Annotated in this window: 51 protein-coding genes and 1 pseudogene; 20 read left to right on the top strand and 32 right to left on the bottom strand. The window is 55.5% G+C overall.

Annotated features, from left to right (window positions below; genetic code table 11):
- Positions 1-169: 169 nt before the first annotated feature.
- From gyrB to dnaA, 4 genes are read right to left on the bottom strand one after another with little or no spacing between them, the layout of a single operon-like run.
- Complete coding sequence (gyrB, locus tag ACSVHP_RS11220) at positions 170-2581, bottom strand: DNA topoisomerase (ATP-hydrolyzing) subunit B (protein ID WP_447551936.1); 2412 nt, start codon at positions 2579-2581, stop codon at positions 170-172.
- A 28-nt stretch (positions 2582-2609) separates the two neighbouring features.
- Positions 2610-3683, bottom strand: coding sequence for a DNA replication/repair protein RecF (recF, locus tag ACSVHP_RS11215; protein WP_417313881.1), 1074 nt, complete (start codon positions 3681-3683; stop codon positions 2610-2612).
- Positions 3683-4783, bottom strand: coding sequence for a DNA polymerase III subunit beta (gene dnaN, locus ACSVHP_RS11210; protein ID WP_234673721.1), 1101 nt, complete (start codon positions 4781-4783; stop codon positions 3683-3685). Before dnaN ends, recF begins: the two co-directional genes overlap by 1 nt.
- Before the next feature lie 4 nt (positions 4784-4787).
- A complete protein-coding gene (gene dnaA, locus ACSVHP_RS11205; protein ID WP_010426558.1) occupies positions 4788-6182 on the bottom strand; it encodes a chromosomal replication initiator protein DnaA in 1395 nt (464 codons plus the stop codon).
- A gap of 322 nt (positions 6183-6504) precedes the next feature.
- On the opposite strand from dnaA, the pseudogene ACSVHP_RS11200 reads away from it, so the two are divergent.
- The 10 genes and pseudogenes from ACSVHP_RS11200 to ACSVHP_RS11155 form a co-directional block, all read left to right on the top strand.
- A pseudogene (locus tag ACSVHP_RS11200) lies at positions 6505-6555 on the top strand (hypothetical protein); the annotation flags it as partial.
- A gap of 229 nt (positions 6556-6784) precedes the next feature.
- Positions 6785-6925 (top strand): 50S ribosomal protein L34, encoded by a 141-nt coding sequence (gene rpmH, locus ACSVHP_RS11195; RefSeq protein ID WP_000831330.1) that lies wholly within the window; start codon positions 6785-6787, stop codon positions 6923-6925.
- Positions 6926-6941: 16 nt separating this feature from the next.
- Positions 6942-7301 (top strand): ribonuclease P protein component, encoded by a 360-nt coding sequence (rnpA, locus tag ACSVHP_RS11190; protein WP_014072458.1) that lies wholly within the window; start codon positions 6942-6944, stop codon positions 7299-7301.
- The gene (yidD, locus tag ACSVHP_RS11185; RefSeq protein ID WP_001307474.1) at positions 7265-7522 is read left to right on the top strand and encodes a membrane protein insertion efficiency factor YidD; all 258 of its coding nucleotides are present in this window, start codon (positions 7265-7267) and stop codon (positions 7520-7522) included. The genes rnpA and yidD overlap by 37 nt, the downstream gene beginning before the upstream one ends.
- 2 nt (positions 7523-7524) lie before the next feature.
- Positions 7525-9168 carry a membrane protein insertase YidC gene (gene yidC, locus ACSVHP_RS11180; protein ID WP_447551935.1) on the top strand — a complete coding sequence of 548 codons (1644 nt, stop codon included), beginning with the start codon at positions 7525-7527 and terminating at the stop codon, positions 9166-9168.
- A gap of 73 nt (positions 9169-9241) precedes the next feature.
- The gene (mnmE, locus tag ACSVHP_RS11175) at positions 9242-10606 is read left to right on the top strand and encodes a tRNA uridine-5-carboxymethylaminomethyl(34) synthesis GTPase MnmE (protein ID WP_447551934.1); all 1365 of its coding nucleotides are present in this window, start codon (positions 9242-9244) and stop codon (positions 10604-10606) included.
- A 110-nt stretch (positions 10607-10716) separates the two neighbouring features.
- A complete protein-coding gene (locus ACSVHP_RS11170; RefSeq protein WP_447551933.1) occupies positions 10717-11892 on the top strand; it encodes an MdtL family multidrug efflux MFS transporter in 1176 nt (391 codons plus the stop codon).
- Positions 11861-12823, top strand: coding sequence for an HTH-type transcriptional regulator YidZ (gene yidZ / locus ACSVHP_RS11165; protein WP_234673725.1), 963 nt, complete (start codon positions 11861-11863; stop codon positions 12821-12823). The genes ACSVHP_RS11170 and yidZ overlap by 32 nt, the downstream gene beginning before the upstream one ends.
- Before the next feature lie 142 nt (positions 12824-12965).
- Positions 12966-13712, top strand: a complete 747-nt coding sequence (locus ACSVHP_RS11160; RefSeq protein WP_417315359.1) for a 4'-phosphopantetheinyl transferase family protein — start codon at positions 12966-12968, stop codon at positions 13710-13712.
- A 35-nt stretch (positions 13713-13747) separates the two neighbouring features.
- The gene (locus ACSVHP_RS11155; protein WP_447551932.1) at positions 13748-14314 is read left to right on the top strand and encodes an NADPH-dependent FMN reductase; all 567 of its coding nucleotides are present in this window, start codon (positions 13748-13750) and stop codon (positions 14312-14314) included.
- 68 nt (positions 14315-14382) lie between these two features.
- On the opposite strand, the gene adeP is transcribed toward ACSVHP_RS11155, so the two are convergent.
- A complete protein-coding gene (gene adeP, locus ACSVHP_RS11150; protein WP_447551931.1) occupies positions 14383-15720 on the bottom strand; it encodes an adenine permease AdeP in 1338 nt (445 codons plus the stop codon).
- A 166-nt stretch (positions 15721-15886) separates the two neighbouring features.
- Here adeP and yieH point away from each other — a divergent pair, with 166 nt between their 5' ends.
- Complete coding sequence (gene yieH, locus ACSVHP_RS11145) at positions 15887-16552, top strand: 6-phosphogluconate phosphatase (RefSeq protein ID WP_447551930.1); 666 nt, start codon at positions 15887-15889, stop codon at positions 16550-16552.
- 36 nt (positions 16553-16588) lie between these two features.
- On the opposite strand, the gene ACSVHP_RS11140 is transcribed toward yieH, so the two are convergent.
- The 10 genes from ACSVHP_RS11140 to glmU form a co-directional block, all read right to left on the bottom strand.
- Complete coding sequence (locus ACSVHP_RS11140) at positions 16589-17308, bottom strand: glucosamine-6-phosphate deaminase (RefSeq protein WP_234673755.1); 720 nt, start codon at positions 17306-17308, stop codon at positions 16589-16591.
- Between the two features lie 21 nt (positions 17309-17329).
- Positions 17330-18499: an esterase gene (locus ACSVHP_RS11135; RefSeq protein ID WP_447551929.1), complete on the bottom strand. Its 1170-nt coding sequence runs from the start codon at positions 18497-18499 to the stop codon at positions 17330-17332.
- A 25-nt stretch (positions 18500-18524) separates the two neighbouring features.
- Complete coding sequence (locus tag ACSVHP_RS11130; RefSeq protein ID WP_447551928.1) at positions 18525-20072, bottom strand: carbohydrate porin; 1548 nt, start codon at positions 20070-20072, stop codon at positions 18525-18527.
- A gap of 461 nt (positions 20073-20533) precedes the next feature.
- Positions 20534-21259: a phosphate signaling complex protein PhoU gene (phoU, locus tag ACSVHP_RS11125; protein WP_006177575.1), complete on the bottom strand. Its 726-nt coding sequence runs from the start codon at positions 21257-21259 to the stop codon at positions 20534-20536.
- A 14-nt stretch (positions 21260-21273) separates the two neighbouring features.
- Positions 21274-22047 carry a phosphate ABC transporter ATP-binding protein PstB gene (gene pstB, locus ACSVHP_RS11120; protein ID WP_234673732.1) on the bottom strand — a complete coding sequence of 258 codons (774 nt, stop codon included), beginning with the start codon at positions 22045-22047 and terminating at the stop codon, positions 21274-21276.
- Between the two features lie 47 nt (positions 22048-22094).
- The gene (pstA, locus tag ACSVHP_RS11115) at positions 22095-22985 is read right to left on the bottom strand and encodes a phosphate ABC transporter permease PstA (protein WP_447551927.1); all 891 of its coding nucleotides are present in this window, start codon (positions 22983-22985) and stop codon (positions 22095-22097) included.
- Positions 22985-23944 (bottom strand): phosphate ABC transporter permease PstC, encoded by a 960-nt coding sequence (gene pstC, locus ACSVHP_RS11110; RefSeq protein WP_234673734.1) that lies wholly within the window; start codon positions 23942-23944, stop codon positions 22985-22987. The genes pstA and pstC overlap by 1 nt, the downstream gene beginning before the upstream one ends.
- Positions 23945-24072: 128 nt before the next feature.
- Positions 24073-25113 carry a phosphate ABC transporter substrate-binding protein PstS gene (gene pstS / locus ACSVHP_RS11105; protein ID WP_234673735.1) on the bottom strand — a complete coding sequence of 347 codons (1041 nt, stop codon included), beginning with the start codon at positions 25111-25113 and terminating at the stop codon, positions 24073-24075.
- 321 nt (positions 25114-25434) lie between these two features.
- Positions 25435-27264 carry a glutamine--fructose-6-phosphate transaminase (isomerizing) gene (glmS, locus tag ACSVHP_RS11100; RefSeq protein ID WP_447551926.1) on the bottom strand — a complete coding sequence of 610 codons (1830 nt, stop codon included), beginning with the start codon at positions 27262-27264 and terminating at the stop codon, positions 25435-25437.
- 225 nt (positions 27265-27489) lie between these two features.
- Entirely contained in the window at positions 27490-28860 is a 1371-nt protein-coding gene (gene glmU / locus ACSVHP_RS11095; RefSeq protein WP_447551925.1) for a bifunctional UDP-N-acetylglucosamine diphosphorylase/glucosamine-1-phosphate N-acetyltransferase GlmU, read from the bottom strand.
- Positions 28861-29203: 343 nt separating this feature from the next.
- Here glmU and ACSVHP_RS11090 point away from each other — a divergent pair, with 343 nt between their 5' ends.
- On the top strand, positions 29204-31312 hold the full coding sequence (locus tag ACSVHP_RS11090) for a right-handed parallel beta-helix repeat-containing protein (RefSeq protein ID WP_447551924.1): 2109 nt from the start codon (positions 29204-29206) through the stop codon (positions 31310-31312).
- A 300-nt stretch (positions 31313-31612) separates the two neighbouring features.
- Here ACSVHP_RS11090 and ACSVHP_RS11085 read toward each other — a convergent pair whose 3' ends face one another.
- From ACSVHP_RS11085 to asnC, 13 genes are all read right to left on the bottom strand, one after another.
- Positions 31613-32032 (bottom strand): F0F1 ATP synthase subunit epsilon, encoded by a 420-nt coding sequence (locus ACSVHP_RS11085; protein ID WP_006177560.1) that lies wholly within the window; start codon positions 32030-32032, stop codon positions 31613-31615.
- A gap of 20 nt (positions 32033-32052) precedes the next feature.
- A complete protein-coding gene (atpD, locus tag ACSVHP_RS11080) occupies positions 32053-33435 on the bottom strand; it encodes a F0F1 ATP synthase subunit beta (protein ID WP_006177559.1) in 1383 nt (460 codons plus the stop codon).
- Between the two features lie 31 nt (positions 33436-33466).
- Complete coding sequence (atpG, locus tag ACSVHP_RS11075) at positions 33467-34330, bottom strand: F0F1 ATP synthase subunit gamma (protein WP_234673739.1); 864 nt, start codon at positions 34328-34330, stop codon at positions 33467-33469.
- Positions 34331-34381: 51 nt separating this feature from the next.
- Positions 34382-35923, bottom strand: a complete 1542-nt coding sequence (gene atpA, locus ACSVHP_RS11070) for a F0F1 ATP synthase subunit alpha (RefSeq protein ID WP_234673740.1) — start codon at positions 35921-35923, stop codon at positions 34382-34384.
- Between the two features lie 12 nt (positions 35924-35935).
- Positions 35936-36469 (bottom strand): F0F1 ATP synthase subunit delta, encoded by a 534-nt coding sequence (gene atpH, locus ACSVHP_RS11065; RefSeq protein WP_234673741.1) that lies wholly within the window; start codon positions 36467-36469, stop codon positions 35936-35938.
- 14 nt (positions 36470-36483) lie between these two features.
- The gene (gene atpF / locus ACSVHP_RS11060; RefSeq protein WP_014072436.1) at positions 36484-36954 is read right to left on the bottom strand and encodes a F0F1 ATP synthase subunit B; all 471 of its coding nucleotides are present in this window, start codon (positions 36952-36954) and stop codon (positions 36484-36486) included.
- Between the two features lie 48 nt (positions 36955-37002).
- A complete protein-coding gene (gene atpE / locus ACSVHP_RS11055; RefSeq protein WP_000429386.1) occupies positions 37003-37242 on the bottom strand; it encodes a F0F1 ATP synthase subunit C in 240 nt (79 codons plus the stop codon).
- Between the two features lie 49 nt (positions 37243-37291).
- Positions 37292-38107 (bottom strand): F0F1 ATP synthase subunit A, encoded by an 816-nt coding sequence (gene atpB, locus ACSVHP_RS11050; protein WP_234673742.1) that lies wholly within the window; start codon positions 38105-38107, stop codon positions 37292-37294.
- Between the two features lie 8 nt (positions 38108-38115).
- Positions 38116-38496 (bottom strand): F0F1 ATP synthase subunit I, encoded by a 381-nt coding sequence (atpI, locus tag ACSVHP_RS11045; RefSeq protein ID WP_008500194.1) that lies wholly within the window; start codon positions 38494-38496, stop codon positions 38116-38118.
- A gap of 616 nt (positions 38497-39112) precedes the next feature.
- A complete protein-coding gene (gene rsmG / locus ACSVHP_RS11040; RefSeq protein ID WP_447551923.1) occupies positions 39113-39736 on the bottom strand; it encodes a 16S rRNA (guanine(527)-N(7))-methyltransferase RsmG in 624 nt (207 codons plus the stop codon).
- A gap of 107 nt (positions 39737-39843) precedes the next feature.
- Positions 39844-41733, bottom strand: a complete 1890-nt coding sequence (gene mnmG / locus ACSVHP_RS11035) for a tRNA uridine-5-carboxymethylaminomethyl(34) synthesis enzyme MnmG (RefSeq protein WP_447551922.1) — start codon at positions 41731-41733, stop codon at positions 39844-39846.
- A 374-nt stretch (positions 41734-42107) separates the two neighbouring features.
- The gene (mioC, locus tag ACSVHP_RS11030) at positions 42108-42557 is read right to left on the bottom strand and encodes an FMN-binding protein MioC (RefSeq protein ID WP_234673745.1); all 450 of its coding nucleotides are present in this window, start codon (positions 42555-42557) and stop codon (positions 42108-42110) included.
- A 90-nt stretch (positions 42558-42647) separates the two neighbouring features.
- The gene (gene asnC / locus ACSVHP_RS11025; protein WP_003862383.1) at positions 42648-43106 is read right to left on the bottom strand and encodes a transcriptional regulator AsnC; all 459 of its coding nucleotides are present in this window, start codon (positions 43104-43106) and stop codon (positions 42648-42650) included.
- Positions 43107-43256: 150 nt separating this feature from the next.
- Here asnC and asnA point away from each other — a divergent pair, with 150 nt between their 5' ends.
- A complete protein-coding gene (gene asnA / locus ACSVHP_RS11020; RefSeq protein WP_447551921.1) occupies positions 43257-44249 on the top strand; it encodes an aspartate--ammonia ligase in 993 nt (330 codons plus the stop codon).
- Here asnA and viaA read toward each other — a convergent pair whose 3' ends face one another.
- Together viaA and ravA are read right to left on the bottom strand one after the other, a co-directional pair.
- Entirely contained in the window at positions 44250-45701 is a 1452-nt protein-coding gene (viaA, locus tag ACSVHP_RS11015; RefSeq protein WP_234673747.1) for an ATPase RavA stimulator ViaA, read from the bottom strand. It lies immediately after the preceding gene.
- Entirely contained in the window at positions 45695-47191 is a 1497-nt protein-coding gene (ravA, locus tag ACSVHP_RS11010) for an ATPase RavA (protein ID WP_447551920.1), read from the bottom strand. The genes viaA and ravA overlap by 7 nt, the downstream gene beginning before the upstream one ends.
- 222 nt (positions 47192-47413) lie before the next feature.
- Here ravA and kup point away from each other — a divergent pair, with 222 nt between their 5' ends.
- From kup to rbsR, 7 genes are all read left to right on the top strand, one after another.
- Positions 47414-49282, top strand: a complete 1869-nt coding sequence (gene kup / locus ACSVHP_RS11005) for a low affinity potassium transporter Kup (protein ID WP_234673749.1) — start codon at positions 47414-47416, stop codon at positions 49280-49282.
- Positions 49283-49497: 215 nt separating this feature from the next.
- Positions 49498-49917 (top strand): D-ribose pyranase, encoded by a 420-nt coding sequence (gene rbsD, locus ACSVHP_RS11000; RefSeq protein WP_234673750.1) that lies wholly within the window; start codon positions 49498-49500, stop codon positions 49915-49917.
- Between the two features lie 7 nt (positions 49918-49924).
- A complete protein-coding gene (rbsA, locus tag ACSVHP_RS10995; protein ID WP_447551919.1) occupies positions 49925-51430 on the top strand; it encodes a ribose ABC transporter ATP-binding protein RbsA in 1506 nt (501 codons plus the stop codon).
- Between the two features lie 4 nt (positions 51431-51434).
- Positions 51435-52400 (top strand): ribose ABC transporter permease, encoded by a 966-nt coding sequence (gene rbsC, locus ACSVHP_RS10990; RefSeq protein ID WP_234673752.1) that lies wholly within the window; start codon positions 51435-51437, stop codon positions 52398-52400.
- Positions 52401-52427: 27 nt separating this feature from the next.
- Entirely contained in the window at positions 52428-53318 is an 891-nt protein-coding gene (gene rbsB / locus ACSVHP_RS10985) for a ribose ABC transporter substrate-binding protein RbsB (protein ID WP_148420337.1), read from the top strand.
- Positions 53319-53425: 107 nt separating this feature from the next.
- Complete coding sequence (gene rbsK / locus ACSVHP_RS10980) at positions 53426-54355, top strand: ribokinase (RefSeq protein ID WP_447552037.1); 930 nt, start codon at positions 53426-53428, stop codon at positions 54353-54355.
- Between the two features lie 3 nt (positions 54356-54358).
- A complete protein-coding gene (gene rbsR / locus ACSVHP_RS10975) occupies positions 54359-55351 on the top strand; it encodes a ribose operon transcriptional repressor RbsR (RefSeq protein WP_447551918.1) in 993 nt (330 codons plus the stop codon).
- Here rbsR and mdtD read toward each other — a convergent pair.
- Positions 55317-56750, bottom strand: coding sequence for a multidrug transporter subunit MdtD (gene mdtD, locus ACSVHP_RS10970; protein ID WP_447551917.1), 1434 nt, complete (start codon positions 56748-56750; stop codon positions 55317-55319). The genes rbsR and mdtD overlap by 35 nt on opposite strands.
- Positions 56747-57454: a FadR/GntR family transcriptional regulator gene (locus ACSVHP_RS10965; protein WP_447551916.1), complete on the bottom strand. Its 708-nt coding sequence runs from the start codon at positions 57452-57454 to the stop codon at positions 56747-56749. The genes mdtD and ACSVHP_RS10965 overlap by 4 nt, the downstream gene beginning before the upstream one ends.
- Between the last annotated feature and the right edge of the window lie 217 nt (positions 57455-57671).

Raw genomic sequence — 57671 nt, 5'->3', positions numbered from 1 at the left:
TCTCATGCTAACGCGATTCCGCTCAAAAAACAGTAAAGAAAAGGGGGATAGAAAAGGGAAGAGGAATTCCGCTTTTGCGGGCAAAGAAAAGCCCGGTGGCGTTAACGCTAACCGGGCCTGGGAACGTTGTAGCCCCGGTAAGCGCAGCGCCACCGGGGAAACAAACGGCTTAAATATCGATATTCGCCGCTTTCAGGGCGTTCTCTTCGATGAAGGCACGACGTGGTTCAACCGCATCACCCATTAGGGTTGTGAACAGCTGATCCGCTGCAATTGCGTCTTTAACGGTGACGCGCAGCATACGGCGGCTTTCCGGATCCATGGTGGTTTCCCACAGCTGATCCGGGTTCATCTCGCCCAGACCTTTATAACGCTGAATAGACAGACCGCGACGGGACTCTTTCACCAGCCACTCCAGCGCCTGCTCGAAGCTGGCAACCGGCTGACGGCGCTCGCCACGTTCGATGAAGGCATCTTCTTCGATCAGGCCGCGCAGCTTCTCGCCGAGGGTACAGATACGGCGGTATTCTGGGCCGGTCACAAACTCGTGCTCCAGCGGATAGTCGGTATCGACACCGTGGGTACGCACGCGAATAATCGGCTCGAACAGCTGAGCAGCGTTCTGCTGAACGCCGAACTTCCACTGGCTGCCGTGCTGCTCTTTCTCGTTCAGTTCGCTCACCAGGGTGTTCACCCAGCGGGTTACCGCCTGTTCGTCGCTCAGCTGGTCTTCGGTCAGGGTTGGCTGATACACCAGCTCTTTCAGCAGCGCTTTCGGATAACGGCGCTCCATGCGGCCAATCATCTTCTGCGCGGCGTTGAACTCGGAAACCAGACGCTCCAGCGGCTCGCCTGCCAGCGCCGGGGCGCTTGAGTTGGCGTGCAGGGTCGCACCATCAAGGGCGATCGCGATTTGGTACTGATCCATCGCTTCGTCGTCTTTGATGTACTGTTCCTGTTTGCCTTTCTTCACTTTGTACAGCGGTGGCTGTGCAATGTAGACGTGACCACGTTCAACGATTTCAGGCATCTGACGGTAGAAGAAGGTCAACAGCAGCGTACGGATGTGCGAGCCGTCGACGTCCGCATCGGTCATGATGATGATGCTGTGGTAGCGCAGCTTGTCCGGGTTGTACTCGTCACGGCCAATGCCGCAGCCCAGCGCGGTGATAAGCGTGGCCACTTCCTGAGAGGAGAGCATCTTGTCGAAGCGTGCCTTCTCAACGTTCAGGATTTTACCCTTCAGCGGCAGGATCGCCTGGTTCTTACGGTTACGGCCCTGCTTCGCAGATCCGCCCGCTGAGTCCCCTTCCACAAGGTACAGTTCAGACAGCGCCGGGTCGCGCTCCTGGCAGTCCGCCAGTTTGCCCGGCAGACCTGCTAAGTCCAGCGCGCCTTTACGACGGGTCATTTCACGGGCTTTACGCGCCGCTTCGCGGGCACGCGCCGCGTCGATGATTTTGCCGACCACGATTTTCGCGTCGGACGGGTTTTCCAGCAGGTATTCGCTCAGCAGTTCGTTCATCTGCTGCTCAACGGCGGATTTCACCTCGGAAGAGACCAGCTTGTCTTTGGTCTGAGAGGAGAACTTCGGATCCGGCACTTTCACGGAGACAACGGCAATCAGGCCTTCACGGGCATCGTCACCGGTGGCGCTGACTTTCGCTTTTTTGCTGTAGCCTTCTTTATCCATGTAGGCGTTCAGGGTACGGGTCATCGCCGCGCGGAAGCCCGCCAGGTGAGTACCGCCATCGCGCTGTGGAATGTTGTTGGTGAAGCAGTAGATGTTTTCCTGGAAACCATCGTTCCACTGCAACGCCACTTCGACGCCGATACCGTCTTTTTCGGTGGAGAAGTAGAAGATATTCGGGTGAATTGGCGTTTTATTCTTGTTCAGATACTCAACGAACGCGCGGATACCACCTTCATAGTGGAAATGATCTTCACGGTTGTCGCGCTTATCACGCAGACGAATTGACACGCCGGAGTTCAGGAACGACAGCTCACGCAGGCGTTTTGCCAGAATGTCGTATTCGAATTCGGTGACGTTGGTAAAGGTTTCGAGGCTCGGCCAGAAACGCACCAGGGTACCGGTTTTATCGGTATCGCCCGTTACCGCCAGCGGTGCCTCAGGCACGCCGTGCTTGTAAATCTGACGGTGAACTTTGCCTTCGCGCTGAATAACCAGTTCCAGCTTTTGCGACAGGGCGTTAACCACGGAAACACCCACGCCGTGCAGACCGCCAGAAACTTTATAGGAGTTATCATCGAACTTACCGCCTGCGTGCAGAACGGTCATGATAACTTCGGCGGCAGATACGCCCTCTTCCGGGTGAATACCGGTCGGGATGCCACGGCCATCATCGGTGACGGATACGGAGTTGTCCGCATGGATAGTCACCACGATGTCTTTACAGTGACCCGCGAGCGCTTCGTCGATAGCGTTATCCACAACCTCGAATACCATGTGGTGCAGACCGGTGCCGTCATCCGTGTCGCCGATATACATACCCGGGCGCTTACGCACCGCATCCAGCCCTTTCAGGACTTTGATACTGGAGGAGTCATAAGAATTCGACATCAACGTTTCTCGCTCATTTAAACTTGGGTTAATCCGTTATTTTACCCTTTTCCACGTTAAACATCTTCGAATTTTCGTCCGACATGTCTATAACGTGTTCAGCGCTAATGGCGCTGACGAAAACCTGCGACTGCGTGGCTTTCAAGCGGCTGGCAAGCAGCCCGCGCCTTGCGTCGTCGAGTTCCGAGGCAAAATCATCTATCAGATACAGGCAGCGTCGCCCGCTCTCGCGGGTTAAAAACTCCCCCTGCGCCAGACGTAGCGCGCACATCAGGAGCTTAAGCTGCCCGCGCGACAGCGTATCTTCCACCGGCGCACCGTCTGCACGAATGCGGAAATCCGCCTTGTGCGGGCCGTGCGCGGTGTAGGTCAACATGCGGTCGCGCTCGAAATTTCTCTCTAAAACTTCAGAATAATCAGTCTCTTTTTCCCAGCCGCGCTGGAAAGAGAAGGTGAGAGAAAACTCGGGTAAAAACTGTTTGCAGGTATCCGCCATGTCTTCGGCGATCCCTGCGCTGTATTCGGCACGCCAGCGGCTGATTTGTTCCGCCAGCGGGATTAATTCCCTATCCCACGGACGGAGCTGCGCGTAGCGCGTCACCTGTCGCAGTGCGGCGTTGCGCTGCTTGAGCAGACGCTTCAGGTTGCTCCACGCGTTAAAGAATCCGGCTTCGTTGTGAAAGCATCCCCAGTCGAGGAACGCTCTTCTGTATTTGGGGCCGCCGTTGAGTAAAGTAAACCCCTCCGGCGTGATCAGCTGCATCGGCATCAGCAGCGCCAGTTCAGCCACTTTGTGACCGTCGGTGCCGTCAATACGCACCTTGCTGTCGCCCTGCTTGTCTTTGGTCAGGCCGATAGAGGTTTCACGCTCTGCGCCCTGTAACCGCCCGTGCAGCACGAAAGATTCCTGCTCGTGGCGAATAACGCGGCCGATTTGCAAACTGCGAAACGCCCGACCGTGGCCGAGCGTGTAGATGGCTTCAAGGACGCTGGTTTTACCGCTACCGTTCGCGCCAACCAGGAAGTTAAAGCCAGGGGATAAAGCGAGATCCGCGCTTTCGATATTGCGAAAGTCGCGGATCAACAGACGGGTGAGCGACATTACAGTCTCATTGGCATGACAACATAAGCAGCCGACTGTGACGCGGCATCTTCAATCTGTACGCTCGAAACGGAGTCGGTCAGCAGAATGCGAACGTTCTCGCACTTCAGGGCATTCAGTACATCCAGTACGTAGCTGACGTTAAAGCCGATTTCCATCTCAGCCCCGGCGTAGGTGACGTCCAGAATCTCTTCTGCCTCTTCCTGCTCCGGGTTATTGGCGGTGATTTTGATCTGATTTTCGCTCACATACAGACGCACGCCGCGGAACTTCTCGTTAGAGAGAATGGCCGCACGGGCAAAGGCCTGCTTGAGGATGTCGCAACCGGCTTCCAGCGTTTTGTCGGGATTTTTCGGCAATACGCGGCGATAATCCGGGAAACGACCGTCAACAAGCTTAGACGTGAAGACAAAATCACCCACGTGGGCGCGGATATTGTTGCTGCCGATCTGCACGCGCAGCGGCGTGTCGCCACCGTCGAGCATACGCATCAGCTCAATCACCCCTTTACGCGGCACGATCACCGAATGGCTTGGCAGCGATACGCCGATTGGCATAGAGCACACCGCCAGACGGTGGCCGTCGGTGGCGACGGTACGCAGCTCTTCACCTTCGGTTTCGAACAGCATGCCGTTTAAGTAGTAACGCACATCCTGATGCGCCATCGAGAACTGGGTCGCTTCAATCAGGCGCTTCATCGTCGCCTGCGGCAGGGTGAATTCAACTTCACTTTGCCAGTCGTCCAGATTCGGGAAGTCCGCAGCAGGCAGCGTGGAGAGAGAGAAACGGCTGCGGCCAGAGCGAACCAGCATACGGTCGCCCTCCAGCTGCACAGCGATCTCTGCGCCTTCCGGCAGACCACGGCAGATATCAAAGAATTTACGTGCCGGAACAGTGGTCGCGCCCGCGTCGTGCGGCTGAGTCAGCGTAACGCGCGCGATCATTTCCATTTCCAGATCTGTGCCGGTCAGCGACAGCGTACCGTCAGCGACCTGAAGCAGCAGGTTTCCGAGAATAGGCAGCGTTGGGCGGCCACCTAATGGGCCACTCACCTGTTGCAGCGGTTTTAATAAATGTTCACGTTCAACGGTAAATTTCATAGCGTCACGATGATAGTGTTCTGATTAAATTGGAAAAATCTTCTTTTATGTCGTGGCTTTCTTCGCGTAACTGCTCAATCTTGCGACAGGCATGCAGCACGGTCGTATGGTCACGGCCACCAAACGCATCGCCGATCTCCGGCAGACTGTGGTTGGTTAACTCTTTAGCCAGCGCCATCGCCATCTGACGCGGACGCGCCACCGAGCGGGAACGACGTTTAGACAGCAGATCGGCCACTTTGATCTTGTAGTACTCGGCCACCGTCTTCTGAATATTGTCGATAGTGACCAGTTTTTCCTGCAAAGCCAGCAGATCGCGCAGCGCTTCACGCACAAAATCGATAGTAATGGCGCGGCCGGTAAAGTTGGCGTTGGCGATCACGCGGTTCAGCGCCCCTTCCAGCTCACGCACGTTGGAGCGCAGACGCTTGGCAATGAAGAACGCCACTTCACCCGGCAGGCGAATGTCGTTTTCATCGGCTTTTTTCATCAGGATCGCAACGCGGGTTTCCAGCTCCGGTGGCTCGATCGCCACGGTCAGGCCCCAGCCAAAGCGGGATTTCAGACGATCTTCAACGCCGTTGATCTCTTTTGGATAACGATCCGAGGTCAAAATGATCTGCTGATTACCTTCCAGTAGGGCATTGAAGGTGTGGAAAAACTCTTCCTGCGATCGTTCTTTATTGGCAAAGAACTGAATGTCATCGATAAGCAGGGCGTCAACGGAACGGTAGTAGCGTTTAAACTCTTCGATCGCATTGTTTTGCAGGGCTTTTACCATGTCCTGAACGAAGCGCTCGGAGTGCATATACACCACTTTGGCATTGGGCTTGCGCGCCATAATGCCGTTACCGACAGCGTGCAGAAGGTGCGTTTTACCCAGGCCCGTGCCGCCATACAGGAACAGCGGGTTATAGGCGCCGCCAGGGTTATCTGCCACCTGACGAGCCGCCGCGCGGGCCAGCTGGTTTGATTTACCTTCGACGAAGTTATCAAACGTGTGTTTCACGTTGACGTTCGAGCGGTAGGTTGGCTCCGCCGGTGCAGGAACATTATCCCAGCCCTGGCGAGCGGGGGCGACGCGCGGCGCCGGAGCGGGTGCTGCCTGGGCAGGCGCCGCCACGTTAACGGTTTCACGAACGGTTTGGGTGACCGGCTTTGTACCCACTTCAAAGCGCAGCTGCGGAGCATCTGAGCCGCAGAAATCGTTTAGCAGTCCATTGATATTATTAAGGTATTTATCCCTTACCCAATCGAGCACGAAACGGTTTGGCGCATACAAAGCCAGCGTGTTATCGCTCAGTTCCGCCTGCAACGGGCGGATCCACATACTGAATTCTGTGGCTGGTAACTCATCCTGCAATCGGGCAAGACATTGCTGCCAAAGCGAAAGTGACACGGCGGACTCCACTCGAACAATAAAAGAAAGCTATTGAATATTCATGATTGTTGGCGCACATCGACATGACCCGGTGTAGAAGGGTGACGTGCGAATTGCTATCTGCAATTTTGCCCTGACCAGGATCCTGGGATCCCGATCGGGACCGCGGATCATAGCCTAAACTGAGCCAGAGATCTTCTGTTTCTCACAGATTCTTCCCGATTTATCCACAGGAAGATCCGAAACCGGGTAAGTGTAAACGATCCTGGTACGAGTGCCCCACGATTTAGGCCGCATATTGGAAAAATTAATGAGCACAGACATTTTATTGCTGAAATGATCTAACGAAGATCCGGGACGATCCTTGCGCTTTAAACGCCAGCCCGTATAATCCTCGACCCGGCGCGTGATGCTCATCTTCCTGCGTCGTCCGTCGCTCATTTTGTACGCGAAAACGTGCGAAATTACGCGGGAAATAAGGAAAGAGAATTGACTCCGGAGTGTACAATTATTACAATCCGGCCTCTTTAATCACCCATGGCTTCGGCGTCCGTCACTCGAAACACGTTCGGTCTTCGTAAAAAGCCATTGAATTTATTCAAGTTTAGGTAGAAATCGCCATGAAACGCACTTTTCAACCGTCTGTACTGAAGCGCAACCGTTCTCACGGCTTCCGTGCTCGTATGGCTACTAAAAATGGTCGTCAGGTTCTGGCACGTCGTCGTGCTAAAGGCCGCGCTCGTCTGACCGTTTCCAAGTAATAAAGCTAACCCCTGAGTGGTTAAGCTAGCATTTCCCAGGGAGTTACGTTTGTTAACTCCCACTCATTTCACCTTCGTCTTCCAGCAGCCACAACGGGCTGGCACGCCGCAAATCACCATCCTCGGCCGCCAAAATTCGCTGGGGCATCCCCGCATCGGTCTCACGGTCGCCAAGAAAAACGTTAAGCGTGCGCATGAACGCAATCGGATTAAACGTCTGACGCGTGAAAGTTTCCGTTTACGTCAGCATGAACTTCCCTCGATGGATTTCGTGGTGGTGGCTAAAAAAGGGGTCGCCGACCTCGATAACCGTGCTCTCTCGGAAGCGTTGGAAAAATTATGGCGCCGCCATTGTCGCCTGGCTCACGGGTCCTGATAGCCCTCATCCGGGTCTATCAACGCCTGATTAGTCCGCTACTCGGGCCGCACTGCCGTTTCACACCGACATGCTCAAGCTATGGAATTGAGGCATTGCGCAGGTTTGGAGTGATAAAAGGCAGTTGGTTGACGGTGAAACGCGTATTAAAATGCCACCCTTTACACCCTGGTGGTGACGACCCCGTCCCGCCTGGACCATTTGATACCAGAGAACACTAACGATGGATTCGCAACGCAATCTTCTTATCATCGCTTTGTTGTTCGTGTCTTTCATGATCTGGCAAGCGTGGGAGCAGGATAAAAATCCTCAACCACAACAGCAGGTCACGCAGACCACGACCACAGCAGCGGGTAGCGCCGCCGATCAGGGCGTACCGGCCAGTGGCCAGGGGAAACAGATTACGGTTAAGACCGATGTGCTTGAGCTGACTATCAACACCCGTGGTGGTGATATCGAGCAGGCGCTACTGTTGACCTACCCGAAAGAGCTGAAGTCTAACGAACCGTTCCAGTTACTGGAAACCACGCCAGAGTTCCTCTATCAGGCACAAAGCGGCCTGACCGGTCGTGATGGCCCGGATAACCCGGCTAACGGTGCGCGTCCACTGTATAACGTCGAGAAAGACACCTTCGTGCTGGCTGATGGCCAAAACGAGCTGGTGATCCCGATGACCTATACGGATGCTGCGGGCAACACCTTCACCAAGTCCTTCACCCTGAAACGCGGTGAATACGCGGTGGGCGTGGGCTATAACGTGCAGAACACCGGTGCGAAACCACTGGAACTGTCGACCTTCGGTCAGCTGAAGCAGTCCATCAATCTGCCTTCACATCGTGACACCGGAAGCAGCAACTTTGCGCTGCATACCTTCCGTGGTGCGGCGTACTCCACGCCGGATGCGAAGTATGAAAAATACAAATTCGATACCATTGCCGATAACGAAAACCTGAACGTCAGCGCGAAAGGCGGCTGGGTTGCGATGCTGCAACAGTATTTCGCTACTGCATGGGTTCCGCGTAACGAAGGCACCAACAACTTCTATACCGCAAACCTGGGCAACGGCATTGCCGCTATCGGGTATAAGTCTCAGCCCGTTCTGGTTCAGCCGGGTCAAACCGGTACTCTGGGCAGCACCCTGTGGGTTGGCCCGGAAATTCAGGACAAAATGGCAGCGGTCGCACCGCACCTGGATCTGACCGTAGATTACGGTTGGTTGTGGTTCATCTCTCAGCCGCTGTTTAAGCTGCTGAAGTTCATCCACAGCTTCCTGGGTAACTGGGGCTTCTCCATCATCGTTATCACCTTCATCGTTCGTGGCATCATGTATCCGCTGACCAAAGCGCAGTACACCTCCATGGCGAAGATGCGTATGTTGCAGCCGAAGATTGCGGCGATGCGTGAGCGTCTGGGCGATGACAAACAGCGTCAGAGCCAGGAAATGATGGCCCTGTATAAAGCAGAGAAAGTGAACCCGCTGGGTGGTTGCTTCCCGCTGCTTATCCAGATGCCAATCTTCCTTGCGCTGTACTACATGCTGATGGGCTCCGTTGAGCTGCGCCACGCGCCGTTCGCCCTGTGGATCCATGACCTGTCCGCACAGGACCCTTACTACATCCTGCCGATCCTGATGGGTATCACGATGTTCTTCATCCAGAAGATGTCGCCGACCACAGTGACCGACCCGATGCAGCAGAAGATCATGACCTTCATGCCGGTCATCTTCACCGTGTTCTTCCTGTGGTTCCCGTCAGGTCTGGTGCTGTACTATATCGTCAGCAACCTGGTGACCATTATCCAGCAGCAGCTGATTTACCGTGGTCTGGAAAAACGTGGCTTGCATAGCCGCGAGAAGAAAAAATCCTGATTCGGTTAAGCAGTAGCTAAAATAAGGGCGGTCAGTTGACCGCCTTTTTTATTTGTATTTAACGAGAGCAATCATGAGCCATAACGACACTATCGTCGCCCAGGCAACCCCACCGGGACGCGGTGGTGTAGGCATTCTGCGTATCTCCGGCCTGAAGGCGCGCGAGGTTGCCGAAGCGGTGCTGGGTAAACTGCCAAAACCGCGCTACGCCGACTATCTGCCGTTTAAAGATAGCGACGGCACCGCGCTCGATCAGGGGATTGCGCTGTGGTTCCCCGGCCCGAACTCCTTCACCGGTGAAGACGTGCTGGAACTCCAGGGGCACGGCGGCCCGGTGATCCTCGACCTGCTGTTAAAACGTATTCTGACGCTCCCGGGCCTGCGCATCGCGAAGCCGGGTGAGTTCTCCGAGCGCGCCTTCCTGAACGACAAGCTCGACCTGGCGCAGGCCGAAGCGATTGCCGACCTGATCGACGCCAGCTCTGAACAGGCGGCCCGCTCTGCGCTTAACTCGTTGCAGGGGGCGTTTTCCGCCCGCGTAAATCACCTTGTGGAAGCACTTACTCACCTGCGGATCTACGTCGAAGCGGCTATCGACTTCCCGGACGAGGAGATCGACTTCCTCTCTGACGGTAAAATTGAAGCGCAGCTTAACGAGGTGATGCAGGATCTCGACGCCGTTCGCGCCGAAGCGCGTCAGGGCAGCCTGCTGCGCGAAGGGATGAAGGTGGTGATTGCCGGACGCCCTAACGCCGGTAAATCGAGCCTGCTGAACGCGCTGGCCGGACGCGAAGCGGCTATTGTGACCGATATCGCGGGCACCACGCGCGACGTGCTGCGCGAGCATATCCACATCGACGGAATGCCTCTGCACATCATCGATACGGCGGGCCTGCGCGAGGCCAGCGACGAGGTGGAACGCATCGGTATCGAGCGCGCCTGGCAGGAGATCGAGCAGGCCGACCGCGTGCTGTTTATGGTGGATGGCACCACCACCGACGCCGTTGACCCGGCAGAAATCTGGCCGGACTTTATCGCCCGTCTGCCCGCTAAACTGCCGATCACCGTGGTGCGCAACAAAGCGGACGTCACGGGCGAAACGCTGGGCATCAGCGATGTGAATGGTCACTCACTGATCCGCCTGTCGGCGCGTACCGGTGAAGGCGTGGACGATCTGCGCAACCACCTCAAACAGAGCATGGGCTTCGACGCCAGCATGGAGGGCGGCTTCCTCGCGCGCCGTCGCCATTTGCAGGCGCTGGAACAGGCGGCGATGCATCTGGATCAGGGCAAAGCGCAGCTGCTCGGAGCCTGGGCGGGTGAGCTGCTGGCCGAGGAGCTGCGCCTGGCGCAGCAGAATCTCAGCGAGATCACCGGGGAGTTTACGTCGGATGATTTGCTGGGGCGGATTTTCTCGAGCTTCTGTATTGGTAAGTAATCCCGCTGATTGATGGTGATTTCCCCTCAGGAAATCACCATTGTCCAAATGGCAACTCGCTTAATCACCTCTCCCCCCCTATGCTGCTTGCCTGCATCTATGGGGGGTTTATGGCTCGTTTTCTGTTTTGTAGTTTTGCGCTGGTTCTGCTTTATCCATCCGGCATTGATATGTATCTGGTGGGGTTGCCGCATATCGCCCGCGATCTGGGGGCCAGTGAAGCACAGCTGCACATCGCGTTTTCGGCCTACCTGGCGGGCATGGCATCGTCGATGGTGTTTGCCGGGAAGATCGCCGACAAAGCCGGGCGCAGGCCCGTCGCCCTCTGCGGCGCGATAGTTTTCGCGCTGGCCTCAATCCTATGTTCAATGGCGCATAACAGCACGCTTTTCCTCGTCGGACGCTTTATTCAGGGCATCGGCGCGGGCGGCTGTTACGTGGTGGCCTTCGCGATTTTACGCGATACCCTGAGCGCCCAGCGGCGCGCCAAAGTGCTCTCGATGCTCAACGGGATCACCTGCATCATTCCGGTACTCGCGCCGGTTGTCGGGTATCTCATCATGCTGAAATTCCCCTGGCAGAGCCTGTTCTGGACGATGGCGGCAATGGGCGCGCTGGTCTTTATTCTCTCCATCGCGGTGCTGAAAGAGACCCTGCCGGGTTCGCAACATGCGAAGCACGCCGCCACCCTGCACCCGAGCGAAAAACTGCTCAACCGCTTCTTCCTCAGTCGACTGGCGGTGACCACGCTGAGCGTGGCCGTGATCCTGACCTATGTAAACGTTTCCCCGGTGCTGATTATGGAAACTATGGGGTTCGATCGCGGTGAATATTCCACGGTGATGGCGTTAACCGCGCTGATCAGTATGGCCGTGTCGTTCTCAACACCCTTTGCGCTCAATATCTTCCGCCAGCGCACGCTGATGCTCACCTCGCAGGTATTGTTCCTCGCGGCGGGTGTGCTTCTGGCAACCGCCAGCTCCCACGCGGTGATGCTGGCTGGCATTACTCTGATTTGTGCCGGGTTCTCCGTGGGCTTTGGCGTGGCGATGAGTCAGGCGCTCGGGCCGTTCTCGCTGCGAGCGGGCGTGGCAAGCTCGGTGCTGGGCATTGCGCAGGTCTGCGGCTCTTCTCTGTGGATTTGGCTGGCGGCGGTGCTTGGCCTTAACGCGCTGAATATGCTGATCGGGATCCTGATTGGCTGTAGCATGGTCTGCATTCTTTTACTTTTGGTCATCCAGCCCGCCGCGCACTATGAAGAAGCCCATCAGCAGCCTCGATCTTAATCTTCTGCTCACCCTGCAACTGCTGTTGCAGGAGCGCAGCGTGACCAAAGCCGCGAAGCGGATGAACGTTACGCCCTCGGCGGTGAGTAAATCGCTGGCGAAGCTGCGCGACTGGTTTGAGGATCCGCTGTTTGTGAAAACGCCGCTCGGGCTGCTGCCAACGGCGCTGACCGTGAGCCTTGAGCAGGATCTGGCGGACTGGATGCAAATCGGCAATCAGATCCTCGATAAATTCCACCACGATTCCCCCGGCGGCCTGACGTTCGAGCTGGCGGCGGAAACCCCGCTGATGCTGATCCGCCTGAATACGCTGCTGGAACAGGTGAACCAGCGCTACCCGCAGGCGACGGTCAAGATGCGCCACTGGGATTACGACTCGCTGGACGCCATTACCCGTGGCGAGGTGGATCTCGGCTTTACCGGACGCGAAACGCACCCGCGCTCCCGGGAGCTGCTCAAGCTGATGCCGTGGTTTATCGACTATGAAATTCTCTTTAGCGACCGTCCGTGCGTCTATCTGCGCGACGATCACCCGGCATTGCAGGAGGAGTGGAATCTCGACACCTTCTTGCGCTATCCGCACATCAGCATCTTCTGGGAGCGCAGCGACACCTGGGCGCTGGACGAGGTGCTTAAAGAGATGGGCCGCGAGCGGAATATCGCCATGAGCCTGCCCGGGTTTGAGCAGTCGATGTTTATGGCGGCGCAGCCGGGGCATAACTATATCGCCACCGCGCCGCACTACTGCCATCACTATAATCAGCTCCACCAGCGCAGGCTGATCTCCCTTCCCATTCCCATCGACGAAGCGCAGGCTGAAAAGCTCACCGTCCCCTTTACGATGATCTGGCATAAGCGTAACAGCCATAATCCAAAAATCCTGTGGCTAAAGGAGACCATTAAGGCGCTCTACGGTGTACCTCTGAGTTAGCCATCAAATTTTTGCCTAATAATGTGTAAAGTTCGGCGCTAAGACTTCTCTTAATCCTAATTACTGATTAAATCAGAAGTGAAGTTAAGCGATAATAAATGTAACCGTTTAACCGACTACGACCATTATCAAGGAGCGAAAAATGGCAACGCACTTTGCAAGAGGGACTCTCACCGAAGGACGCCTCGTATCGGCCAGGATCTCACTAGCCTGTCACGAAGAAGCACGTAAGCTTCCCGAGCATCGACGGACGCGCTTTTTAGCCTCCCGGGCGCTGCTCGCCGAACTGTTATTTATGCTGTACGGCACCAGCGAGCTGCCGGATATCATCACCCAGCCGGGTGGCCGCCCGGTCTTTGCGGACCCCGCGCTTCCCCGCTTTTCCATCTCCTATACCGGCAACATCACTGGCGTTGCGCTGACCACCGAAGGCGACTGCGGGCTGGATCTGGAACTTCAGCGCGCGACCCACGGTTTTCTCGGCGCTAACGCGCTGGATGCCTATCCGCTTTCCAGCAACGAGAAGCTGTGGATCCGTAACCAGAACGATCCCAACGAGGCGAAAGCCCAGCTCGTGACGCTGCGCCAGAGCATTCGCAAGCTCTCGGGCTGCGCCGCGGATGACGCGAGCCTGCTTCAGCTGTTGCCCGGCTCGGGCCGTCTTCGCGCCTCAAAAACGTCCCTGGTGGAGGCATTGAGCGACGCCGAAGACGTGCTGATTTGGTCGATTGCGGTGACGCCTGCGATTGAGCGGCTGAAAATCTGGGAATTTGACAGCGCGCGCGGCTGGCGTAGCCTTCCTGATGTGCCGGCGCGCGCCAACGAACCCGCCGCACGCCTGATGAGGTTAACCAGTTTACCGGCAGAAAAAGCTCTTACCCTTAACTGACCCGTTCCGGGCCATCATGATGAAAAGGAGTAATCATGTCTGATACGTTGAAAGTTGTTACGTTACTGGGAAGCCTGCGCAAAGGTTCTTTTAATGGGATGGTCGCGCGGACGCTTCCGCAGCTGGCTCCGGCAGGGATGGAGATCTCCGCGCTGCCTTCAATCGGCGAGATCCCGCTGTACGATGCCGATGTTCAGCAGGAAGAGGGTTTTCCGCAGAGCGTGGAAGCGATTGCAGAGCAGATCCGCCAGGCCGACGGCGTGGTTATCGTGACGCCAGAGTATAACTACTCGGTGCCGGGTGGCCTGAAAAACGCCATCGACTGGTTATCCCGTTTACCGGAACAGCCGCTGGCGGGCAAGCCGGTGCTGATCCAGACCAGCTCAATGGGCGCGATTGGCGGCGCGCGCTGTCAGTATCACCTGCGTCAGATCCTGGTCTTCCTGGACGCGATGGTGATGAACAAGCCTGAGTTTATGGGCGGTGTGATTCAGAATAAGGTCGACCCGCAGACGGGTGAAGTGGTGGATCAGAGCACGCGTGACCATCTGTCTGGTCAGCTGACGGCGTTCGGGGATTATATTAAGCGGGTGAAGGCGTAAGCTTCGAGCGGGCTGATGCCCTCACCCTCACCCTAGCCCTCTCCCACAGGGAGAGGGAACAAACACGTTTATTTGGCGTCGATGAACACAATCTTCAGCACAAACAACAGCGCCACAATGATGACGCACGGGCTGAGGTCGCGGAAGCGACCGGTACCGATCTTCATCACGCAGTAAGAGATAAAGCCCAGCGCGATACCTTCGGTAATCGAGAAGCTGAACGGCATCATCACCGCGGTAATAAACGCCGGAACCGCTTCGGTTAAATCTTCCCACTTCACGCGCACCAGGCTGGAGGTCATCAGCACCCCCACGTAGATCAGCGCACCTGCCGCCGCGTACGGAGGCACCATGCCCGCCAGCGGAGAGAGGAAAATCACCAGCAGGAACAGAATGCCTACCACGACCGCCGTCAGGCCGGTACGACCGCCCACGGACACGCCGGAAGAGGATTCAATGTAAGCGGTAACAGACGAGGTGCCGATAAACGAACCCGCTACGGACGAGATACTGTCAACGTACAGCGCCTGCTTCATGCGTGGGAATTTGCCCTTCTCATCCGCCAGACCCGCTTTGTCGGTCACGCCGATCAGCGTACCGGAGGAGTCGAACAGGTTAACCAGCATGAAGGAGAAAATCACACCCGCCAGACCGAGGTTCAGCGAACCGGCCAGATCGACGTGACCGATCACGGTGCTCACGCTTGGCGGCGCAGAAACGATGCCGTTGTAGTGAACATCACCCAGCATCCAGCCCAGCAGCGTGGTTACGACGATAGAGACCAGCACCGCCGCATGAATGTTGCGGGACGCCAGGATAGCGATGATGAAGAAGCCCAGCACGCCCAGCAGCACGTTGTGCGAGGTCAGATGGCCGATGCTCACCAGCGTATCCGGGTTAGCGACGATCACGCCCGCGTTTTTCAGCCCCATCATGCCGATGAACAGACCAATACCGCTGGTGATGCCCACGCGCAGGCTCACTGGGATATTGGCAATCATCCAGTAGCGCACACGGAAAATGGTCAGCAGCAGCAGGCCGATGGCGCCCCAGAAAATAGCGCCCATCCCCACCTGCCACGGCAGGCCCATCGCCTGAACGACCACGAAGGCGAAGAACGCGTTCAGACCCATTGCCGGTGCCAGCGCAACCGGCAGGTTAGCAAATACGCCCATCAGAATGCTGCCGAGTGCAGCGATCAGGCAGGTGGTCACGAAGACGGCGCTGGTGTCCATGCCAGCAACGCCCAGAATTTGTGGGTTAACAAAAACGATATACACCATCGTCAGGAAGGTGGTGAAACCGGCGATCACTTCGGTGCGTGCCGTTGTGCCGTGCTCGCGCAGTTTAAACACGCGCTCAAGCAGACCCTGACCAGATGTCTGGGTAGTGTGTTGTTGACTCATCATCTATTTCCGAACAAGGAGGGAAAATTCGTCGCTATCCTATACCAAAATGCGACAATAAGGGCGGTTGTGAGGTACTTTTTTTCATTGAATTTGCTTATACGGCAACGATTGCGTGTCGTTAATCTGCATCACGTAAACGTTAAACTTGTTAAAAGGGAAAGGCATGTCCGGAATTGAGGCGGTATTTTTCGACTGCGACGGTACGCTTGTCGACAGTGAGGTCATTTGTTCCCGCGCGTATGTCGCCATGTTCCAGGAATTTGGCATTACGCTCGATCTCGAAGAGGTGTTCAAACGCTTTAAGGGCGTGAAGCTCTACGAAATCATCGACATCATTAACGAAGAACACGGCGTAGATCTGGCGAAAGCCGATCTGGAGCCGGTGTACCGCGCCGAGGTCGCACGCCTCTTCGACTCGGAGCTGGAGGTGATCGCTGGCGCAAACGCGCTGCTGGACGCCATGACGGTGCCGATCTGCGTGGTATCAAACGGCCCGGTCAGCAAAATGCAGCACTCGCTGGGCAAGCTTGAGATGTTGCACCATTTCCCGGAAAAACTGTTCAGCGGCTACGATATTCAGCGCTGGAAGCCGGATCCGGCCCTGATGTTCCACGCGGCTAAGGCGATGAACGTGAACGTCGAGAACTGCATCCTGGTGGATGATTCTACGGCGGGCGCGCAGTCGGGGATTGATGCAGGCATGGAGGTGTTTTACTTCTGCGCCGATCCGCACAACAAGCCGATCGATCATCCAAACGTGACCACCTTTACCGATCTGGCACAGCTGCCGGAACTGTGGAAGGCGCGCGGCTGGAACATCACCCGCTAAGGGACATCCCGCCGCACCGCGGCGGGACATACACCTTTACGCCAGCGTCAGTTCAGATGCCGCCGCTTTATCTGCGATCACCGTCAGGAACGGGTGCAGCTGAAGCACAGACGCGGGTAACGCCTCTGTCACCGGCCCTTCCAGCATCCCCTTCAGCGCCTTCGCTTTCGCTTCACCGTTGACGATCACCAGCAGGTTTTTCGCCGCCATGATGCTTTTCGGCCCCATGGTCACGTAGTGCGTCGGTACCTGTGAGACATCACCGCCCAGCTCGTGCGCCACGAGGTTAACCAGCTCACCGTCTATGGGCACCAGAGTGGTCATGTCGTGAAAATGGGTGGTGTTGGGTAAATTGCCGCAAAAGTGACCGTCGGCACCCAGCCCCATCACCACCAGATCCAGCCCGCCTCTCTCCGCCAGCATCCGGTCATGACCCGCGTAGTTGTCCACCGTCAGCTGATGGATATTCGCCTCGTTGACCGCCGTCGGCGTGAAGAACAGGTTGCGCAGGCTGGTGAGGGTGACGCCATCGCCCGACTTATCGCGAAACGGGATCTCGTCGAAATTGTAAAACTGCACGTTTTTGAGCCAGTTTTTGCCTTTCACCATCGGCGTGAGCAGCTCGTACATGCGCTTCGGCGTACTGCCCGCCGTGATCGCCAGGTGAACGAGGCGCGGCTTGTCCATCAGCTCGTACAGCTGCTGGGCCGCAAACTGGCTCATCTGCTCGTAGTCGTCGGTTATGATTAATCTCATCATATCGTCCTGATAAGCCAGCTATTTGAATAACTTCTGCACGAACTCGGCATACGCCGGACGCCAGACGTCCATCTCATGGTTCAGCCCCGGATATTCATGATATTCAAAGCGAATATCGCGTTTTTCCAGCTCGGCCTTCAGGCCGGCAATGTCCTTCCCGGTGACCATATCCCGATCCCCCACCACCACGGTGAAGTTGCGCAGCTGCGCGTTGATGGACTGAGGATTGTCCAGACGCGCGCTGACGCCCGCATCCGGCACCGTCGTGGTCGTCACGCCGCTGAAGGTGCCCAGCCAGCGGAAGCTTTCAAGATGATTGAGACCTGAGACCAGCGCCTGATAGCCGCCCTGAGACAGCCCCGCCAGCGCGCGGCCGTCCGCATCTGAACGGACGTTGAAGCGCTTGCTGATGAGCGGAATAATGTCGGTCATCAGCTCGCGATCGGCGGCTTTTGCATTCAGCGGATAGAACACTTTGCGCCGCTCGCCGGGAACGAAGGTTTCAGGAACAATCCCTTCTGCATCCGTTTCGGTATCCGGCACCACCACCAGCATCGGCTTGATTTTGCCCTCGGCCAGCAGGTTATCCATCATTTGCGCGATGCGCCCCTGGTCAATCGCCGAGCGCCCGGTATCGCCAAACCCGTGATAAAAATAGAGCACCGGCAGCGGCTCCCCTTTACCGCTGTAGCCTGGCGGGGTCCAGACGAACATCTGGCGTTCGGATTTTAAGGCGCTGGAGTGATAGGTCAGCGCAATCAGATCGCCATGCGGGACGGGATTCACATCAAGAATACTGCCCGGCACCAGCACCATGCTGGAGTTCACCTGGCGCTGCGGCTTCGGCATCGCCGTGCCGGTATCAATGCTGCGAACGCCGTCAATGTTGAAGAAATACTCGTACAAATTGGGCTTCATCACCGGCGCCTGCCAGGTCCAGATCCCCACGCTGTCCTTCACCATAGGGTGAATGTTGTCCGGAGTGGGAACGCCGATCACCACCGACACGTTTTTCGCCTGCGGGGCGAAGTAGCGGAAGGTGATGGATTTGTCCGCGTTGACCTGAGTCACGTACTGCTGCACGGTCATCGCCGGATCGGGCGTATCAGGCAGCGCAGAGGCGTTCACCTGCTGGCTAAGACACACCGACAGCGCAATAAGGGATAAAACCGATTTAACGCGTTTCATAAACACATCCTTTTCAATGTTCTGATTACCACCAGATTTCAGCCTGCGCACCTACCGCGAACTGATCCTTTTTCCCGTCTGCGAAGGTGTAGTCATCGAGATCGGTATCTTCCGCCTTAATGTAAGTGCCGTAGAAACGAATTTCCGGGCGGGAGGTCAACATGCTGGTATTGACCTTAAAGGTATGGAACAGCGTCGCCTTATAGCCGGACTCGTAATAGTTGGTGCCGCTCAGGTCGATGTTTTTCTGTTTGAAGTAGCCCAGCTCGACGCCGGTCTGGTTGAATTTGTCCCAGATATAGGCAGGACGCACCACGGCGCGGATGGATTCGAAATCAGAATGGGCGCCGGTTTCGTAGCTATAAACGTCATTACCAAACGAGTAGACCAGCGCGTTCGCCACGATTACGTCGTCACCCAAATACATTTCACCCTGTGAAGCGAGTCGCACCGCCGTTCCGTTGGTGTGATCGCCATAGTAGCGGCCGTTAAAGGTGGTAAACGGACTGGAGCCGGCGTAGCGGGAGAAGCTGCTCGCAATGGAGTTGTTTGCCAGCAGCAGCGAGTATTCGTTAAAGCCACCCTCCGTGAATTTGTGCGTCACGGTGCTGCCGACCATCCAGGTATCTTTCCACTGGTAATAGCCGTTGTTGTCCTCGTTATACTTCTCGCTGCTGCTCTGGTTCGCGGCGACATAACGCCCGCTCAGCATCAGGGTCGCGTTGTCCCACAGCGGCAGCTCTTTGTAGCGCAGGTCGATGGCGTTGGTATTGATCTTCTGCTTGTTCTTCAGGTCACGGTCGTAGTCGTCGACGTCTTCACGCACCAGCGCGATATCCACTTTGCCCGGGCCGATTTTCCAGTTTTCCAGACCCACGCCCGCCGCGGCATCGGTACGCTGCGTTTTCCAGTCGAGCATCTGAATTTCGATTTTCGGCGCGCCGTGCTTACCGACCCAGAAATCCGCTTCCGGGGCGAACGGTAAGAAGCCTTGCGTGGTGACGTACATGTCGGAGAACTGGAGATAGTTCTCGCCGCCCGCGTTATCCCCGAACCAGCCCGTGGAGTACTGCTGGCTGACGTTACCGTCCAGCATCACTATCGCATCCACGCGCTTGTTGCCTTCGCTGTAGACCCGCTGTTTGAGCTGCAAATCAAACCAGCCTGTGTATTCGTTCCCCAGACGTCCCAGAGAGCCGATGGCCCAGGATTTTGGCGCGCCGTGGGAAGCGGTTCCCCAGCCTGAACGGAAGTAGCCATTGTAGCTGAACCCGATCTCGTCTTTCACAAACTTACTGAAATCCTTCATGGTGACTGACGACAAGGCTGGCGCTGATGCATCCCCTGCGGCGTTATCATTTTTGACCAGAACCGCTTCCGGTTTTTTAACGGGTTTTACGCTCGACGGTACCGGAGTCGACTGCTTTTTATAATATTCCAGCTCGCTCTGGGTATCCTTTAACGCCTTTTCGAGTAATTCAAGACGCTGCTCGACCGTTAATGATTCCGCATTAACCTGGCAAAAAGGCACCATCATTAAAAATGCAGAGGTAATAGCATTTCTCCTGAACATAATCATATTCCCTTTTAATTATTAAGATTAAAAAACGGGGGGATTATTCATCCCCCAAAGTGGCTAACGAGGGTAAAAATCAATACGTGTCATATGCAGATGACGCGGCGCCTTCCCTGCGAAACGGCACTCTTTTATCCTGTCATGGCGTTAAAAAACAAAAAAACCTGAAAAGACCGCCCCTCTTTCGAGGAGGATCTTTTCAGGTTTTGCCCGTATGACGACGGTTACAATCCTGTGGTGAATATAATTGCGGAACCCGCTAATTAATTTTCAACTGAAACTAATATGGGATGTAATTCTGTTGCAGGCGGGAGGGAAAGACAATGCGGAATACCGTAATTTGTGACAAAGAACAAATTAATAATTGGGATATTACAGGAACTCGTTAAATATTATTTGCGTGAATTATATAAGCCATATTAAATATAACGCCAGCAGTGCTGGCGTTATTAATTGTTTTACTCTTTCGGATCTTTACCCGCCAGCAGCTTGTCCAGCTCGTCGCCGCCCACGTGACGGAAATCCTGGCCCTTCACGAAATAGAAAATGTATTCACAAATGTTCTGGCAACGGTCGCCGATGCGCTCAATAGAGCGCGCGCAGAACAGCGCGGTCAGTACGCTTGGAATGGTGCGTGAATCTTCCATCATGTAGGTCATCAGCTGACGCACGATGCCCTCATATTCCTGGTCGACCTTCTTATCTTCACGATAAATACGTACCGCTTCGTCAAGATCCATACGCGCAAAGGCGTCCAGCACGTCGTGCAGCATCTGCACCGTGTGGCGACCCAGCGACTCCAGGCTCACCAGCAGCGGCTGGTGCTGCTGGGAAAACTTCTCGAGCGCGGTACGGCAGATTTTATCCGCCACGTCACCAATACGCTCCAGCTCGGCGATGGTTTTGATGATCGCCATCACCAGACGCAGGTCGCTCGCCGTCGGCTGACGTTTGGCGATAATGCGCACGCAGGCTTCGTCGATCGCGACTTCCATCATGTTGACGTTTTGGTCGCCTGCAATGACGCGCTTCGCCAGCTCGCTGTCCTGGTTATGCATCGCGGTGATCGCATCAGAAAGCTGCTGCTCGACCATACCGCCCATGGTCATCACCTGGGTGCGGATGCTTTCCAGCTCGGCGTTAAACTGGCCGGAAATGTGTTTGTTAAGATTGAGATTATCCATTGCGCACTCCTGAATCAGCCGTAGCGTCCGGTGATGTAGTCTTCGGTTTGTTTCTTCGCGGGCTTAGTGAACAGATCGTCCGTGTTGCTGAACTCAATCAACTCGCCCAGGTACATAAACGCCGTGTGATCGGAACAACGCGCGGCCTGCTGCATGTTGTGGGTCACGATAACCACGGTGTAATCCTGCTTCAGCTCGGTGATCAGCTCTTCGATACGACCGGTTGAGATCGGATCCAGCGCTGAACACGGCTCGTCCAGCAGCAGCACGTCCGGGCGAATGGCGATGCCACGCGCAATGCACAGACGCTGCTGCTGACCACCGGAGAGAGAGTACCCGCTCTGGTGCAGCTTATCTTTGGTTTCATTCCATAATGCGGCCTTGGTCAAGGCCCACTGCACGCGCTCGTCCATATCGGCACGGGAGAGCTTCTCGAACAGGCGAACGCCAAAGGCGATGTTGTCGTAAATCGACATCGGGAACGGCGTTGGCTTCTGGAACACCATACCCACTTTGGCACGCAGCAGGGCGATATCCTGGGTATTAGTGAGAATGTTGTCGCCGTCGAGAAGGATCTCCCCTTCGGCGCGCTGCTCCGGATAGAGCGAATACATTTTGTTAAAGGTACGCAGCAGCGTGGATTTGCCACAGCCGGACGGACCGATGAATGCCGTGACCTGGTTCTTAGCGATATCCAGGTTGATATTCTTCAGGGCATGGAATTTGCCGTAGTAGAAGTTCAAATCGCGAACCTGAATCTTACCCGGGGCAGTATCAACCATACTCATTGACTCATTTCCTCATTCGGCGCCGCGACGTGCCGCGCCGTAAAAAATTAACCGTGTTTCTTCTTCGCGAAAATGACGCGCGCCAGAATGTTCAGCAACAGTACGCAAAGGGTAATAATCAGCACCCCGGCCCAGGCCAGCTGCTGCCACTCCGCGAACGGGCTCATCGCAAATTTAAAGATGGTGACCGGCAGGTTGGCGATCGGCTGCATCATGTCCGTGCTCCAGAACTGGTTGGAGAGGGAGGTAAACAGCAGCGGAGCCGTTTCACCGGCGATACGCGCAACGGCGAGCAGGATACCGGTCATAATCCCGGAGATTGACGCTTTTAGCGTAATCGCGGAGATCATTTTCCACTTTGGCGTTCCCAGCGCGTAAGCCGCTTCGCGCAGGCTGTCCGGCACCAGTTTCAGCATGTTTTCCGTGGTTCGGATAACGATAGGCACCTGCAACAGCGCCAGCGCAATCACGCCCGCCCAGCCGGAGAAGTGCTCCATCTGCGCCACCACCACGGTGTAGACAAACAGGCCGACCACGATAGACGGGGCAGAAAGCAGAATGTCGTTGATGAAGCGAATCACTTCCGCGAGCCAGGATTTACGGCCATATTCCGCGAGGTAAATCCCCGCCATAATGCCCAGCGGCGTGCCCACCACGGTCGCCCACAGGATCAGCAGGCCGCTGCCCGCAAGGGCGTTCGCCAGACCACCGCCCGCCGTGTTCGGCGGCGGCGTCATCTCGGTGAACAGCGCCAGCGACATGCCGTCGATACCGCGAACTATGGTCGAGAAGAGGATCCAGACCAGCCAGAACAGGCCAAACGCCATGGTCGCCATGGAGAGCGTCAGCGCAATGCGGTTTTTCAAACGGCGCTTTGACTGCATCTTACGGCGGGACTCCGCCAGCTCGGCGGTGCTTTGCATTTCGAGAGTCGCCATTAGCGTGCCCCCTCATTTTTAGCCAGACGCATAATCATCAGCTTGGAAATCGCCAGAACGATGAAGGTGATAACAAACAGGATCAGACCCAGCTCCATCAGCGCGGCAACGTGCAGCCCGGATTCCGCTTCGGCAAATTCGTTCGCCAGCGCCGACGTAATGCTGTTACCCGGCATGAACAGCGAGGCGCTGTCGAGCTGGTAGGTGTTGCCGATGATAAAGGTCACCGCCATGGTTTCACCCAGCGCGCGGCCCAGGCCGAGCATCACGCCCCCGATCACCCCATTTTTGGTGAACGGAAGAACGATGCGCCAGATAACTTCCCAGGTGGTGCAGCCGATGCCGTAGGCCGACTCTTTCATCATCACCGGGGTTTGTTCGAAGACATCGCGCATTACCGCCGCAATGTACGGAATGATCATGATGGCGAGGATCACGCCAGCCGCCAGAATACCGATACCGAACGCCGGGCCCTCGAACAGCGCTCCCACAAACGGGATCGCAGACAGTACGTTGCCCACCGGCTCCTGGAAGTAGGTGGCGAACAGCGGCGCGAAGATAAACAGGCCCCACATGCCGTAAACGATACTCGGAATAGCCGCCAGCAGTTCGATCGCAATACCGAGCGGACGTCGCAGCCAGCCGGGTGCCAGCTCGGTCAGGAACAGGGCGATACCAAAGCTGACCGGAACGGCGATCAGCAGGGCGATGAACGAGGTCACCAGCGTGCCGTAGATGGGCACCAGCGCACCGTAGATATCGTTCGGCGCGTCCCACTCTTTTGTCCACAGGAAGGAGAAACCGAATTTCTGAATGCTTGGCCAGGAGGAGAAAATCAGAGACACGATAATGCCGCCCAGCAGCAATAGCACAATCAGCGCAGCCAGTTTGACCAGCGCGCTGAAAATCATGTCACCTTTTTTACCCGGAGGGTTAAATGCAGGCTTGGTTGCAGCCATAAATCACTCTTCTGTTTGAGACGTTTTTACGAATATGCCCGGTGGCGCTGACGCTTACCGGGCCTACAGATTAAACCGTAGGGCGGGTAAGCGCAGCGCCACCCGCCATCTTCGTTAAATATATCCTGTTAGTACAGCGCTTTACCGCTGCTGTCTTTTACGTTGGTCTTCCATGCAGCACGAACCTGCTCAACCACGCTGTCCGGCAGGCTGGCGTAATCCAGATCGTTAGCCTGTTTGCCGCCGTTTTTGTATGCCCAGTCGAAGAACTTCAGCACTTCCGTACCCTGCTCAGGCTTCTTCTGATCTTTGTGAACCAGAATGAACGTGGTAGAGGTGATTGGCCATGCATTGTCGCCTTTCTGGTTAGTCAGATCCTGTGCGAAGGATTTGCTCCAGTCAGCGCCTTTCGCGGCGTTAGCAAAGTTTTCTTCCGTCGGGCTGACCGGCTTGCCGTCAGCAGAAACCAGTTTGGTATAGGCCAGGTTGTTCTGCTTCGCGTACGCATATTCTACGTAGCCGATGGAGCCAGGCAGACGCTGTACGAACGCGGCGATACCGTCGTTACCTTTACCGCCCAAACCGGTTGGCCAGTTGACGGTAGAGCCGGAGCCGACTTTAGATTTCCACTCGTCGTTCACTTTTGCCAGGTAGCTGGTGAAGACGAAGGAGGTGCCCGAACCATCCGCGCGGCGAACCACGGCGATGTTCTGAGAAGGGAGTTTCATGCCTGGGTTGAGCTTAGCAATCGCTTCGTCATCCCATTTTTTGATTTTGCCGAGGTAGATGTCACCCAGCGTTTTGCCGTCCAGCACCAGCTCGCCCGACTTCACGCCCGGCAGGTTGATGGCCAGCACAACGCCGCCGATCACGGTCGGGAACTGGAACAGGCCTTCCTGCGCCAGTTTTTCATCAGACAGCGGAGCGTCTGATGCGCCGAAATCAACGGTGTTCGCGGTAATTTGTTTAACGCCACCGGAGGAGCCGATACCCTGATAGTTAACCTTGTTACCGGTTTCTTTCTGGTAGGTATCCGCCCATTTGGCATACACCGGCGCAGGGAAGGTTGCACCAGCGCCAGTCAGGCTTGCCTCTGCGAATACAGAGAAAGCGCTCAGAGATAAGGTCGCGGCGACAACAGTTGCGACAGTGGTACGCATAACTTTCATAATGTCTCCTGCAAGATTTTCGTAAATCGTTGTTTAGTGGCTACGATGAGCAAAATAGGACAAACAGGTGACAGATAAATGTACGAATTATGACAGTTTTATGACAACGAAAACTTCAGTTAAAAACTGTCGAAATACTCAATGAATATCATCATGTTAGACACAAACATGACGGTAGATTTACAGTTATATTTTCTTTATGTGACACTGAAAAAAGTAGCTGAAGATGACAGATTGTCATCTATAAAAGCGGGGAAGCGTTGATTAAAAACAAACCAGATGGGATAAAAAAGCTCCACCCGAAGGTGGAGCCCGGAGAGATTATTCGACGGTAACGGACTTCGCCAGGTTACGCGGCTGGTCAACGTCGGTGCCTTTGATCAGCGCCACGTGATACGCCAGCAGCTGCAACGGAACGGTGTAGAAGATTGGCGCGATCACCTCTTCCACATGCGGCATCTCAATGATGTGCATATTGTCGCTGCTGGCAAAACCGGCATCTTTATCCGCAAAGACGAACAGTACGCCACCGCGGGCACGGACCTCTTCGATGTTCGATTTCAGTTTTTCCAGCAGTTCGTTGTTCGGTGCCACAACGATAACCGGCATATCGGCGTCAATCAGCGCCAGCGGGCCGTGCTTCAGCTCACCCGCGGCGTAGGCTTCCGCATGGATGTAGGAGATCTCTTTCAGCTTCAGCGCGCCTTCCAGTGCGATCGGATACTGATCGCCACGGCCAAGGAACAGCGCGTGATGTTTGTCGGAGAAATCTTCCGCCAGCGCCTTGATGCGTTTGTCCTGAGACAGCATCTGCTCAATACGGCTCGGCAGCGCCTGCAACCCGTGAACAATGTCCTGCTCAACGGAAGCATCCACGCCTTTCAGACGCGCCAGCTTCGCCACCAGCATCAGCAGAACGGTCAGCTGAGTGGTAAAGGCTTTGGTTGATGCCACACCGATTTCGGTACCGGCTTTGGTCATCAGCGCCAGATCGGATTCACGCACCAGCGAGGAGCCAGGGACGTTACAAATCGCCAGCGAGCCAAGATAGCCCAGCTCTTTCGACAGGCGCAGCGCCGCCAGGGTATCCGCCGTTTCGCCAGACTGGGAAAGGGTGATCATCAGGCTGTTACGACGCACCGCGGATTTACGGTAGCGGAACTCAGACGCGATTTCCACGTCGCACGGCACGCCCGCCAGGGATTCAAACCAGTAGCGAGAGACCATCCCGGAGTTGTACGAGGTGCCGCAGGCCACGATCTGAATATGCTCAACCTGAGAAAGCAGTTCGGCCGCGTTGGCACCCAGCTCGCTCAGATCGACCTGGCCGTGGCTGATGCGCCCGGTCAGGGTGTTTTTGATGGCGTTTGGCTGCTCGTAGATCTCTTTCTGCATGTAGTGACGATACGCGCCCTTGTCGCCCGCATCGTATTGCAGGTTAGATTCGATCTCAGGGCGTTTAATCGCCGCGCCGGATTTATCGAAAATGGAAACTTCGCGGCGCGTCACTTCGGCGATATCGCCCTCTTCAAGGAAGATAAAGCGGCGGGTCACAGGCAGCAGCGCCAGCTGATCGGAGGCGATGAAGTTCTCGCCCATACCCAGCCCGATCACCATCGGGCTGCCGGAACGCGCGGCCAGCAGGGTGCTCGGGTCGCGGGAATCCATGATCACCGTACCGTATGCGCCACGCAGCTGAGGGATCGCGCGCAGTACCGCATCGCGCAGCGTGCCGCCCTTCGCCAGCTCCCAGTGGACCAGGTGAGCAATCACTTCGGTGTCGGTTTCGGACACAAAGGTGTAGCCGCGCGCTTTCAGCTCTTCGCGCAGCGGTTCGTGGTTTTCGATAATGCCGTTATGCACCACCACAATGTGTTCAGACACATGCGGGTGGGCGTTGCCTTCAGAGGGTTCGCCGTGCGTCGCCCAACGGGTATGCGCAATACCCGTGCCGCCGTGCAGCGGATGTTCTTCCGCCGCCTGCGCCAGCATCTGCACTTTACCCAGACGACGCAGGCGGGTCATATGACCTTCCGCATCCACCACCGCCAGACCCGCAGAGTCATAGCCACGGTATTCCAGACGACGTAAGCCTTCGAGAAGGATTTCAGCAATATCACGCTGCGCAACTGCGCCAACAATTCCACACATAGTTTTAGATTCCGAATTTAGGCATTATGCCTGCGTTGTCGCTGACCTGTATTTGCCCTTTCCGGGCGCCCCGAGCCTTGTAGAGAGTGGGGTTATTTTTATGGGTACTGCTGGTGGGGGAAGATATATATTTACCTCCTCACCCGGGTTTGCCTGATGACGGCTACGCCTTATCAGGCCTACTCAATCGTAGGGCGGGTAAGCGTAGCGCCACCCGCCTTGTTGTTATTTCTTCTTCACCGGGCGTGTCCAGCCCTGCTTGTTGATCTGCGGCACGCGGCTCAACACCAGTTCGTTCTCGGCCACATCGCGCGTCACGGTTGTCCCGGCGGCGATGGTCACACCGTTGCCGACCGTCACCGGCGCCACCAGCTGCGTATCGGAGCCCACAAACACGTCATCGCCGATGATGGTTTTAAACTTGTTCGCGCCGTCATAGTTGCAGGTAATCGTACCCGCGCCGATATTCACGTTATCGCCAATTTCCGCATCGCCAAGATAGGTCAAATGACCGGCTTTAGAGCCTTTACCCAGGCGCGCCTTTTTCATCTCAACGAAGTTGCCAACGTGCGCGCCTTCCAGCAGCTCTGCGCCCGGGCGCAGACGCGCAAACGGGCCGATGGTGCAGGCCGCATCGAGATGCGCATCTTCCACCACGCTGTACGGGCTGATTTCGCAGTCATCGCCAATCACGCTATTTTTGATCACGCAGCCGGTGCCAATCTTCACGCGGTGGCCCAGGGTGACGCTGCCTTCGAGAATAACGTTAGTATCGATCTCAACGTCACGCCCGTGAGACAGAGTGCCGCGCAGATCAAAACGCGCCGGATCCTTAAGCATGACGCCCGCCAGCAGCAGTTTTTCAGCCTGTTCGGACTGATAAATACGCTCCAGACGAGAAAGTTGCAGGCGGTTGTTCACGCCGTCCGTTTCGCTGATGCGCGCCGGATGCACTGCCGCAATGTCGCGACCTTCCTGGTAGGCCAGGGCGATAATATCGGTGATGTAATATTCACCCTGTGAATTGTTGTTGTTCAGTTTCGACAGCCAGCGCTTCATGTCCGCGCCGTTGGCGATCAGGATGCCGGTGTTAATTTCCGGGATCTCGCGCTGGGCTTCGCTGGCATCTTTGTGCTCAACGATGCCGGTCACTTTGCCGTTTTCACGGGTAATACGGCCATATCCGCTCGGATCGTCCAGCACCACGGTCAGCAGACCGATACCGCCCTGCGGTTTCGCGTCACGCAGGCGGGTCAGGGTTTCGACGGATATCAGCGGAACATCGCCGTACAGCATCAGGATATCTTCGTCATCGCCGAAGAACGGCGCGGCCTGCTGCATCGCATGGCCCGTACCGAGCTGTTCGGCCTGAAGCACCCAGTTGAGGTTGTCATCACGCAGCGTCTGCTTGAGGAGATCGCCGCCGTGGCCGTACACCAGGTGAACCTGTTTTGCGCCGAGTTCATTCGCGGCATCAATGACATGCTGCACCATCGGCTTTCCTGCCAGGGTGTGCAGCACCTTTGGAAGATCGGAATACATGCGGGTGCCTTTGCCAGCGGCAAGGATGACCACGCTCATCGTATTGTTCAACATACGCGTCCTGACTGTAATTTGAGTGAGAAGTAAAACCCTTTGACGTTGAAAATTCTACATATTTTGCGCCATAAAATGGAGTGATGCTAAAACGCTCAACGCGGGGCTTTACGGGCTATTTGAGGATACTTTTACGCGCAGAGTAAATCACTTTTTCTCTGGAAAATAGCATTCTCGGGGGAAGTCGCCAGCCCTCACAGTAGCTTAGCCATTCTTTCGCCTCATGAATAAAGATATCAAAAATTAAAACGCAGTTTTAATAATTGAATAGTGTGACGCATAAAAAAGAAACACCGTTTCATCTTGATGATAATGGCGCTCAATTATCACTCAGGAGAATAAAATGAATTATAAAATACCTCTGGCGCTCATGATGTGTAGCACCTTTGCCGCCTCTTCGGCTGAGCCAGCGCACGTCTGGAAAGCGATCGCCTTCGGGCAATCGACCGATCTGAATTTTTCCTCCAACGTGCTGCCCGACAAAATAGGCGTTAACGATGTCACCATTGATGGCGTCAGACTCACGCCGCAGGACGCCGCGGATTTATCAAAACCCGTCACCCTCGAAAGCCGGGGCGGCAAAATCGCTAACTCGCACGACGGGCTGACCTTCTTCTATACCGAACTTCCGGTGACGGAGAACTTCGTTTTGCAGGCTAGCGTGAGAGTGGATCAGTTTGGCCCGGAGAACGGCGCGAAACCGGCCGCACAGGAGGGGGCGGGCCTTCTGGTGCGCGATGTTCTCGGCGTGCCGCGCCAGCAGCCGCTGAAAGAGGGGTACGAGGAGTTTCCCGCCGCGTCGAATATGGTGATGAACGCCATCATGACCCAGGATAAGCAAGATCGTCAGCGTATAAAATTGCAGGCCATCACCCGGGAAGGGATTTCTCACCCGTGGGGTGATGCCGGAGCGGCGATCAAAAAGCAGAGCTACAGGGAAGAGGTCGATATTCAACAGACGCCGGTATTCCGCCTCCGGCTTGAGCGCACCAATAGCGGCTTTGTGACCTCATGGGCGCCCGCGGGCAGCGATGCATGGGTCAGCCAGAGCGTACCGCGCGCCGATCTTATCGCCGTGCAGGACAGCGCTCGCTATTACGTCGGCTTCTTCGCATCCCGTAATGCAAAAATCACCGTTACCGAGGCATCCCTTGTAACAACCCCTGCTAAAACGGCGGCTTCAAGCCCCTGGCAGGCGAAAGCGCAGCCGGTCGTCGTGCAGCTCGCTTCGGGAACGCAAAGCAGCTCAACGCACTATCTGCTTCAGGCCCGCGCCAACTACGACGGCTTTTTTAGCGTTCGACAAAATGAAGTGGTGATCGGTAATGATAAACCGGTCAAAGCCGGAGAGATGTACGCTCTGCCCGCAACGCTCGGTGAAAAGAATGCCTTCCGCCTGACCTTTACCCCCACCAGCGCGTCCGACAACGCCCCGGTGCATCAGGATTTCAGCGTAGAAAAACGGGCGGATAACCCGCTGACGACGCTGTATGTCTCCCCGCAAGGCTCGGCGGAAGCTAAAGGCTCGCCGGACGCGCCGATAGATATCGCCACCGCCATCAGCCTGCTCCCGGCAGGAGGGAAAATCGTTCTTCAGGCCGGCGATTACCCGCTGAGCACCATCCCGCTGACGGCCAGCGGCAGCGCGGAGAAGCCGAAAACTCTCGAAGCCGAGGGGAAAGCCGTGATCCACGGGCTGCGGCTGGAGGCGAATAACTGGCATATCACCGGGATCGACGTCACCGGGAAAAGCCTGCGTATACAGGGCAGCCATAACCTGATCGCCAACGTGAAGGCCTACCGCAATGACGATACCGGCATTCAGATCTCCTCGCCGGAGAACGTTGGCCGTCCGCTGTGGGCGAGCCACAACCGGGTGATCCATTCCGAATCATGGGGCAATGAGGATCCGGGCAAGATTAACGCCGACGGTTTTGCCGTCAAAATGCGCGTCGGGGAGGGCAACCGCCTGGAGAACTGCTATTCCCACGATAATGTTGATGACGGTTTTGACCTGTTTAACAAAATTGAAGACGGGGCGAATGGGGTGGTGGTGATTGAGAATTCAGTCGCTGAAAACAATATCAGCAACGGCTTTAAGCTCGGTGGGGAAGGGCAGCCGGTCGCGCATGAGATCCGTAACAGCAAAGCTACGGGCAATCATCTTGACGGGTTTACCGATAACTTCAACCCGGGCGCGCTGGTGGTTACCAATAATCTGGCCGTCGACAATCTGCGCTTTAACTTTATCTTCCGTCCCAGCCCGTATGGCGATGCTTCCACGCAGGGAGTATTCACGGGCAATAAGTCCGTGCGGACTGCGCCTGGCAAATATGACGATGCGGTGGTGGGGAATATCGATGAGTCGAACTATTTTATGGCGAAGGGGAAAAGCGTGAACAGCAAAGGCGAGGTGCTGCCAGATGGCGCTTCGCTTATCACACAACGGTAAGCATGGCGCCACTCGGCATTCAGCGATTAGTGGTTGAATGTGCCGAAAGAGACATTCATTGAGCTGAAAAGAGCGATGATTTTATTGATCAGTTTCATGGAGGCATCCTGATTTTATGGGTGAAATTATGTGACTCAAGTCACAAAAAGAAGTCTACTCCTCAAATTTTAACCGATCAATATTTTTGTGACGAGAATCACAAAATAATAAAACAGCTTTTCAGTTTCATTTTTCCTGAAACGAAACCATAAAAAAAGCCAGCCTGGGATCCAGACTGGCTTTTTGCTTTTCAAGCCGGTGTTACATCGCTTTTTTGGTCAACTCGATAACGCGCAGTTTCGCGATAGCTTTGGCCAGCTCCGCAGACGCCTGAGCGTAATCCACGTCGCCATGAGAGCTGCTAATGTGCTCTTCAGCCTTACGCTTCGATTCCAGGGCTCGCGCTTCGTCGAGATCCTGTCCACGGATAGCGGTATCGGCCAGAACGGTCACACTGCCTGGCTGCACTTCAAGAATGCCGCCGGACAGATAGATGAACTCTTCATGACCGAACTGTTTAACGATGCGGATCATACCAGGCTTAATGGCGGTGAGCAGCGGTGCGTGACCCGGGAAGATACCCAGTTCACCTTCACTACCCGTTACCTGGATTTTCTCGACCAGACCAGAGAACATTTGTTGCTCTGCGCTGACGACGTCCAGGTGGTAAGTCATTGCCATATCACCCTCCGATTAAGGCGTTAAAGTTTTTTGGCTTTTTCCACGGCTTCGTCGATGGAACCAACCATGTAGAACGCCTGCTCTGGCAGGTGATCGTATTCGCCTTCCATGATGCCTTTAAAGCCACGGATGGTGTCTTTCAGAGAAACGTATTTACCCGGAGAACCGGTGAATACTTCTGCTACGAAGAACGGCTGGGACAGGAAGCGCTGGATCTTACGTGCGCGTGCTACCACCAGTTTGTCTTCTTCAGACAGCTCATCCATACCGAGGATGGCGATGATGTCTTTCAGTTCCTGGTAACGTTGCAGCAGGGACTGTACGCCACGCGCGGTGTCGTAGTGTTCCTGACCAACAACCAGTGGATCCAGCTGACGGCTGGTGGAGTCCAGCGGGTCAACGGCCGGGTAGATACCCAGGGACGCGATCTGACGGCTCAGTACCACGGTTGCATCTAAGTGCGCAAAGGTGGTTGCTGGAGATGGGTCAGTCAAGTCATCCGCAGGTACGTATACCGCCTGAACGGAGGTGATAGAACCGGTTTTGGTAGAGGTGATACGTTCCTGAAGAACACCCATCTCTTCCGCCAGGGTTGGCTGATAACCTACCGCAGAAGGCATACGACCCAGCAGTGCAGATACTTCTGTACCGGCCAGGGTATAACGGTAGATGTTATCGACGAACAGCAGAACGTCACGGCCTTCGTCACGGAATTTCTCAGCCATAGTCAGGCCGGTCAGCGCAACGCGCAGACGGTTTCCTGGTGGCTCGTTCATCTGACCGTAAACCAGGGATACTTTGTCCAGAACGTTGGAGTCAGTCATTTCGTGGTAGAAGTCGTTACCCTCACGAGTACGCTCACCCACACCTGCAAACACGGAATAACCGGAGTGCTCGATCGCGATGTTACGGATCAGCTCCATCATGTTTACGGTTTTACCCACACCCGCACCACCGAACAGACCCACTTTACCGCCCTTCGCAAACGGACACATCAGGTCGATAACTTTGATGCCGGTTTCCAGCAGTTCCTGAGAGCTGGACAGCTCTTCGTAGGAAGGTGCTGCGCGGTGGATAGCCCAACGCTCTTCTTCGCCGATGTCGCCTTTCATGTCGATTGGTTGACCCAATACGTTCATGATACGACCCAGCGTTGCTTTACCTACAGGAACTTCGATCGGGTGCTCAAGGTCTTTAACTTCCAGACCACGACGCAGACCGTCGGAAGAACCCATGGCGATGGTACGCACGATACCGCCGCCGAGCTGCTGCTGAACTTCCAGCACCAGGCTCTCGTTACCATTCTGTACCTCAAGCGCGTCGTACACGCGTGGTACGGCGTCCTGAGGGAACTCGACGTCCACCACGGCGCCGATTACCTGGACAATCTTTCCAGTAGCCATCTTGAATCCTCTACGTAATTCGTAAACCTGGTTAAACCGCGGCGGCCCCCGAGACAATCTCGGTGAGTTCCTGAGTAATGCTGGCCTGACGAGCTTTGTTGTAGACCAACTGCAGCTCTTTAATCAGGCTGCCGCCATTATCGGTCGCGGCTTTCATCGCCACCATACGTGCGGCTTGCTCGCTGGCCAGGTTTTCTACAACGCCCTGATAAACCTGAGATTCGACGTAACGACGCAGCAGAGTATCCAACAGCGCTTTCGGATCGGGTTCATACAGGTAATCCCAGGTTTTTTGCTTCAACTCGCCATCGTCCGAAGCCGGGAGAGGCAACATCTGAGTGATAGTTGGAACCTGAGACATGGTGTTAATAAATTTGTTGCTGACAACGTACAGTCTGTCCAGACGGCCTTCATCGTAGGCCTGCAACATAACTTTTACCGGACCAATCAGTTCGGACAGGGACGGGTTATCACCCATACCGGTCACCTGAGCGACGATATTGCCACCTACGGAATTGAAGAAAGATACGCCCTTAGAGCCGATCATTGCGATATCGCACTGAACGCCTTTTTCGGACCACGCTTTCATATCCGCCAGCAATTTTTTGAACAGGTTAATGTTCAAGCCGCCACACAGACCACGGTCGGTCGACACCACCAGGTAGCCCACGCGTTTAACGTCGCGTTCTTCCAGGTAAGGGTGCTTATATTCCAGATTACCGTTCGCAAGGTGACCAATCACTTTGCGCATGGTATCTGCATAAGGACGGCTGGCCGCCATGCGATCCTGCGATTTACGCATTTTGGAAGCGGCGACCATCTCCATCGCTTTAGTGATCTTCTGCGTGTTCTGGACGCTTGCGATCTTACTACGTATCTCTTTTGCGCCGGCCATGAGCTTCTCCTCAATGCCAGACGGCCTGTCCTGAGACAAGCCGCCGGACGATTACCAGGACTGGGTTGCTTTGAAGGAATCGAGGATAGCTTTCAGCTTGCCTTCGATTTCGTCGTTATAGCCACCGGACTGGTTAATCTCTTGCATCAGCGGAGCGTGATCACGGTCGACGTAAGCCAGCAGAGCGGCTTCGAAGCTACCGATTTTCGCCAGTTCCACATCTTCGAGGTAACCGCGTTCAGCCGCGAACAGCACCAGGCCCTGTTGTGCAACAGACATAGGGGCATACTGTTTCTGTTTCAGCAGCTCGGTCACTTTCTGACCGTGGCTCAGCTGTTTACGGGTTGCTTCATCCAGATCGGAAGCGAACTGAGAGAACGCTGCCAGTTCACGATACTGTGCCAGCGCGGTACGAATACCACCGGACAGTTTCTTGATGATCTTGGTCTGAGCTGCACCACCAACACGCGATACGGAGATACCCGGGTTAACTGCCGGACGAATACCGGAGTTAAACAGGTTGGTTTCCAGGAAGATCTGACCATCGGTAATGGAAATTACGTTGGTCGGAACGAACGCAGAAACGTCACCCGCCTGGGTTTCGATGATCGGCAGAGCGGTCAGAGAACCGGTTTTACCTTTCACTTCACCTTTGGTGAAGTTCTCGACGTATTCCGCGTTAACGCGGGATGCACGCTCCAGCAGACGAGAGTGGAGGTAGAATACGTCGCCCGGGAATGCTTCACGTCCAGGTGGACGACGGAGCAGCAGGGAAACCTGACGATAAGCAACAGCCTGTTTAGACAGGTCATCGTATACGATCAGCGCATCTTCACCGCGGTCACGGAAGTATTCGCCCATTGCGCAACCGGCATATGGCGCCAGGTATTGCAGTGCAGCAGATTCAGAGGCAGTCGCCACAACAACGATGGTGTTAGCCAGTGCGCCGTGCTCTTCCAGTTTACGAACCACGTTAGAAATGGTGGACGCTTTCTGGCCGATAGCCACGTACACACATTTGATGCCGGAATCGCGCTGGTTGATGATGGCGTCGATAGCCATTGCGGTTTTACCGGTCTGACGGTCACCGATGATCAGTTCACGCTGACCACGACCGATTGGGATCATGGCATCAACGGACTTATAACCAGTCTGCACTGGCTGATCAACGGACTGACGGTCGATAACGCCTGGTGCGATAACTTCGATTGGAGAGAAGCCATCGTGCTCAACCGGACCTTTACCGTCGATTGGGGCACCCAGGGTGTTAACAACGCGACCCAGCAGGCCACGGCCAACCGGCACTTCCAGAATACGGCCAGTACACTTCACCTTCATGCCTTCGGCGAGGTCAGCGTATGGACCCATCACAACAGCACCTACAGAGTCGCGCTCCAGGTTCAGTGCGATAGCGTAACGGTTACCCGGCAGGGAAATCATCTCACCCTGCATACAATCGGCCAGGCCGTGGATGCGGATAACACCGTCACTTACAGAAACAATAGTACCTTCGTTGTGAGCTTCACTCACAACATTGAACTGAGCAATGCGCTGCTTGATCAGTTCGCTGATTTCGGTGGAATTCAGTTGCATGCTCCAGTCCCCTTAAGACTGCAAGACGTCTGCAAGGCGCTCAAGACGGCCGCGTACGCTGCCATCAATGACCATATCACCCGCACGGATGATTACGCCTGCCATTACAGACTTATCGATTTTGCAATTCAGCTTAACTTTGCGTGACAGACGTTTTTCCATCGCGGCGGTGATTTTCGCAAGCTGTTCTTCACTCAGTTCAGTCGCGGAAGTCACTTCGACTTCTGCGGTGGCTTCACTAAGGGCACGTAAGTGCTCAAACTGCTCGAGAACATCCGGGAGCACACGCAGACGACCATTTTCAGCCATCACCTTAATCAGGTTCTGGCCGTTGGCATCCAGTTGCTCTCCGCACACGGCGATAAACGACGCGGCGAGGGTATCAGGCGCTAAAGCACCAGACAGCAACTCGGCCATTTGTTCGTTTTTCGTCACCTCAGCGGCAAACGCCAGCATGTTCTGCCAGCGATCGACATTTTGGTGTTCGACAGCAAAGTCAAAAGCTGCTTTGGCGTAGGGGCGAGCTACCGTAACAAATTCAGACATCAGCCCCTCCCTCCTTACAGTTCAGCGACAAGTTTGTCCACGATGTCGCTGTTAGCAGCTTCATCCACGGAACGTTCGATGATCTTCTCGGCGCCAGCAACAGCCAGAATCGCAACCTGCTTACGCAGTTCTTCACGAGCACGTTTACGCTCGGCATCAATTTCCGCCTGAGCTTGTGTCACGATCTTAGTACGTTCCTGTTCTGCTTCAGCTTTGGCTTCGTCCAGGATCTGAGAACGGCGTTTGTTAGCCTGTTCAATGATTACCTGAGCTTCCGCTTTCGCTTTTTTCAGCTGGTCTGTCGCGTTGGCCTGTGCAAGGTCCAAATCTTTCTTAGCGCGTTCTGCGGAAGCCAAACCGTCAGCGATTTCTTTCTGACGTTTTTCGATGGCAGCCATTAACGGCGGCCATACATACTTCATACAGAACCAGACAAAGAGAATAAACGCGATGGCCTGGCCGAGGATTGTTGCGTTCATGTTCACAGCACAATACCTCTTAAATTTCTGTGGCTTGGGGTTTTAAAACAACTACTATGCGACAGCAAACATCACGTACAGACCCAGACCTACAGCGATCATTGGGATTGCATCCACCAGACCCATAACGATAAAGAACTGAGTACGCAGCAGAGGAATCAGATCCGGTTGACGCGCTGCGCCTTCCAGGAATTTACCCCCGAGGATGCCGATACCGATCGCAGCACCGATAGCCGCCAGACCCATCATCACAGCGGCAGCCATGTACAGCAGATCCATATTCAGGTTTTCCATGACAGTCTCCAGTTTGTTTCAATTAAAACGTAGTAGTGTTGGTAAAAAATCAGTGCTCTTCAGACGCCATCGACAGATAGACGATCGTCAGAACCATGAAGATAAAGGCTTGCAGCGTAATGATCAGGATGTGGAAAATGGCCCATGGCACATTAAGAATCCACTGTGACCACCACGGCAGAAGACCCGCGATCAGAATGAAAATCAGCTCACCCGCATACATGTTGCCGAACAGTCGCAGACCCAGTGAAACAGGTTTGGACAGCAGGCTAACGCCTTCCAGGATCAGGTTGACCGGAATAAACGCCCAGTGGTTGAACGGCTGCAAGGTAAGCTCTTTCACAAAGCCGCTTACGCCTTTCATTTTGATGCTGTAGAAAAGAATCAGGATAAACACGCCCAGCGCCATCGAAAGCGTAATGTTCACGTCAGCGGACGGAACCACGCGCAGCGCAGGCAGACCGAGGACATGTTCGCCAATCCACGGCAGGAAATCGATAGGCAGAAGGTCCATCAGGTTCATCAGGAAGACCCAGACAAACACGGTCAACGCCAGCGGAGCAATCAGCTTGCTCTTGCCGTGATACATGTCTTTCACGCTGCCATGGACGAAGCCGATGATCATTTCGATGAAGGTCTGGAATTTCCCTGGAACACCGCTGGTCGCTCTTTTAGCAACACCGCGGAAAATGGCCAGGAACAGAAGACCCAAAACCACCGAGAAGAACATGGAGTCGATGTTGATCGTCCAGAAGGTGGCCGGGGGGTTGTGCGGATCGACCAGCGAGAATGTACGCAGGTCCATCTGAAGGTTATTCAGATGGTGACCTATGTAATCCTGCGGCGTCATATTTTCTGAAGCCATGATGCCTTTTACCCTTTGTTATTGATTACAGCTGGAGCCAGAACTTGTACCACCAGCACCAAAACCCACGTTGCTATCAGCGGCATGAAGACCACTTTCAAAACCGCCAGCGCCATCACCAGTAGAGCAAAGGTCAGCAACACCTTACACACTTCGCCGAGAGCGAAGGACCAGGCCACGCGGCCTTTGGCTGGTGTATGCGCCTGATGACGCCAGGCAAAAATCATAAACAACACGTTTGGCAGAACAACCGCCAAACCCCCGCATACGGCGGAGATGCCCCAGAAGGGGTCTTTGAGGCTAAACAGCAGTCCACTTGCTATCACAGCCAGAAACTGAATGAACAGAAGCTTACGAGCAACGTTTCTACTCAAGAGCGACACAGACATCACGTTTTTACTCCTGCTCCCTTCGAGGTATGTCGCGTGTCGTATAAAACGTCCTTTAAGGCTCAGAGTCAAGCATCAAAAAGCGGTCAAATTATACGGTGCGTACCCGTGATTTCAAACATTAAGTAGCGAAAAGGTGAATAAATGTTTAAATATTTTTCCCCACCGCTATTTTTTAACTTTTCGCGAATCCGTCGACCTTCGGGTAAAACTGCAAACCGCGCGAAAACGTTGACGATAAAGCGTGCACGAGATCACAAAATACACATTTACGATAAGGTTGTATTTATCAAAGCCGTAAATCGGTTTATTTCATCTTTATGATATTAAAGAAAAAATAATGTAACTATTTTCAAAACAGCCCTGTATACAACAAAAACCTTTTATTGACATTCTTAATAAATATTTAACATCTGAGTCTTATTTCGACTTTTCACTTTTAGCAGACTGATATTTTCAGAGTTGACTATCCATCATGGCAATCATGCCTCTAAGGTTAATCTGAAGAAAATCCCCGGTAACAATACGGTTAAATTACCTTCAGAAGAACCCTATGACTTGTGCTGTTTTTTAACACTCTAAGAACAGCACAAATTCCACATTTTTTATTTAATTTTTAAAATTTGTTTGCCTTAATAATCACCAGATGACGCTCGCCATCGAGCTGAGGAATCCTTAATTTCTCAATAGATTCCACTACAAAACCGGCCGGAAGCTGGTCGATTTCTTCACCTGGCAGCTGACCTTTCAGTGCATAAAAACGGCCGTTCTCCGCGGGCAGATGCTTACACCAGCTCACCATGTCATTGAGTGACGCAAACGCACGGCTGATCACCCCGTCAAACGGCGGCTCTGCCGGGAACTCCTCTACCCTGCTCTGCACGGGCGTGATGTTTTCAAGCTTCAGCTCATGCTGAACCTGTCGCAGGAAGCGCACGCGCTTGCCCAGACTGTCCAGCAGCGTGAAGTGGCTGTCAGGACGTACAATCGACAGCGGAACGCCCGGCAGGCCCGGACCCGTACCAACATCGATAAAGCGCTCACCGCTCAGATGCGGTGCCACCACGATGCTATCCAGAATATGGCGAACGAGCATCTCGTTGGGGTCGCGTACGGAGGTCAGGTTGTACGCTTTGTTCCATTTGTGCAGCATATCGACATAGGCCACCAGCTGAGTTTTCTGGTGATCGGTGAGCGAAATACCTGCTTCATCCAGCAGACGAGAGAGTTTGTTGAGCACGGTGAATACCTGTTAAGAGATTTTTCGCCCGATAGCGCTGCCGCTTACCGGGCCTACGAATAAGTAGGGCGGGTCAGCGAAGCGCCACCCGCCAAAAACAATGTCAATTACGCGCTGCGGCGCAACATGCCTTGTTTTTTCAACCACACCAGCAGAATCGAGATCGCGGCAGGCGTGACGCCGGAGATACGTGACGCCTGGCCGATCGACACAGGCTTATGATCGTTAAGCTTGGCGATCACTTCGTTGGAAAGGCCAGTCACCTGACGATAGTCCAGCATCTCTGGCAGCAGCGTATTTTCGTTGCGCTGCTGTTTTTCAATCTCATCCTGCTGACGCGCGATGTAACCCTCGTACTTCACCTGAATTTCGACCTGCTCGGCCGCTTCCGCGTCTTCAAGACCCGGCGCGAACGCCGTCATTTTCACCAAATTGTCGTAGGTCATTTCAGGACGACGCAGCAGATCTTCACCGCTGGCCTCACGCGAAAGTGGCGCGGTTAAGTTAGCGTTCACTTCGGCTACGGATTCGGTTAACGGGTTCACCCACGTCGTTTTCAGGCGCTGGCGTTCCTGCTCGATGCGCTCCAGCTTCTCGTTAAAGCGCGCCCAGCGTTCGTCATCGACCAGGCCCAGCTCACGACCCATTTCGGTCAGACGCAGATCGGCGTTGTCTTCGCGCAGCATCAGGCGATATTCCGCGCGGGACGTAAACATACGGTACGGCTCTTTGGTGCCCAGAGTGCAGAGATCGTCCACCAGCACGCCCAGATAGGCCTGGGAACGGCCTGGCGCCCAGCCCTCTTTCTCGGCAGAGAAGCGCGCGGCGTTAAGACCGGCCAGCAGGCCCTGCGCAGCGGCTTCTTCGTAACCGGTGGTGCCGTTGATCTGCCCGGCAAAGAACAGCCCCTGGATAAATTTGCTCTCCAGCGTTGGCTTCAGGTCACGCGGATCGAAGAAATCGTACTCAATAGCGTAGCCTGGACGCACGATTCTGGCGTTCTCCATGCCCTGCATTGAGCGAACAATTTGCATCTGCACGTCGAACGGCAGGCTGGTGGAGATGCCGTTCGGGTAAATTTCGTTTGAGGTCAGCCCTTCCGGCTCCAGGAAGATCTGGTGCTGGTTACGATCGGCAAAGCGCATCACTTTGTCTTCGATCGACGGACAGTAGCGTGGGCCGATCCCTTCGATCACGCCCGCATACATTGGGCTGCGATCGAGGTTATTGCGGATCACGTCATGGGTTTTTTCGTTGGTGTGCGTGATGTAGCAAGGCACCTGCTGCGGATGCTGCGCCGCATTACCCATGAACGAGAAGACCGGCATTGGGTTATCGCCATGCTGCTGAGCCAGCACGCTGAAATCAATGGTTCGCGCATCGATACGCGGAGGCGTACCGGTTTTCAGGCGACTGACGCGCAGCGGCAGTTCGCGTAAACGGCGAGAAAGCGGGATCGACGGCGGATCGCCTGCACGGCCACCGCTGTAGTTATCCAGCCCGATATGGATCTTGCCGTCGAGGAAGGTCCCGACGGTCAGCACAACCGCTTTGGCGCGGAATTTGAGCCCCATCTGGGTCACGGCGCCGACAACACGATCGTTCTCAACGATAAGATCTTCCACGGCCTGCTGGAAGATCATCAGGTTCGGCTGGTTCTCCAGCGCGGTACGCACGGCCTCGCGGTAAAGCACGCGGTCTGCCTGGGCACGGGTGGCGCGGACAGCGGGGCCTTTACTCGCGTTTAGTATCCTAAACTGAATGCCTGCACGATCGATCGCTTTCGCCATCAGGCCGCCAAGTGCATCCACTTCTTTAACCAGGTGTCCTTTCCCAATGCCGCCAATCGCCGGATTACAGGACATTTGTCCCAGCGTGTCGATATTGTGTGTCAAAAGCAGGGTCTGCTGACCCATACGCGCTGCGGCCATTGCGGCCTCAGTGCCTGCATGACCCCCGCCAATGATAATGACGTCGAAAGGATCCTGATAAAACATGGTGGTCTGCCTCGCGTAAAGCGGTTTGAAAATGGATTGAAGCCCGGGCCGTGGATTCTACTCAACTTTAGTCTTTCGAGAAAGCATTGGGATCCTGGGCTATTAAAAAGAAGATCTTTTTATTTAGAGATCTGTTCTATTGTGATCTCTTATTAGGATCGGACGATCGTGTGGATAAGTCCGATCTCATAAAGAAGATCATGAGGTTAGAAAGGATCGTTTGCTGTGAATGATCGGTGATCCTGGACAGTATAAGCTGGGATCAGATCGCTGCTTTATCCACAGGTCAAAAACGAAGCAACGGTTGTTATATGGATAACTACGGGTTAATACGAGCTTTTAACCAGAGTTATCCACATCTGATCGCACGATCTTTAATCGTTTTTGAGTAAATTTTTCCACTCGTCCAGCCAAATCTCTGCTGGATCTTCCGGAATGTCGTGTTCGAGGACGTTGATCTTGAGCGTTTCGCCGATCTGTTTTGCCTTACAGGCGGTCACTGCGGCTTCAACTTTCTCTATCGCACCGCAGAAGGTGTCATATTCACGGCTACCGATCCCGATCGCGCCAAAACGGACGTTTGACAGATCCGGCTGCTGTTCCTGTAACTCATCATATAAAGGTTGCAGGTTGTCCGGGATATCGCCCGCACCGTGCGTAGAGGTGATCAGCAGCCAGAGCCCGTCAGTCGGGAGATCTTCCAGTAACGGCCCGTGCAGGGTTTGTGTGGAAAAACCGGCATCTTCCAGCTTTTCGGCCAGATGCTCTGCAACGTATTCCGCGCCGCCCAGGGTGCTGCCACTGATAAGAGTAATGTCTGCCATTGATCGCTCGCTCATATAAAGAGGCGGCCATTGTACGCTGTGAACGAGCTGGGATCTACCTGTGGAAAATGTGGGAATGAAATTGCCCGATCACGGGCGGATAGTACGCATGATCGGGTTTTGCAGGGAGATCAGAGTCTCGGTGGACTGAATTTCATCGATTGTTTGGATCTTGTTGATAAGTACCTGCTGGAGCGCATCAATCGATCGGCACATGACCTTTATAAAGATGCTGTAGTGCCCGGTGGTGTAGTAGGCCTCTGTGACCTCATCAAGGGCGTTGAGCTTTTCCAGCGCCGAGGGATAGTCTTTCGCGCTCTTAAGAATGATGCCAATAAAGCAGCAGACGTCATAGCCGAGTTGTTTAGGACTGACGTCAATCCGCGCGCCGGTAATGATCCCCGCCTGCTTCATCTTCTCTACGCGAACGTGAATGGTTCCCGGGCTCACCCCGAACTGTTTCGCCAGTTCCGCATAGGCGGTACGAGCATTGGCCATCAGCGCCTCAAGGATGCCGCGGTCCAGATTGTCGATCTGATAATTTTCCATAGCTTTTTCTTATGAAGATTAATGAATCCTTCTATTTTAGCGCTTTAAATTAATGAATCAAAAGTGATGAAGGCTTTTTGTTGTTGGATTATTGAATTGAGTGCCATTTCTGTTGCTTAATCATCACCAACAGGACGCAGGAGTATAAAAATGAAAACCGCTTACATTGCAAAACAACGCCAGATCAGTTTCGTTAAATCCCATTTTTCACGCCAGCTGGAAGATAAGCTTGGGCTGATTGAAGTACAGGCGCCCATCTTAAGCCGCGTGGGTGACGGGACGCAGGATAACTTGTCTGGCTGCGAAAAAGCGGTACAGGTGAAGGTGAAAACACTGCCAGACGCCCAGTTCGAAGTGGTTCATTCACTCGCGAAGTGGAAGCGTCAAACCCTGGGACAACACGACTTCAGCGCGGGCGAAGGGCTGTACACGCACATGAAAGCCCTTCGCCCCGATGAAGATCGCCTCACGCCGATCCACTCCGTCTACGTTGACCAGTGGGACTGGGAGCGCGTAATGGGTGACGGCGAGCGCCATATCGGTACGCTGAAATCCACCGTTGAGGCCATCTATGCCGGGATCAAAGCCACCGAAGCCGCGGTAAGCAAAGAGTTTGGTCTGGCACCGTTCCTGCCAGAAACGATCCACTTTGTTCACAGCCAGGATCTGCTGAGCCGTTTCCCGGATCTGGACGCGAAAGGCCGTGAACGTGCGATCGCCAAAGAACTGGGCGCGGTATTCCTGATTGGCATTGGCGGTAAACTGTCTGACGGCAAACGCCACGACGTGCGCGCCCCGGATTATGATGACTGGAGCACCGCAGGCGAGAGCGAACTGGCCGGTCTGAACGGCGATATTCTGGTCTGGAACCCGGTTCTGGAAGATGCCTTCGAGCTTTCTTCTATGGGGATCCGCGTGGATGCCGACGCGCTGAAACGCCAGCTGGCGGTAACCGGTGATGAAGATCGCTTACAGCTGGAGTGGCACCAGGCGCTGCTGCGCGGTGAAATGCCGCAGACGATTGGCGGCGGTATTGGCCAGTCCCGTTTGACGATGCTGCTGCTTCAGCTTTCGCATATCGGGCAGGTTCAGTGCGGCGTATGGCCACAGCAGGTGCGTGAGAGCGTCGGTTCTCTTCTTTAATTAGCGTCGCCAGCGTCTGAGCAGGCGGCTACGCAACCCGGTATCAAAGCGCCAGATATGATCGAAGATGCGCATGATGCCGGGTTTTCCATTTGCAGACATCGCCACCGCGTGAAAACGGTGCTGGTGATCCCGCTGTAGCGTCTTCACTTTATTTACCACCTCATCCGGCAGCCGCTGGGCGATAAAATCCGAAATCACCACCGCATCGGCGTCATACCAGTCGCCGCCCTGCATACGTTCGATAATGGCGCGAAAACAGCTTGCCATGTCCGTGCCGCCGCGAAAACGCTGGCTCAGGAAGCGGATCGCCTGCTCGATCCCCTGCTGCCCGGTCAGCTCGTAGCCCACCACTTCGCTGGAAAACAGCATAATAAAGCAGCGCCGTCTGTCGGCGAGTGCGACGCGCATCAGCGCCAGGCAAAAGGCCTTCGCGCATTGTTCATTGAAACCGCCCATGGAACCGGACGTATCCACGCAGACGATAAACGGCCCGCGCGGTTGCTCGTCAAAATCCTGATGCACCACCGGACGCTGGCTGATTTTTTCGTGCCAGGCTTCGCCGTGCAGCCGGTAGGTCAGCAGCTGCTTCTCCACCAGCCGTCGGTAAAACTCATACTCAAGCTCGGTTAACCCCAGCGTGCTCAGCTCGGTGGGCAGAAGACGCAAAATATCATCGCTCTGCTGCAAGCCGTCGACCTGCTCCGGGACGGTCGCCGGCTCGCGCACCAGCGTGCGAAAGGTTTCCATCGGCGCGTCTTTTTTCGGCACCGACTTCGCCTCACGCGAGCGGCCCAACTGCTCGGCAAGCTGCATCAGCTCTGGCTGCTGCGTCAGAAAATCGCCGTATTTGACGATCAGCTGATAATCACCGCGCCGCAGCTGGCCGGCGCTCATGTCCCACAGGCGACCGGCGGCGTTATCGTTCTCCACCAGCACCTGCTCAAGCTGGCCGCTCAGGGTCATCCGCTCCTGAACTTCGCTTAACAGCTGCTCGCGCTCCTCTTCCATCAGCTGCTGATTAAGCGTCGTGGCCTGCACCACCAGGCTCAGGCGCCAGCGCTGTAAAAACAGGGTATGCAGCGCGGGCGTAAAGGTGGCGTTTTCAGTGACCAGCGATCTGGCCTGGCTGGCAAAGGGGGAGTGGACTTTATCGAGCAGGGTCAGGGTTTGGGGAAGCTGAACGATAAACTGCGGCGTCGAAAGGCGCTGGCACTGCTGATAACAGGTCACCTCTTCGGTGAGTTCCGGGGGAACCTCGGTCTCTTTTAACCGCTTACGCAGATTATCCCGCCAGCGCGGGAGATCGTCCGTCATCGCCTTTTTGAGCTTAGGGAACTTCTCGAAAAAGGCGGCCAGCTGAGGGGAGGCCAGCAGGGTAATGATGACCTCTTCGATCAGCCCGTCCTCGCTGACCGCCAGCATGACGTTGAGCGTATCCAGCGTCAGCATTGACGCGCCTGTTTAATTTGTGCGCTCACGTCCTGGAGGCTGGCTTCAATACGCCCTAACCAGTCGCTGTGAATAAAGAGGCATTTTTGCTGCTCGCTAAAGCGGGTGTGCTGCTGGTGCCATTCGGTATCGAGCGCCTCCAGCTGCTGCCTGATCTCCTCCGGCACGCTGTCCGCCGCCGACCCCGGCAGCGCCAGCCTGGAGCCTTGCAGGCTGATATCGCGGATCACCAGATGCTGGCTGGTGTCCACTTCCATATTCAGCTGTTGGGCAAATCCGATGCCGTTGAGCTTGCCGCGAATATCGCCACCCTTGTCGAGCCACTGCGACAGCGCCTCGCGCTCAATCGTAATGTGTACCACCTGCATATCGTGCAGCTTCAGCGGCTGCTGGAGCAGAAGGGTCAGCGTGGTGTCGGTCAGATCGGCAGGCAGCTCGTAGTGCGGCTTGCGGGCGAACATGCCGCCCAGACGGGTTACCTTGAGCGCGGTTTTATCGCTTTGCTGCTGCTGGAGCTGAAGGCGGCGCTGGGTAATGGCGCCGAGCTGATTGAGCATCGCTTGCTGACCCCAGGCTTGCCCGGTCATCAATATTTCAAGCTGCTGCTGCATCAGGTTCATCCCTTCGGCGTCGTGCCACAGGCAGTCTTTAAGCAGGATCAGATCGATAGGCGCAACCGCATCGCGACCGCTGAACAGGGCGCTGGCCTGCAACAGGCGGATCGCTTTTTTCCAGCGACGATCGGAAACATAGGGCGCAGAAGGCAGCACGTCGAGCTGCTGGCGCAGCATGAAGATCAGCTCAAAGACGGCATCGGGCAGCGCAATTTTGCCGATATCCTGCTGCCACTGGTGATACTCCTCGTCCGAGACCTGAAGCGAGGCCGCAACCGGGTTCTCGTTTTCATCCTGCTGGCTAATCAACAGAGAGCGGAAGTTCGCTTTGTCCTGCACCTTGTCGAGCCACAGGCGGATAAGCATACGGTCATACAGCGCTTCAAGGCTGCTGTCCGCCTCGGGCAGTTCGTTGGAGGCGGCTACCAGCAGGCGCATCGGGATTTTCTCTTCGCTCGCGCCGTTACGGAAGCGTCGTTCGTTGATGGCGGTGAGCAGGGTGTTCAGAATGGCCGGACCGGCTTTCCAGATCTCATCGAGAAACACAATCTCGGCTTCCGGCAGATACCCGGCCGTCAGACGCTGATAGCGCCCTTCATCTTTCAGGGCCTGAATGGAGAGCGGGCCGAACACCTCTTCCGGCGTGGAGAAGCGGGTCATCAGGTATTCAAACGCGCGCGCATTCTGAAACGCAAACTTCAGCCTGCGGGCAATCAGGCTTTTGGCGATCCCCGGCGGGCCAAGCAAAAAGACGCTTTCGCCGCTCAGCGCCGCCAGTAAACAGAGGCGAATGGCGTGGCTACGCTCGTAGAGGCCTTTCTCCAGCGCGCTGCTGAGGCGGGAAATTCTTTCTGCTAATAAATGTGAGTGAGCCACAATAGTTTTGCATCCTTTCGCCGTCGCGGTGGCTAATTGAAGCGAGTATAGACGTTTCGGTCTGGGCTGGTAATAGACTGAAGTGCGGCGCTATTTTCTTTGCGCTAAATTAACGAGGTAGCATTTAGGGGTACGATTTCGCAACGAATCGTGCATACTGTGCGCTTTTTGTGGGCCAAGGGACTAAGCACACATTTGTTATTCAAACGAAAAGACTAGTCTATGAGCACTGATAAAAAGCAATCATTACCCGCAATAACGCTTGCAGCGATAGGGGTTGTCTACGGTGATATCGGCACCAGCCCGCTTTATACGCTTCGTGAATGTCTGTCCGGTCAGTTTGGCTTTGGTGTAGAACGTGACGCCGTGTTTGGCTTTTTGTCACTCATCTTCTGGCTGCTGATCCTGGTTGTTTCTGTTAAGTATCTCTCCTTTGTTATGCGTGCTGATAACGCAGGCGAGGGCGGTATCCTCACGTTGATGTCCCTTGCCGGACGCAATACGACCCCCAGAATGACGTCGGTGCTGGTGATCATTGGACTGATCGGCGGCAGCTTCTTCTATGGCGAGGTCGTGATAACGCCGGCGATTTCGGTGATGTCGGCCATCGAGGGGCTGGAGATTGTCGCGCCGCAGCTTGATACCTGGGTCGTCCCGCTCGCCATCATCGTGCTGACGCTGCTGTTTGCAATCCAAAAGCACGGCACCGGGCTGGTGGGTAAACTCTTTGCGCCTATTATGCTGGCGTGGTTCCTGATCCTGGCGGCGCTGGGCCTGCGCAGTATCATTGCCAACCCTGATGTCCTTCACGCCCTGAACCCGATGTGGGCGGTGCATTTCTTCCTTGAATATAAAGTCGTGTCCTTCGTGGCGCTGGGCGCGGTGGTGCTGTCTATCACCGGCGTCGAGGCGCTGTATGCGGACATGGGCCATTTCGGCAAGCTGCCGATTCGCGTGGCGTGGTTTACCGTGGTGCTGCCTTCGCTGGTGCTGAACTACTTTGGTCAGGGCGCGCTGCTGCTTAAGCACCCGGAAGCGATTAAGAACCCGTTCTTCCTGCTGGCACCCGACTGGGCGCTGGTGCCGATGCTGATCCTCGCCACCCTGGCGACCGTTATCGCATCCCAGGCGGTTATTTCCGGCGTCTTCTCCCTGACCCGTCAGGCGGTGCGTCTGGGCTATCTCTCGCCAATGCGCATCATCCACACCTCGGAAATGGAGTCCGGGCAGATCTACATTCCGTTCATCAACTGGCTGCTCTACTTTGCCGTGGTGATTGTCATCGTCAGCTTCGAACATTCGAGCAACCTGGCGGCGGCCTACGGGATTGCGGTCACCGGGACGATGGTGCTGACGTCGATTCTGTCTACCACCGTGGCGTACCGTAACTGGCACTGGAATAAATTCCTCGTGGCGCTGATCCTGGTGGGCTTCCTCTGCATCGACATTCCGCTGTTCTCCGCGAACCTCGACAAGATTGTCTCCGGCGGCTGGCTGCCGCTGACGCTGGGTCTGGTGATGTTCATCGTGATGACCACCTGGAAGAGCGAGCGCTTCCGCCTGCTGCGTCGTATGCATGAGCACGGGAACTCTCTGGAGGCGATGATCGCTTCCCTGGAAAAATCCCCGCCGGTGCGCGTACCGGGTACGGCGGTGTATATGTCTCGCGCGCTGAACGTCATTCCGTTCGCGCTGATGCACAACCTCAAGCACAATAAAGTGCTGCACGAGCGCGTTATCCTGCTGACCCTGCGTACCGAAGATGCGCCGTACGTGCATAACGTTCGCCGCGTGCAGATTGAGCAGCTGTCGCCAACCTTCTGGCGCGTGGTGGCGAGCTACGGCTGGCGCGAAACGCCGAATGTGGAAGAGGTATTCCACCGCTGCGGTCTGGAAGGGTTAAGCTGCCGGATGATGGAAACGTCGTTCTTTATGTCGCACGAGTCGCTGATTATTGGCAAACGTCCGTGGTATCTGCGCCTGCGCGGCAAGCTGTACCTGATTTTGCAGCGCAACGCCCTGCGCGCGCCTGACCAGTTCGAGATCCCGCCTAACCGCGTGATTGAGCTGGGAACACAGGTCGAGATTTAACACCTTCCGCAAATGCCGGGTGGCGCTTCGCTTACCCGGCCTACTAAACCCGTAGGCCCGCGCAAGCGAAGCGCCGCCGGGCAATTTCCCGCCAAATATTTCACTTAGCGAAACGTTTCGACGTCGATCACAATTCCGTTACGTCATGTTGGTTTTCTGACCACTATTGAGATTAAACTCAATTCAGCGAAACGTTTCGCTAGTGGAGCGAAGAAATGAAGAAAGGCACGGTACTCAATTCAGAAATCTCATCGGTAATCTCCCGTCTGGGGCATACCGATACGCTGGTGGTTTGCGATGCAGGCTTACCGGTTCCGCGCAGCACAACCCGTATTGATATGGCGTTAACGCAGGGCGTTCCTTCGTTTATGCAGGTACTGGAGGTGGTCACGGCAGAGATGCAGGTTGAGGCAGCCATTCTCGCGGCGGAAATCAAAGAACATAATCCGCAACTCCACGAAACGTTGCTCAGCCACATTGAGCAACTGCAACAACACCAGGGAAACACCATTGAAATTCGTTACACAACGCACGAGCACTTCAAACAACAAACCGCAGACAGTCAGGCGGTGATTCGCAGCGGGGAGTGTTCCCCGTATGCGAATATCATTCTCTGTGCTGGCGTCACCTTCTGAGGCCATCATGGACGCATTACTGCAACTCAAAGGGATCGATAAGTCGTTCCCGGGCGTAAAAGCGCTTTCCGGCGCGGCGCTGAACGTCTATGCCGGGCGCGTCATGGCGCTGGTGGGCGAAAACGGCGCCGGCAAATCCACCATGATGAAAGTCCTGACCGGCATCTATCAGCGCGATGCGGGCTCGCTCGTCTGGCTGGGCAAAGAGACCACCTTCAACGGACCCAAATCTTCTCAGGAAGCGGGGATCGGCATTATCCACCAGGAGCTGAACCTGATCCCGCAGCTCACCATTGCGGAAAATATCTTCCTCGGCCGCGAGTTCGTGAACCGGTTTGGCAAAATCGACTGGAAAACCATGTACGCCAAAGCGGACAAACTGCTGGCGAAGCTGAACCTGCGCTTTAAGAGCGACCGCCTGGTGGGCGATCTCTCCATCGGCGATCAGCAGATGGTGGAAATCGCGAAGGTGCTGAGCTTTGAGTCGAAGGTCATCATTATGGATGAGCCGACCGACGCCCTCACCGATACCGAAACCGACTCCCTGTTCCGCGTCATCCGCGAGCTAAAAGCCCAGGGGCGCGGCATTGTCTATATCTCTCACCGCATGAAAGAGATCTTTGAAATCTGCGACGACGTGACCGTCTTCCGCGACGGGCAGTTTATTGCTGAACGCGAAGTGGCGACGCTGACCGAAGATACGCTGATCGAAATGATGGTGGGACGTAAGCTCGAAGACCAGTACCCGCACCTGGACAAAGCGCCGGGCCAAATTCGCCTGAAGGTGGATAACCTCTGCGGGCCGGGGGTGAACGACGTCAGCTTCACCCTGCGTCAGGGCGAAATCCTTGGCGTAGCGGGCCTGATGGGCGCGGGCCGTACCGAACTGATGAAGGTGCTCTACGGCGCGCTGCCGCGCACCAGCGGTTACGTGACGCTGGACGGCCATGAAGTGGTGACCCGCTCGCCGCAGGATGGCCTGGCGAACGGCATCGTTTATATCTCCGAAGACCGCAAGCGCGACGGCCTGGTGCTTGGCATGTCGGTAAAAGAGAACATGTCCCTCACCGCGCTGCGCTATTTCAGCCATTCCGGCGGCACCCTCAAGCATAAAGACGAGCAGCAGGCGGTCAGCGATTTTATCCGCCTCTTTAACGTCAAAACCCCGTCGATGGAGCAGGCCATCGGGCTGCTGTCCGGCGGGAATCAGCAGAAAGTGGCGATTGCGCGCGGGCTGATGACGCGCCCGAAGGTGCTGATCCTCGATGAGCCCACCCGCGGCGTGGACGTCGGCGCGAAAAAAGAGATCTACCAGCTCATTAACCAGTTCAAGGCCGACGGCCTGAGCATCATTCTGGTCTCTTCCGAGATGCCAGAAGTATTAGGCATGAGCGATCGCATTATCGTCATGCATGAAGGGCATCTCGGCGGTGAATTCACTCGCGAGCAGGCCACCCAGGAAGTTCTGATGGCTGCCGCTGTGGGCAAGCTAAATCGCGTGAATCAGGAGTAAGAAGATGACTACCCAGGCTGTTTCTGGTCGCCGTTATTTCACTAAGGCATGGCTGCTGGAACAAAAATCGCTGATTGCCCTGCTGGTGCTGATCGCGATTGTCTCCACCATGAGCCCGAACTTTTTTACCGTAAATAACCTGTTCAACATTCTCCAGCAGACCTCCGTGAACGCCATTATGGCGGTGGGGATGACGCTGGTGATTTTGACATCGGGTATCGACCTGTCCGTCGGTTCCCTGCTGGCGCTCACCGGCGCGATTGCGGCTTCGATTGTAGGGATTGAAGTCAACGCGCTGGTGGCCGTTGCAGCTGCGCTGGCTGCGGGCGCGGCGATCGGTGCCGTGACCGGGGTGATTGTGGCGAAGGGCCGGGTGCAGGCGTTTATCGCCACGCTGGTGATGATGCTGCTGCTGCGCGGGGTGACCATGGTGTACACCAACGGTAGCCCCATCAATACCGGTTTCACGGATAATGCCGATCTGTTTGGCTGGTTCGGTATCGGTCGTCCGCTGGGGATCCCGACGCCGGTGTGGATCATGGCAATCGTCTTCCTGGCGGCGTGGTACATGCTGCACCACACCCGCCTGGGCCGCTATATCTACGCGCTGGGGGGTAACGAAGCGGCGACGCGTCTGTCCGGCATCAGCGTCAATAAAGTCAAAATTATCGTGTACTCCCTGTGCGGCCTGCTGGCGTCGCTTGCGGGCATCATCGAAGTGGCGCGTCTTTCTTCCGCGCAGCCAACGGCGGGTACGGGGTATGAGCTGGATGCCATTGCGGCAGTGGTTCTGGGCGGGACAAGCCTGGCGGGCGGCAAAGGTCGCATTGTTGGGACTTTGATCGGCGCACTGATCCTCGGTTTCCTGAATAATGGTTTGAATTTGTTAGGTGTTTCCTCCTATTACCAGATGATCGTTAAAGCGGTGGTGATTTTGCTGGCGGTACTGGTAGACAACAAAAAACAGTAACTGACGACACTACAGGACATCTTAGATATGAACATGAAAAAACTGGCTACCCTGGTTTCTGCTGTCGCGCTGAGCGCAACCGTAAGTGCTAACGCAATGGCAAAAGACACCATCGCGCTGGTTGTCTCCACCCTGAACAACCCGTTCTTCGTTTCCCTGAAGGATGGTGCGCAGAAAGAAGCCGACAAGCTGGGCTATAACCTGGTGGTGCTGGACTCCCAGAACAACCCGGCAAAAGAGCTGGCTAACGTGCAGGACTTAACCGTTCGCGGCACCAAAATCCTGCTGATCAACCCAACCGATTCCGACGCGGTAGGTAACGCCGTAAAGATGGCAAACCAGGCGAAGATCCCGGTCATCACCCTGGACCGTCAGGCGACGAAAGGCGAGGTGGTGAGCCACATTGCGTCTGACAACGTGCTGGGCGGCAAAATCGCCGGTGACTACATCGCGAAGAAAGCGGGTGAAGGCGCGAAGGTTATCGAGCTTCAGGGTATTGCCGGGACTTCCGCAGCCCGTGAACGCGGTGAAGGCTTCCAGCAGGCCGTTGCTGCGCACAAGTTTAACGTTCTGGCCAGCCAGCCTGCCGATTTCGACCGTACTAAAGGTCTGAACGTCATGCAGAACCTGCTGACCGCCCATCCTGACGTGAAGGCCGTATTCGCGCAGAACGACGAAATGGCGCTGGGTGCGCTGCGTGCTCTGCAAACTGCGGGTAAAACAGATGTGATGGTTGTCGGATTTGACGGCACTCCGGATGGTGAAAAAGCAGTAAATGATGGCAAACTGGCTGCGACCATTGCTCAGTTGCCTGAGCAGATTGGTGCTACAGGTGTTCAGACTGCTGACAAAGTGCTGAAAGGCGAAAAAGTTCAGGCCAAATATCCCGTTGACCTGAAGCTGGTCATTAAGCAGTAATATGCGATTCGGGCCGTCACCGGCGGCCTGATGGACAACATACAAAGAAAAGTGTGGCATACGCCACCGGTTAACCCCGGTGGCGCTCTCAGATGGACACCTCATACATGAAAACCGCAGGCAACCTCGTCGTCCTTGGCAGTATCAATGCCGATCACATTCTTAACCTTGAATCCTTCCCGACGCCGGGCGAAACCGTCACCGGTAATCACTATCAGGTGGCGTTCGGCGGTAAAGGGGCAAACCAGGCCGTTGCCGCCGGGCGCAGTGGGGCAAACATTGCCTTTATCGCCTGTACGGGGGATGACGACACGGGTGAGCGCGTACGCGAACAGCTGGCGAGCGATAATATCGACATCGCGCCGGTCAGCGTTGTGGCGGGGAAATCTACGGGCGTGGCGCTGATTTTCGTCAACGCGGAAGGTGAGAATGTTATCGGTATTCATGCGGGTGCCAACGCGGCATTAACCACCCAGCGTGTTAATGCCCAGCGCGAAATCATTGCGCGTGCGGACGCGCTGCTGATGCAGCTAGAATCCCCGGTTGAAAGCGTGCTGGCGGCGGCCCGCATTGCCCATGAAAATCATACGACTGTCGTACTTAATCCCGCCCCGGCCCGTGTATTATCAGACGAGCTGCTGGCGCTGGTGGACATCATCACCCCGAACGAAACCGAAGCGGAAAAGCTGACCGGCATTCGCGTTGAAAATGACGATGACGCCGCGCGGGCGGCAAACGCGCTGCACGATAAAGGTATCGGCACCGTGATCATTACCCTCGGCAGCCGCGGCGTGTGGGCCAGCGTCAACGGCAAGGGCAGTCGCGTACCGGGTTTTAAGGTGAAAGCGATCGATACCATTGCGGCAGGCGACACCTTTAACGGCGCGCTGGTGACGGCGCTGCTGGAAGGCAAAGAGAGGGATGAAGCCATTCGCTTTGCCCATGCTGCCGCCGCAATTGCGGTCACGCGCAAAGGCGCGCAGCCTTCCGTTCCGTGGCGTAACGAGATTGATGAATTCCTGAGTCAGCAGAGGTAACGCTTGGCCACGATGAAAGATGTCGCCCGCATGGCGGGCGTTTCAACGTCGACCGTTTCCCACGTTATCAATAACGATCGTTTCGTCAGCGAGGCGATACGGGAAAAAGTCGAAACCGCAGTAAAAGAACTCAACTATGCGCCGTCGGCGCTGGCCCGCAGCCTGAAGCTCAATCAGACCCGCACCATCGGGATGCTCATTACCGCCAGTACCAACCCCTTTTATTCCGAACTCGTGCGCGGCGTCGAGCGCAGCTGCTTCGAGCGGGGCTACAGCCTGGTGCTGTGCAACACCGAAGGCGACGAGCAGCGCATGAACCGGAATCTCGAAACGCTGATGCAAAAGCGGGTCGACGGGCTGCTGCTGCTGTGCACCGAAACCCATCAGCCTTCAAAAGAGATTATCCAGCGCTATCCGTCTATTCCCACGGTGATGATGGACTGGGCGCCGTTCGACGGAACCAGCGACCTGATTCAGGACAACTCCCTGCTGGGCGGCGATATCGCGACGCAATACCTGATCGACAAAGGCTACACGCAGATCGCCTGCATCACCGGCCCGCTGGATAAAACCCCGGCGCGCCTGCGTCTTGAGGGCTACCTTTCCGCAATGTCGCGCGCCGGACTGTCTGTTCCGGACGGATACCGCATTACCGGGGATTTCGAATTCAACGGCGGCTATGAGGCGATGCAAACGCTGCTGACGCAGAAGCAACGTCCGCAGGCGGTGTTTATCGGTAACGATGCGATGGCGTTCGGCGCTTATCAGGCGCTGTATCAGGCCGGGTTAAGCGTCCCGTGCGATATGGCGGTGATTGGCTATGACGATATCGAGCTGGCGCGCTACATGACGCCGCCGCTTACGACTATCCATCAGCCGAAAGATGAACTCGGCGAGCTGGCCATTGATGTGCTCATCCATCGAATGGCCCAGCCCGCGCTGCAACAGCAGCGTTTGCAGCTTACTCCTGTTCTGATGGAACGCGGTTCGGCCTAGCTTTTTCCTTGTGTCGCTCTTTTATCAGGTTTTGGCCATCTTTCGGTTTTAACAGCATAAAGACTAAGGCAGACACCACGGTCAGGGCGCCCATGGTAATAAAGGTATAGTGGAACTGCTCGACGGTATTGGCGCTGTCAAAACCTTCGTAATAGCGCAGCACTGCGGCACTCACGGCAACCCCGAGGCTGATCGACAGCTGCTGAGTCACCGCCAGAACGCTGTTTCCGCTGCTGGCATTCTCATCGGTCAGATCCGCAAGGGTAATAGTGTTCATCGATGTAAACTGCGTCGACATCGCCATGCCCAGCACAAACAGCGGCAGGATCAGCATCCACACCGGCAGCGCGGCAGATTGCAGCGAAAACTGCGCAATCATCAGCCCGATAAAGACCGTCACGCCGACCAGCGTCTTACGATAGCCAAACCAGCGCAGCACCTGCGTCACCGTCGACTTCGCCAGAATCGATCCCATTGCCGTCGGGGCCATCATGCAGCCCGCAATCAGCGCCGGATAGCCAAACCCGACCTGCAACATTAACGGCATCAGGAACGGCACGCAGCCGGTACCCAGACGTGACGCGATATTCCCCGCCACGCCAACCGAGAAGGTTCGGGTATTAAAGAGGGATAACGAGATAAGCGGCGTCGGGTGGCGGCGCGCATGACGTATATAAAGAAGGAACAGCACAATACCCGTCGTGATCACGCCGAGCGCAATCCACGTTTCCACGATTTTCTCGCCGAACAGCTCCATACCGCTGGAGAACAGCACCAGGCTCAGGCCAAACAGGAAAAAGCCGCCCATATCGAAGCTGCGTTTCGGCGTGGTGAAGTTCGGCATATATTTGCGGGCATAGAACAGCCCTGCAACGCCTATCGGGATGTTTATCAGGAAGATCCAGTGCCAGCTTGCCCAGGTGACCAGCACGCCGCCGAGAACTGGCCCTAATATCGGACCGACCAGCCCCGGCATGGTCACAAAGTTAAGCACAGGCAATAGCTCGCTGCGCGGGTAGGCGCGCAGTAGCGCCAGACGCGCGACGGGCATCATCATCGCTCCGCCAATCCCCTGGATCACGCGGAAGATAACCAGCTCGCTAAGCGACGTCGACAGGGCGCAGGCCAGCGAACCGAGCGTGAACAGCGTGACCGCCAGCATAAAGATTTTGCGTGTGCCGAAGCGATCGGCCAGCCAGCCGCTGACCGGGATAAGCATTGCGACCGTCAGGGTGTAGCTGATAATGGCGGACTGCATCGCCAGCGGAGAGCGGTTTAGGCTTTGTGCGATGGCGGGCAGCGCGGTGTTAAGGATGGTGGCGTCCAGTGCCTGCATAAAGAAAGCCATGGCGGCAATCCACGGCAGTCCGGCCATGCTGCGTGCTTTTTTCTCTGTCATTTATCTACCTGCTGGTGGTTTGGGGCGGCCAGCAATGCCTGACACGCCATCAGCGCGCGCTGACCGTCGCTGTCCTGAATGGCATCAACAATGGCCTGGTGCAGATCCAGCTTCACCACGTCGTTTTGGGTAATAGAAGTGAAATAGGTGTGGTACACCGAATGGAAGAGGGAGGCAAACGAGGTCAGGAACGGATTACCGCTCATCGTATAGATATGTTCATGCCAGGCCATATCCACCTCAACCCAGCGTTCGCGGTTAAAATGCTTCTTCAGGAACACCATCTCTTCCATTAAGGTGTTCAGCTCGGCTTTTTGCTCCGCGCTGCCGAGCGTGGCGGCCAGCAGACAGGCCTGAGGCTCAAGACTGCTGCGCATCACCAGGAAGTGGTCGACGACCTGATGGAAATTCTCTTCGGTCATCCACCACGCGAGCAGCTCCTGATCGAGAAAGTTCCAGTTCGCCTGCGGCATCACGCGTGTGCCAATGCGCGGACGCGGCAGCACCATGCCTTTTGCCGTTAAGGTTTTCACCGCTTCGCGAACGGCGGTACGGCTAACGCCAAACTGCTCACCCAGTTCCATTTCACCAGGCAGGATGCAACCCGGGGCATATTTACCCGCTAAGATCAGCTGAGCCAGCTTTTCTGCCAGCACATAAGAAAGGTTTTTTTGTGCTGCCAGCTGTTGTGCGCTTAAGGGCATCGCTCTTTTTCCTTAATAGTTCATGCGGGTAAGTATGCCATCTGAAGCGTGATTGTGGCTGCAAATACATCAAATAGAACAATTTATGACTTGATAACGCAGGTTTTGGTGAAAAAAGACACGGTCAGAAAGTTTTTTCAAATTTCCTCTTGTCACCGCCGAAGAACTCCCTATAATGCGCCTCCACTGACACGGAACAACGGCTTACAGGCCGCCG

It is taken from the genome of Enterobacter sp. 186315, from assembly GCF_053290175.1.
This window is presented reverse-complemented; position numbering and strand designations above follow the sequence as displayed.

Coding starts and splice junctions, on each gene's coding strand:
- gyrB (WP_447551936.1), bottom strand. CDS start 2,581: ATGTCGAATTCTTATGACTCCTCCAGTATCAAAGTCCTGAAAGGGCTG.
- recF (WP_417313881.1), bottom strand. CDS start 3,683: ATGTCGCTCACCCGTCTGTTGATCCGCGACTTTCGCAATATCGAAAGC.
- dnaN (WP_234673721.1), bottom strand. CDS start 4,783: ATGAAATTTACCGTTGAACGTGAACATTTATTAAAACCGCTGCAACAG.
- rpmH (WP_000831330.1), top strand. CDS start 6,785: ATGAAACGCACTTTTCAACCGTCTGTACTGAAGCGCAACCGTTCTCAC.
- yidD (WP_001307474.1), top strand. CDS start 7,265: ATGGCGCCGCCATTGTCGCCTGGCTCACGGGTCCTGATAGCCCTCATC.
- yidC (WP_447551935.1), top strand. CDS start 7,525: ATGGATTCGCAACGCAATCTTCTTATCATCGCTTTGTTGTTCGTGTCT.
- mnmE (WP_447551934.1), top strand. CDS start 9,242: ATGAGCCATAACGACACTATCGTCGCCCAGGCAACCCCACCGGGACGC.
- ACSVHP_RS11170 (WP_447551933.1), top strand. CDS start 10,717: ATGGCTCGTTTTCTGTTTTGTAGTTTTGCGCTGGTTCTGCTTTATCCA.
- yidZ (WP_234673725.1), top strand. CDS start 11,861: ATGAAGAAGCCCATCAGCAGCCTCGATCTTAATCTTCTGCTCACCCTG.
- ACSVHP_RS11160 (WP_417315359.1), top strand. CDS start 12,966: ATGGCAACGCACTTTGCAAGAGGGACTCTCACCGAAGGACGCCTCGTA.
- ACSVHP_RS11155 (WP_447551932.1), top strand. CDS start 13,748: ATGTCTGATACGTTGAAAGTTGTTACGTTACTGGGAAGCCTGCGCAAA.
- adeP (WP_447551931.1), bottom strand. CDS start 15,720: ATGAGTCAACAACACACTACCCAGACATCTGGTCAGGGTCTGCTTGAG.
- yieH (WP_447551930.1), top strand. CDS start 15,887: ATGTCCGGAATTGAGGCGGTATTTTTCGACTGCGACGGTACGCTTGTC.
- ACSVHP_RS11140 (WP_234673755.1), bottom strand. CDS start 17,308: ATGAGATTAATCATAACCGACGACTACGAGCAGATGAGCCAGTTTGCG.
- ACSVHP_RS11135 (WP_447551929.1), bottom strand. CDS start 18,499: ATGAAACGCGTTAAATCGGTTTTATCCCTTATTGCGCTGTCGGTGTGT.
- ACSVHP_RS11130 (WP_447551928.1), bottom strand. CDS start 20,072: ATGTTCAGGAGAAATGCTATTACCTCTGCATTTTTAATGATGGTGCCT.
- phoU (WP_006177575.1), bottom strand. CDS start 21,259: ATGGATAATCTCAATCTTAACAAACACATTTCCGGCCAGTTTAACGCC.
- pstB (WP_234673732.1), bottom strand. CDS start 22,047: ATGAGTATGGTTGATACTGCCCCGGGTAAGATTCAGGTTCGCGATTTG.
- pstA (WP_447551927.1), bottom strand. CDS start 22,985: ATGGCGACTCTCGAAATGCAAAGCACCGCCGAGCTGGCGGAGTCCCGC.
- pstC (WP_234673734.1), bottom strand. CDS start 23,944: ATGGCTGCAACCAAGCCTGCATTTAACCCTCCGGGTAAAAAAGGTGAC.
- pstS (WP_234673735.1), bottom strand. CDS start 25,113: ATGAAAGTTATGCGTACCACTGTCGCAACTGTTGTCGCCGCGACCTTA.
- glmS (WP_447551926.1), bottom strand. CDS start 27,264: ATGTGTGGAATTGTTGGCGCAGTTGCGCAGCGTGATATTGCTGAAATC.
- glmU (WP_447551925.1), bottom strand. CDS start 28,860: ATGTTGAACAATACGATGAGCGTGGTCATCCTTGCCGCTGGCAAAGGC.
- ACSVHP_RS11090 (WP_447551924.1), top strand. CDS start 29,204: ATGAATTATAAAATACCTCTGGCGCTCATGATGTGTAGCACCTTTGCC.
- ACSVHP_RS11085 (WP_006177560.1), bottom strand. CDS start 32,032: ATGGCAATGACTTACCACCTGGACGTCGTCAGCGCAGAGCAACAAATG.
- atpD (WP_006177559.1), bottom strand. CDS start 33,435: ATGGCTACTGGAAAGATTGTCCAGGTAATCGGCGCCGTGGTGGACGTC.
- atpG (WP_234673739.1), bottom strand. CDS start 34,330: ATGGCCGGCGCAAAAGAGATACGTAGTAAGATCGCAAGCGTCCAGAAC.
- atpA (WP_234673740.1), bottom strand. CDS start 35,923: ATGCAACTGAATTCCACCGAAATCAGCGAACTGATCAAGCAGCGCATT.
- atpH (WP_234673741.1), bottom strand. CDS start 36,469: ATGTCTGAATTTGTTACGGTAGCTCGCCCCTACGCCAAAGCAGCTTTT.
- atpE (WP_000429386.1), bottom strand. CDS start 37,242: ATGGAAAACCTGAATATGGATCTGCTGTACATGGCTGCCGCTGTGATG.
- atpB (WP_234673742.1), bottom strand. CDS start 38,107: ATGGCTTCAGAAAATATGACGCCGCAGGATTACATAGGTCACCATCTG.
- atpI (WP_008500194.1), bottom strand. CDS start 38,496: ATGTCTGTGTCGCTCTTGAGTAGAAACGTTGCTCGTAAGCTTCTGTTC.
- mnmG (WP_447551922.1), bottom strand. CDS start 41,733: ATGTTTTATCAGGATCCTTTCGACGTCATTATCATTGGCGGGGGTCAT.
- mioC (WP_234673745.1), bottom strand. CDS start 42,557: ATGGCAGACATTACTCTTATCAGTGGCAGCACCCTGGGCGGCGCGGAA.
- asnC (WP_003862383.1), bottom strand. CDS start 43,106: ATGGAAAATTATCAGATCGACAATCTGGACCGCGGCATCCTTGAGGCG.
- asnA (WP_447551921.1), top strand. CDS start 43,257: ATGAAAACCGCTTACATTGCAAAACAACGCCAGATCAGTTTCGTTAAA.
- viaA (WP_234673747.1), bottom strand. CDS start 45,701: ATGCTGACGCTGGATACGCTCAACGTCATGCTGGCGGTCAGCGAGGAC.
- kup (WP_234673749.1), top strand. CDS start 47,414: ATGAGCACTGATAAAAAGCAATCATTACCCGCAATAACGCTTGCAGCG.
- rbsD (WP_234673750.1), top strand. CDS start 49,498: ATGAAGAAAGGCACGGTACTCAATTCAGAAATCTCATCGGTAATCTCC.
- rbsA (WP_447551919.1), top strand. CDS start 49,925: ATGGACGCATTACTGCAACTCAAAGGGATCGATAAGTCGTTCCCGGGC.
- rbsC (WP_234673752.1), top strand. CDS start 51,435: ATGACTACCCAGGCTGTTTCTGGTCGCCGTTATTTCACTAAGGCATGG.
- rbsB (WP_148420337.1), top strand. CDS start 52,428: ATGAACATGAAAAAACTGGCTACCCTGGTTTCTGCTGTCGCGCTGAGC.
- rbsK (WP_447552037.1), top strand. CDS start 53,426: ATGAAAACCGCAGGCAACCTCGTCGTCCTTGGCAGTATCAATGCCGAT.
- mdtD (WP_447551917.1), bottom strand. CDS start 56,750: ATGACAGAGAAAAAAGCACGCAGCATGGCCGGACTGCCGTGGATTGCC.
- ACSVHP_RS10965 (WP_447551916.1), bottom strand. CDS start 57,454: ATGCCCTTAAGCGCACAACAGCTGGCAGCACAAAAAAACCTTTCTTAT.